The organism is Paraburkholderia franconis, assembly GCF_009362735.1.
Classification (GTDB): domain Bacteria; phylum Pseudomonadota; class Gammaproteobacteria; order Burkholderiales; family Burkholderiaceae; genus Paraburkholderia; species Paraburkholderia franconis.
This window is the reverse complement of sequence record NZ_WHNP01000007.1, coordinates 57672-115342: the sequence shown is the minus strand read 5'-3', so window position 1 is coordinate 115342 and position 57671 is coordinate 57672. Positions and strand designations below refer to the sequence as shown.

The following is a 57671-nucleotide window of genomic DNA, read 5'->3' as shown; positions in this document are numbered from 1 at the left end:
TCGCCCGATGCAGCGGCCGCGACGATCGACTGGCTCGAAGCGCAGGACGCCGATCCCACCGCGTTGCACCGGCATATCGCGGCCGCGCGCGTGACGCGCCTCGGCCGCTACGCCGAGTGTCTGCTCGCGTGGTTCCTGACGCACGGCCCGGCCGCGCGGCTGGTGGCAGCGAACGTGCCGCTGCGGCGTAACGGCATCACGCTCGGCGAATGCGATTTTCTCGTCGAGACGCCGACGGGCCGGCGGCTGCATTGGGAGCTGGCCGTCAAATGCTATCTGCACGCGGGCGACGGCCGCGCAGAACTGGCCGATTACGTGGGCCCGAATCTGCAGGACCGCTTCGATCTGAAGCTCGCGCATCTGCTCGATCATCAGTTGCGTCTGAGCGCGCGCGAGGAGTTTGCGTCGCTCGGCCATCGCGGGCCCTGGGACGCGCAGATGTTCGTCAAAGGCTGGCTCTTCTATCGCAACGGCACGAACGAGCGCGATCCCGCCGAAATCGATCCGTCGCACGCGCGCGGCTGGTGGGCGACACAAGCCGACTGGCCATCGTTTTCCAGCGGCCATGCCGATGCGTGGATCGTGCTGCCGAGGCTCGAATGGCTTTCGCCGCGCATCCACGACAGCCAGCACGCATCGAGCTTCGTTTCAGCAGAAGCGCTCGCGCAGCAGCTGATGCAGCAGACGGCGCCGACGATGGTCGCCGCATTCGTCGCGAACGCGGAAGGACATTGGGTCGAGCGTTCGCGCGGCTTCATCGTGCCCGACGACTGGCCCGAGCGGGCACACGCGTTTGCGCGGCGGCCGACGCGTCAGGCGTGACGCAACTCGACACGTGACACCGCGCGGCTACCGTCCCGCCGCTACCACCAGCGATAGAAGTGATGCACTGGTCCGACGCCATGGCCGACGTCGAGCCGGCTGCTCTGTTCTAGCGCGCCCGTCAGATAGGCCTTCGCATCGGCGACGGCGCTTGCGAGGTCGTCGCGTTGCGGAATCAATGCCGCGATCGCCGACGACAGCGTGCAGCCCGTCCCGTGCGTGTTCTTCACGGGCACGCGCGGACCGGCGAGACGCATCGTGCCGCTGTCCTGGATGAGCCAGTCGGGGCTGTCGGCGGCGGCGAGATGGCCGCCCTTCATCAGCACCGCGCGCGCACCGAGCTTGCGCAGCGCTTCGCCCTGATCGACCATCGCGGCCTCGTTCGCGGCGCTCGACGTGCGGAGCAGCGCGGCCGCTTCCGGCAGATTTGGCGTCAGCAGATCGGCGAGCGGCAGCAGTTCGTCGCGCACGGCATCGACGGCTTCGGGCGCGAGCAATGCGTGATTGCTCTTCGAGATCATCACGGTGTCGAGCACGACATGCTTCGGCTTGTGGCGTCGCAACGCGTCGGCGACGGCGCGTACGATCGATGCGTTGGCCAGCATGCCGATCTTCACGGCATCGATGCGGATGTCGTCGAACACGGCGTCCAGTTGCGCGACGACGAACGCGGGATCGGGCGTGTGAATCGCCGTCACGCCGCGCGTGTTCTGCGCCGTCAGCGCGGTGATCACGCTCGCGCCATAAGCGCCAAGCGCCGAGAAAGCCTTGAGATCGGCCTGAATGCCGGCGCCGCCGCCGGAATCGGAGCCGGCGATCGTCAGGACGTTGGGAATCGGTCGGGTCATGGAAAAACCTGAAAAGCCTGAAAAGCGAAGGGCGCGGGACGCGCCCTCAGACGATGCGCGGACAACGCTCAGTCAAAGCGCGATCAGAGAATAAGCCGCGGATCTGCGGACAGGTCTCAGTGCCGCGCTTCGCCGATCAGCGATACTGAGTCGAACGCGCGCTGGTTGGCCTGATGGCGACGCATCACGAGCCACATCATCACGCAGACAAAGGTGCCGAACAGCACGATCACGACCGCGACGGGCACGTCGAGCCACACGAGCACGGCGTAAAGACACAGCATCACGAGCACGGACAGGTTCTCGTTGAAGTTTTGCACGGCGATCGAGTGGCCCGCCGACAGCAGCACGTGTCCGCGATGCTGGAGCAGCGCATTCATCGGTACGACGAAGAAGCCCGACAGCGCGCCGACGACCATCAGGAATACATACGCAAAGATCAGATAGCCGGGGATGTGCATCCTGCCGTAATACACGCCCCAGTGAGCCGGAAACAGATGCTTCGTATAGAAGGCCATCAGCATCACGGCGATTCCCATGATGACGCCGACGGGCAGCACCGTCAGCGACTTCTTCAGCGGCACGCGCGCGGCGGCGATCATCGCGCCCGCCGCGACGCCGACGGCGACGACCGCCTGCAGGATCGCGCCTTCCGACAGCGACATGCCAAGCGACACTTCGGCCCATTTCAGCACGATGAACTGCAGCGTCGCGCCCGCGCCCCAGAAGAGCGTCGTGACGGCTAGCGATATCTGCCCGAGCTTGTCGCGCCACAGCACGGTAAAACAGTCGGCGAAATCGGTGATGAGCTTGATCGGTCCGTGCTGCTGGCGCGGATAGCGCGCGCCCGTGTCGGGAATGCGCAGATTGAAGAGCGCCGCGATCACGTAGATCAGGATGATGATGAGCATCGCCGCTTCGGCGGGCGTATGGATTGTGTGGGGCGTGTGCTTGATGATGTGCGATGCGATGTGCGGGCTGATCAGCGCGCCGCCGAGCACGGTGCCGAGAATGATCGAGCCCACCGTCGTGCCTTCGATCCAGCCGTTCGCGGCGACGAGGCGGTCAGGCGGCAGCAGCTCGGTGAGAATGCCGTACTTGGCGGGCGAGTACGCGGCCGCGCCGAAGCCGACGATGCCATATGCGAAGAGGGGATGCGCGCCGACCAGCATCACCACGCAGCCGACCACCTTGATCGTATTGGTCACGAACATCACGCGGCCCTTCGGGCGCGAATCCGCGAAGGCGCCGACAAAAGCCGCGAGCACGACGTACGACAGCACAAAAAACAGCTTGAGCAGCGGCGTCATCCAGTTCGGGGCGTGAAGATCTTTCAGCAGTGCAATAGCAGCGATCAGAAGCGCATTGTCGGCCAGCGAGGAAAAAAACTGCGCGGCCATAATGGTGTAAAAACCTTTTTTCATCTGATGCGATGCTGTCCTCGCTGCGGTCCGTCCGCCCCGGCCGTCAGTGGCGCGTCCGGGCTTATTCCGTTCGAAATGGGTTGTGCGCACGGCTTTATATCACGAAAATAGACGAATCCCGACTAGCAGTATCCTTGATCGCATTGTCACGTCAGCCTCCGAAGTGTTGAAAACGCACTGTAAGCTCCTGATTCGACAATGTCTTTACGAAAAAATCCCATGCCGCGCCCAGTCTCAGCCACTATTCACACCGCCGCTCTCGCCAATAACCTCGCAGTTGCACGCCGTTATGCGCCAAAGTCCAAGATCTGGGCCGTCGTCAAGGCCAACGCCTACGGTCACGGTCTCGCCCGAGCCTTTCCGGGACTGCGCGCAACCGATGGCTTTGGTTTGCTCGACCTCGAAGAGGCGGTGAAGTTGCGCGAATTGGGCTGGGCCGGCCCGATTTTGTTGCTCGAGGGTTTTTTCCGGCCGACGGATATCGACGTCATCGACCGCTACAGCCTCACGACGGCGCTGCATTCGGACGAGCAATTGCGCATGCTGGAAATGGCACGGCTGTCGAAGCCCGTCAATATCCAGTTGAAAATGAACAGCGGCATGAACCGGCTCGGCTATATGCCCGACAAGTTCCGCGCCGCATGGGAGCGCGCGCGGGCGTGCCAGGGCGTCGGCCAGATCACGCTGATGACCCATTTCTCGGACGCGGACAGCGAGCGCGGCATCACTCACCAGATGGAAGCGTTCGAGCGCGGCGCGCAGGGCATCGCGGGCGCGCGCAGCCTCGCCAATTCGGCGGCGACGCTGTGGTATCCGGAAGCGCATTTCGACTGGGTGCGGCCGGGCGTGATGCTGTACGGCGCGTCGCCGTCGGGCGTAAGTTCCGCGATCAAGGACACGGGCCTGCAGCCCGCGATGACGCTCGCCTCCGAGCTGATCGCCGTGCAGACGCTGTCGGAAGGCAGCACGATCGGCTACGGCTCCATCTACACGGCGCGCGACGGCATGCGCATCGGCGTCGTCGCGTGCGGCTACGCGGACGGTTATCCGCGCATCGCGCCCGAAGGCACGCCCATCATCGTCGACGGCATCCGCACGCGGATCGTCGGACGGGTGTCGATGGACATGATTACCGTCGACCTCTCGCCGTGCCCGCAGGCGAACGTCGGCTCGCGCGTCGAACTGTGGGGCGCGCAACTGCCCGTCGACGACGTCGCGCAGGCATGCGGCACGATCGGCTACGAGCTGATGTGCGCCGTCGCGCAGCGCGTGCCCGTGCGCGCCGAATGACCGGCGCCGTGCGCGCGACATAACGAGACATAACGAATAACCACGCGTGACAAAACAAGTTGGCTAAACAGAAAACGTTGTACACCTGCACGGAATGCGGCGGGCAGGCGCCGAAGTGGCAGGGTCAGTGCCCGGCATGTCACGCGTGGAATACGCTCGTCGAAACGGTTGCGGAATCGCCCTCCGCGCATCGCTTCCAGTCGCTCGCGAAAAGCCAGCCCGTGCAGCGGCTCGCGGATATCGAGGCGTCGGACGTGCCGCGCTTTTCGACGGGCGTCGGCGAATTCGATCGCGTGCTGGGCGGCGGGCTGGTGGCGGGCGGCGTCGTGCTGATCGGCGGCGATCCGGGCATCGGCAAGTCGACGTTGCTTTTGCAATCGCTTGCCCAGATCGCGAGCGAGCGGCGCGCGCTCTACGTAAGCGGCGAGGAATCGGCTGCGCAGATTGCGTTGCGCGCGCAACGGCTATCGCTGCTCGAACCGGGCTCGCACGCAAGCGAGCTGAAGCTGCTCGCCGAAATCCAGCTCGAAAAGATCCAGGCGACCATCGCCGACGAAAAGCCGGACGTCGCCGTCATCGACTCGATCCAGACCATCTACTCGGAAGCGCTCACTTCCGCGCCGGGCTCCGTCGCGCAGGTGCGCGAGTGCGCGGCGCAACTGACGCGCGTCGCCAAGCAGTCAGGCACGGCCATCATCATGGTCGGCCACGTGACGAAAGAGGGCAACCTCGCGGGCCCGCGCGTGCTCGAGCATATCGTCGATACCGTGCTGTATTTCGAGGGCGATACGCACTCGTCGTTCCGGCTGGTGCGCGCGTTCAAGAACCGCTTCGGCGCCGTCAACGAACTGGGCGTGTTCGCGATGACGGAGCGCGGTTTGCGCGGCGTCGCGAATCCGTCGGCGCTCTTTCTGTCGCAGCACGAGCAGATCGTGCCGGGCTCGTGCGTGCTCGTGACGCAGGAAGGCACGCGGCCGCTGCTCGTCGAAGTGCAGGCGCTAGTCGATACGGCGAACGTGCCGAATCCGCGGCGGCTTGCCGTCGGCCTCGAACAGAACCGGCTCGCGATGCTGCTGGCCGTGCTGCATCGTCACGCGGGCATCGCCTGCTTCGATCAGGACGTGTTCCTGAACGCGGTGGGCGGCGTGAAAATCAGCGAGCCCGCTGCCGACCTCGCCGTGCTGCTCGCGATTCACTCGTCGATGCGCAACAAGCCGTTGCCGAAGGGACTGATCGTGTTCGGCGAAGTGGGGCTGGCGGGCGAGATCCGTCCGTCGCCGCGAGGGCAGGAACGTCTGAAGGAAGCCGCGAAGCTCGGCTTTTCGATTGCGCTGATTCCGAAGGCTAACGCGCCGAAGCAAGCCATCGACGGACTGCAGGTGATCGCCGTCGAGCGCATCGAGCAAGCGATCGACCGCATCCGCACGCTCGAATAATTGGCGTCAGACGCTGCCCGAACGCGTCCGCTTTCCGGCGTAATGCGCTGTAAATTTCTCGGCTCAGTCTGTAACCCAGGCGCCTTTCGTTTTTCCTATCCTCGTGAGATGCAACGTCACGACTGGAAAAGGAAGACGTCTTGAAACAGTCTCATCAAACTTCGGACGAGCTTCTGTCGAATCTGCGCGGCTGTCGCGTCTCCGCGCCGATTCACGGGCTTTGGGGCGGCGGCTGCCGGATCGTCGAATGGATCGACACGGCGGGCCAGATTTCACGGCGCGTGGTCGCGGAAAACATCACGGCCGACGAGGTCCGGGCGACGATCCGCCATCATGTCGAAGGGCGCAAGCACCGGCTCGTCGACGACGAACGGGAACCGCGGCAGACGTTGCCGCGGCGTTAAAGGCACGTTCGGTCCTGGCTGGCGGGTCAGGCGATAAGGACGGTGAGCCGGGCAGTTCGCGCGCCGCCACGTTCCGTTATACGTCACTCGCCACTCGTCAGTCAGTCCGCATCTTCATCGCTCGTTTGCTGCGCGATCAGTGCCTCGCGCGCGGCCGCATTGAACAACGGGTGCTCGGCCGCTTCAGCCGCCGTCAGCACGGGCGACACGCAGCAATCCAGCGGCACCAGCAGTTCGACCCATTCCGCGAGCGGCCGCGTCGCGATCAGCTCGGCCATGTCCTTGATCAACTGCGCGGCATCCGGCCCGGCGATCGCCTGGCCGAGACTCCAGTGGCGCGTCGCCCAGTCCGGGCGATCGAGCGCCATGCAGAGCGTTTCCCAGAACTTGAGTTCCAGCGCGCCGACAGCGAGCCATCGTTGGTCGAGTGTGCGATACAGGTTGTAGCAGGGCACGCCGCCGTTCAGCAGGCTGCTGCCCGCGACAGGCGCCGCGCCATCGTTGGCGAGCGCGACTTGCGCGACGACGTTGTGCGCGTGCGTGCAATGCGCCATCGACACGTCGACGAAGCGCCCGTCGCCGCCACGCGCCACGGCCCACAATGCCGCGAGTATCTGGTTGACGGCCGACAGCGCGCCACCCAGCAGATCGGCGATCTGGAAATTGGGGAGGATCGGCGTGCCGTCGCGCGCGGCAAGCTGGTCGAGTACACCCGCATAGCCGATGTAGTTCAGATCGTGTCCCGCCAGTTGTGAATACGGCCCTTGCGTGCCGTAGCCCGAAATCGCGCAATAGACGAGCTTCGGATTGATCACGCGCAGCACGTCGTAGCCGAGGCCGAGCCGATCCATCACGCCAGGCCGGAAGCTTTCGATCAGCACATCCGCTTCGCGCGCGAGCGCCATCAGCACGGTGCGTCCGCCTTCGGACTTCAGATCGAGCCGCGTTTCGCGCTTGCCGCGATTCAACTGGCGGTAGAACGCGCCGGGACGCCCCGCGACGCGATCGGCGCTGCTTTGCATCATCACCCGCGACGCGTCGCCGGCGCCGGGCGCTTCGATCTTCAACACATCGGCGCCCATTTCCGCGAGCCGGAGCGTCGCGGCGGGACCGGGCAACAGGCGTGCCAGATCGAGCACGCGCAAGCCCTTCAGTGCGGCAGTAGACGACAATGCCCAGCCCTCCGTGGATGCTGGCGCGGCCTCGCTTTCCTGATGTCTTCCTTCGCGACGCGAAGGGGCCGCTAGCCGATTTGTTCGAGTTCCTCGTGCGCTTCGAGCCATTCGGCTTCGAGTGTTTCGAGGCGTGCGTTGACCTCCGCCTGACGTCGTATCGTTTCCGTCAGCCTGGTTTTCTGCTCGGCGCCATAGCTGGCGGGATCGGCGACGAATGCGTCGAGCGCCGACTTTTCCGCGTTGAGCGCGTCCATTTCCTTTTCGATCTTCGCGATGCGGGTCTGCAATGGCTTCTTCAGGTGCGCGACCTTCTGTCGTGTTTCCGCTTCCTGGCGACGCTGCTCCTTGCGATTCACCGACGCGTCAGCGCCATTCGCATTGCCGCCGTTCACTGTCGTCGCGTCCGAAGCAGCCTTCAGCGCGGCGCGCTGCTCGGCGGCGTGCTGCAGCAGCCAGTCGCGGTAGTCGTCGAGATCGCCGTCGAACGGTTGCAGCTGGTGCTTCGCGACGAGCATGAACTGGTCCGTGGTCGCGCGCAGCAGGTGGCGGTCGTGCGAGACGAGAATCAGCGTGCCTTCGAACTGCGCGAGCGCCATGGTCAGCGCGTGACGCGTTTCCAGGTCGAGGTGGTTGGTCGGCTCGTCGAGCAGCAGCAGGTTCGGCTTCTGCCAGATGATCAGGGCCAGCGCGAGCCGCGCCTTTTCGCCGCCCGAGAAGGGCGCGATGGCCGTGGTCGCCATATCGCCTGAGAAGTTGAAGCTGCCGAGGAAGTCGCGCAACTCCTGCTCGCGGGTGTCGGGCGCGAGCCGCGACAGGTGCTGCAACGGCGAATCGTCGGGACGCAGCGTTTCGAGCTGATGCTGCGCGAAGTAGCCGATCTTCAACCCCTTGCCTTCGCGCACGCGACCGCCGAGCGGCTCGAGCGTCCCCGCGAGCGTCTTGATCAGCGTCGACTTGCCCTGGCCATTCGCGCCGAGCAGGCCGATGCGCTGTCCGTTCTGGATCGACAGCGCAACACGCTCGACAATCGGTATCTCGGCGCCGTCCGGCGCGTGATAGCCGCAGCGCACGTTTTCCATCACCATCATCGGGTTCGGCGCGGAGTCGGGCGCGCGGAATTCGAACGTGAACGGCGACGCGATGTGTGCGGGCGCAATCAGTTCCATCTTTTCGAGCGCCTTCATCCGGCTTTGCGCCTGGCGTGCCTTGGTCGCCTTCGCCTTGAATCGGTCGACGAAGCTTTGCAAATGCTCGATGGTCTTGCGCTGCTTCTCGTAAGCGCTCTGTTGCAGCGTCAGTTGTTGCGCGCGCTGCACTTCGAACTGCGAGTAGTTGCCGCCGTACCGCTTGATCTGCTGGCTTTCCAGATGCAGCGTAACATTGCAGACCGAATCGAGAAATTCGCGGTCGTGTGAGATCACGATCAGCGTGCCCGGATAGCGATGCAGCCAGTCTTCGAGCCAGACGATCGCATCGAGGTCCAGATGGTTGGTCGGTTCGTCGAGCAGCAGCAGATCCGAGCGGCACATCAGCGCCTGCGCGAGATTCAGGCGCATGCGCCAGCCGCCCGAGAAACTGCTCACGCTCGCACGCGTCTGTTCGAGTGTGAAGCCGAGGCCGAGCAGCAGTGCTTCGGCGCGTGCGGGCGCCGTGTAGCCGTCGGCATCGGCGAACGCGGCGTGCGCTTCGGCTTCGGTCGCGCCGTCATGCGCGTCGGACGCCGCCGCGATGCGCGCTTCGATCGCGCGTAACGCCGCGTCGCCGTCGAGCGTATAGTCGAGCGCGGTTTTATCGACGGCGGGCGTCTCTTGCGCGACGTGCGCGGTCTGCCACGACGGCGGCATCGAGAAATCACCCCCGTCCGCGTGCAGTTCGCCGAGCAGCACGGCGAACAGGGTCGATTTGCCCGCGCCGTTTGCGCCCACGAGGCCCGCCTTCTCGCCGGGATTGAGCGTGAAGGTGGTCTGTTCGAAAAGCGGCTTCGTGCCGCGCGCGAGACTGAACTGGTTGAAGCGGATCACAACGAGGCCGGCTTGAAGAAAAACGCTATTTTAGACTGTGCGGCGCAAGCTCAGGCATTGGCCAATCGGCCAGGTGGCGCGCGGCGCTCAAGTCCGTAGACTGGCGATATTCCTGGAGAGCAAAAACATGGCAGCGGACAAGTCTTCTATCTATTCCTTTTCAGCGCGCTCGCTGGATGGCGAGCCGATCAGTCTCGGCCTCTACGACGGCAAGGTCATGCTGATCGTCAATACGGCGAGCGAGTGCGGGTTCACGCCGCAATACGCGGGCTTGCAGAAGCTGCACGAGCAATACGGCGTGCGCGGCCTGCAGGTGCTGGGCTTCCCGTGCAACCAGTTCGGCAAGCAGGAGCCGGGCGACGCCACGCAGATCGGCGCGTTCTGCGAGAAGAACTACGGCGTCACGTTCCAGATGTTCGACAAGATCGAGGTCAACGGCGCGGATGCGCATCCGCTTTTCAAGCATCTGAAAGACGAGGCGCCTGGCGTGCTCGGGCTCGAAGCGATCAAGTGGAACTTCACGAAGTTTCTGATCGACCGCAATGGCAAGGTCGTGAAGCGCTACGCGCCGACCACGAAGCCCGAAACGATCGCGACCGATATCGAGGCGCTGCTGTAGCGCAGCGACACGGTTGCCTGAGGCGGTTGCCTGACACGGCTGCCTGAGGCGCCTGCCTGAGGCGGCCTGGGCGGCAACGTTACACAGCCGCGTTGAGCAGCCGTGCGTCACGCGCCACGCGCCACGCGTCAGAGAATCGGCGCAAAGAGGCGCGCGACATGCATCGCGACACGCCGTAGCGCAGGCGCATTGCGATATTCACTGCGGTCGATCTCGAACGATTCGTCGAAGTCGCGCAGCAGCATCGCTTCGACCTCGGCGGCGAAGTTGCTGTCGACGGTCAGCACCATGATCTCGAAGTTCAGGCGGAACGAGCGGTTATCGAGATTCGCGCTGCCCACGGCGGCGGCGATATCGTCGATCAGCACTACCTTCTGATGCAGGAAGCCCGGCCGGTAGCGGAAGATGCGCACGCCCGCGCGGATCGAGTCGTACGCGTACAGCTTCGACGCCTCGAACACCACGCGGTGATCGCGCCGGCTCGGGATCATGATGCGCACGTCGACGCCGCGCAGTGCCGCGAGCCGCAGCGCGGCGAACACGGCCTCGTCGGGAACGAGATAGGGGGTCGTGATCCAGATGCGCTCGCGTGCCGCGTTGATCGCTTCGACGAAGAAGAGCGAACAGGTTTCCTGCTTGTCCGCGGGGCCTGTCGGAATGACGAGGCAGTGCATGCCGTCGCTCGCTGCGCCAGACGGCGAAACGGACGGTGAAGCAGATGGCGAGACGGAAGGCGCGGAGCACGAAACGGGCGCCGGGTCGAACTCCGGCAGTTGCTGCGTGGCCCAGTACCAGTCTTCCGTGAACACGAACTGGATGCTCGCGACGGCGGGTCCCCGCACTTCGATATGCGTGTCGCGCCACGGCGAGAGCGGCGGCTTGCCGCCCAGGTACTCGACGCCCACGTTGTGTCCGCCGACGAACGCGCGCTCGCCGTCCACCACGACGATCTTGCGGTGATTGCGAAAGTTGAGCTGGAAGCGGTTGACGAACCTGCGGTTCGTCGCGAACGGATGCATCTGCACGCCGCCCGCCAGCATCGACGCCACGTAGCGATGCGGCAGATCGAAGCTGCCGATGCTGTCGTACAGCACGTACACGCGCACGCCTTGCGCGGCCTTTGCGATCAGCAGGTCCTTGAGCATCTCGCCGAGCGCATCGGCGCGGACGATGAAGAACTGCACGATCACATAACGCTTCGCGTTTTCGATCGCGTCGAGAATCGCGGCGAAGGTTGCCTCACCGTTCACGAGCGTGCGCACGCTGTTGCCGGGCAGAAAGGGCATGCCGCCCAGACGCGTGAGCGAGCGCACGAACTGTTGTCCGAGCGCCTCCGTCGGCCGGCCCGGCGACGACGCCGCGCTATCCCATTCCGGCGGATGCGCACGCGTGCGCAGCATCTCGTTTTCGATGCGGCGCGCATCCGCATAGCCGGCGAACTTGCTGCGCCCGAGAAAGAGGTAAGGGACCAGCGTCAGATACGGCATCGCGACGAGCGACACCGCCCACGCAATCGCGCCTTGCGACGTGCGGGTGTGCAGAATGGCATGGCACGCGGCGATCACGCCCAGCATATGAGCGAGAAACACGAGCGTGCCGACGTGAAGCAGATCGAATTGCATAAGCGTGCGAACGTTGATCGTCGCGCTGCGCGTGGATGACTGTCGTGAGTGCTACCTTATGTTGCCTGAGGTTGCCCGGTGTTGCCTTATGTTGCCTTGGGGTTACGGCAGCGCGGTCGCGCTCATATTACCGAAAGCGTTCGCATCGCGGTCTGCCCGTCGGCAATCGGCAGCGGGCTTTCTTGCATGATCCGATGACGACACAACGAGCCGAAGCGCACGGCGAGGGCTGCCCGAAAAGTACACAACGCACGGCGTCGGGCGGGGGCGGCGTGCGTTGTGCGATGCGACGAGAAGGCGTCTGCGGCGAGGCAGGCGCTGGCGCCGGATCAGGCGGGCAGATCGTTCGCCTGGATCAGGAAGACGTTGTCGTCGCCGGCGCTCGTCGACATCCACACGAGGTCGAGGCCGCCGAACGCCGCTTCGACATGCGCGCGCTCGTTGCCGATTTCGACGACGAGCACGCCGTCGTCGGTCAGCCAGTTGCGCGCGTCGGCGATGATGCGGCGCACGATGTCCATGCCGTCCGCGCCGCCCGCCAGCGCCATTTCCGGCTCGTGCCGGTATTCGGCCGGCAGCGCCTTCATCGATTCCGCGTTCACGTACGGCGGGTTCGTGATGATCACGTCGTAGCGGCGCTCGGGCAGCGGCGCGTACAGATCGCCTTCGAAGAGCGCGATGCGATCGTCGAGTTTGTAGTCGTGGACATTGCGCGCCGCCACTTCGAGCGCGGTGGGCGACAGATCGACGGCATCGATGTCGGCGTTCGGGAACGCATGCGCCGCGAGAATCGCCAGACATCCGGAGCCCGTGCACAGCTCGAGCACGGCGGCGACCTGTTCGGGGTCCTCGACATACGGCTGCAGACCGTCCTGCAGCAGCTCGCCGATGAACGAGCGCGGCACGATCACGCGCTCGTCGACATGAAAGCGGTAGCCGTGCATCCACGCTTCCTGCGTGATGTAGGCGGCGGGCACGCGATCCGTCGCGCGCCGCTCGATCACCTTCAGCACCGCGTCGATTTCCTCGGACGTGAGGCGCGCGTCGAGAAACGGATCGAGCAGATCGATGGGCAGATGCAGCGTGTATAGCACGAGATAGGCGGCTTCGTCGTAGGCGTTCGACGAGCCGTGGCCGAACGACAGCCCGGCCTGGTTGAAGCGCGACACCGCGTAGCGCAGCACATCGCGAACCGTGGAAAACGGATGAGTCATGATGGAAGGCCCTCCGTCAGGCGATCAGTTGTTCGAGCACGCGGCGATAGATGTTCTTGAGCGGCTCGATGTGTGCGACTTCGATATGTTCGTCGATCTTGTGGATGCTCGCATTCAACGGCCCGAACTCGACGACCTGCTTGCAGATGCGCGCGATGAAGCGGCCATCGGACGTGCCGCCCGTGGTCGACAGTTCCGTCGCGATGCCCGTCTCGTCGCGGATCGCCTTTTCGAGGGCATTCGACAGCTCGCCGCGCGGCGTGAGGAAGGGCAGGCCGCTCACAGTCCACGTCAGATCGTAGTCGAGGCCGTGCCTGTCGAGGATATCGTGCACGCGCTTTTGCAGCCCTTCGACCGTGCTTGCCGTCGAGAAGCGGAAGTTGAACATCACGTCCGCGTGGCCGGGAATGACATTGGTCGCGCCCGTGCCGCTGTGCAGGTTCGAAACCTGCCATGTGGTGGGTGGGAAGTACTCGTTGCCGTCGTCCCAGCGTTCGGCGACGAGATCGGCGAGCGCTGGCGCGAGCAGATGGACGGGGTTCTTCGCCAGATGCGGATACGCGATATGCCCCTGCACGCCCTTGACGATCAGCTTGCCCGTCATCGAGCCGCGCCGGCCGTTCTTTACCGTGTCGCCGAACTGCGTGCCCGACGTCGGTTCGCCGACGACGCAATAGTCGAGCCGCTCGCCGCGCGCCTGCAGCGCTTCGACCACTTTCACGGTGCCGTCCGTCGCGGGACCTTCTTCGTCACTCGTGATGAGGAACGCCAGCGAGCCGCGATGCTGCGGATGCGCGGCGACGAACTCTTCGCTCGCCACCACGAAACCGGCAATGGACGCCTTCATGTCGGCAGCGCCCCGGCCATAGAGCTTGCCGTCGCGATGGGCCGGCTCGAACGGCGCCGACGACCATTGATCGAGCGGGCCCGTGGGCACGACGTCGGTATGGCCGGCGAACGTGAGCAGCTTGCCGTCCGTGCCCATCGTGCCGCGCTTCACGGCCCACAGATTGGTGACGCCGTTCGATTCGATCGTTTCGCATTCGAAGCCGATCGCGGACAGGCGCTCGACGAGCAGACGCTGGCAGTTCTGGTCGTCGGGCGTCACGGACGCGCGCGCGATCAGGGCTTCGGTAAGGGCAAGAGTGCCGGACATCGATTCAGTTCCTTCCAACCAACTGGCAGATGAAATGCGCGGAGCGCGTCCACGCTTGAAACTCAGGTGAAAAAATGCCGGCCTGAGTGGGCCGGCAACAGCATGCAAATCGTTGCGCTCGGTGCGCTTTCCGCGCTCGATGCGCTCTCGCGCCGCAATGCAACGCGACGCGTGGCGCCGCAGCGCGAAAAGCGCGGGCGCTCAGTCGAACAGCGACGCGTACTGATCAGCCGAAAAGCCGAGCGTCTTCACGCGTCCGTCGACCACGACGACAGGCCGCTTGATGACGGAGGGTTTCTCGATCATCAGCGCAATTGCGCCCGCTTCGCTGTCGGCGGAGGCCTTCGCGTCGTCGTCGAGGCCGCGCCAAGTCGTGCCGCGCCGGTTCAGGAGCGTATCGAGCGGCACGTCCTTCAGCCAGCCCTTCACGAGCGGCGCGCTCACGCCCGCCTTCTTGAAGTCGTGAAACTCGAATTCGACGCCATGCTCTTCGAGCCACACGCGGGCCTTCTTCACGGTGTCGCAGTTCGGAATGCCGTAGACGACGGTCGTCTTCGCCGCGGCGCGCGCCATCAGTCGCCTCGCAGCAGTTCGTTCAGGCCGACCTTCGCGCGCGTCTTCGCGTCCACCTTCTTGACGATCACCGCGCAGTAGAGGCTGTGCGTGCCGTCCTTCGACGGCAGGTTGCCCGCGACCACCACCGAGCCTGCCGGAATGCGGCCGTACGACACTTCGCCCGTTTCGCGGTCGTAGATCTTCGTGCTCTGGCCGAGGTACACGCCCATCGAGATGACCGAGTTCTCCTCGACGATCACGCCTTCCACGACTTCCGAGCGCGCGCCGATGAAGCAGTTGTCTTCGATGATGACGGGGTTTGCCTGCAGCGGCTCCAGCACGCCGCCGATGCCCACGCCGCCCGACAGGTGCACGTTCTTGCCGATCTGCGCGCACGAGCCGACGGTGGCCCACGTGTCGACCATCGTGCCTTCGTCGACGTAGGCGCCGATGTTCGTGTACGACGGCATCAGCACGACGTTCTTCGCGATGAACGAGCCACGGCGCGCGATGGCGGGCGGCACGACGCGAAAGCCACCCGCGGCGAAGTCTTCAGCCGTGTAGCTCGCGAACTTCGACGGCACCTTGTCGTAGAACTGGGAGTAACCGCCCGCCGGCATCGGCGCGTTGTCTTCGAGGCGGAACGACAGCAGCACGGCCTTCTTCAGCCACTGATTGACGACCCAGTCGCCATCCTTCTTTTCGGCGACGCGCAGCGCGCCCTTGTCCAGTTGCTCGATCGCGTGCGCGACGGCTTCGCGCACTTCGGCGGGCGCAGCCTTCGGCGACAGGTCGGCGCGGTTGTCCCAGGCGGTATCGATGATCTGCTGAAGTTGTTGCGACATGTTCGTGGTGTCAGAAGAGAAAGGTTTGAAATCGGAAAGCGGGCGAGGGCGCAGCGGCGGCGCTTTCGTGCGCCGCGTGGACCGGCCGGAATCAGCCCCGAAGCTAGCGCTTCAGAGAGCGGCAGAAATCGACGATGCGCTGCGCGCCCTCCGTGCATTCATCGACGCCGGCGACGAGCGCGAGGCGGACGAAATCGCGGCCGGGGTTCGTGTCGCGCGCGGTGCGCGCAAGATACGAGCCGGGCAGAACCGTCACATTATAGTCGGCGTACAGGCGGCGGGCGAACTCGGTATCCGACAGGCCCGTGCGCGCGACGTTCGCCCACAGGTAGAACGCGGCGTCGGGCAGCTTGACGTCGAGCACGTCGGCGAGCATCGGCGTGACGGTCGAAAACTTCTGCACGTACTTCGCGCGGTTCTCGCGCACATGCGTCTCGTCGCTCCACGCGGCAATGCTCGCGGCCTGATAGACCGTCGACAGCGCCGCGCCGTGATAGGTGCGGTAGAGCAGGAACTGCTTGAGGATCGACGCGTCGCCGGCGACGAAGCCCGAGCGCATGCCCGGCACGCTCGATCGCTTCGACAGGCTCGACAGCATCACGAGCCGCTCGAAGCCGCGGCCCAGCCGGTGCGCCGCTTCCAGTCCACCGAGGGGCGGACGCGTTTCGTCGAAGTAGATCTCCGAATAGCATTCATCGGATGCGATCACGAAGCCGTGGCGATCCGACAGCTCGAACAGTTCGCGCCAGTCGTCGAGCGTGAGCACGGCGCCCGTCGGGTTGCCCGGCGAGCAGACATAGAGCAGTTGCGTGCGCGCCCAGACGTCTTCGGGAACGGCCGAGTAGTCGCACGCGAAGTTGCGCTTCGGGTCGCTGTTGGCGAAATACGGCTGCGCGCCCGCGAGCAGCGCCGCGCCTTCGTAGATTTGGTAGAACGGGTTCGGACAGAGTACGATCGCAGGCTCGTCCTGCGCGTTCTTCTTCGGGTCGATCACCGTCTGCGCGAGCGCGAACAGCGCCTCGCGCGAACCGGACACGGGCAGCACCTGGGTGGCGGCATCGACGGGCAGGCCGTAGCGCTTCGTGACCCACTTCGCAATCGCTTCGCGCAGCGCCGGCGTGCCGACGGTCGCGGGATACGACGCGAGACCGCCGAGCGAATCGATCACGGCGTCGCGGATCAGGTCCGGCGTCGGGTGTTTCGGCTCGCCGATCCCGAAGCTGATGTGCGCGAGGACGGCGGGCGGCGTAACGTCCTTGAAGAGCGCGCGCAGCTTTTCGAAGGGATAGGGCTGGAGGGAGTCGAGTAGCGGATTCACTTGGCGGTTCGGGCGTGTGTTCGGCGTGTTGCGGGACGGACTGACACAGGTGAAGGCGGCGCGCGGCGGCTGCGATGCTTGCCAGGTACGTAATGCGAAAGGCCCGGAAGCGGCTGCGGATCGCGCCAGATCGGGCACGGCAGCGGCAGCGGGACATCCGGCGGACAGGCATCGGCGCAGCACCGGCGACGAGCGGTCGATTATAGCGTGTCGGCGGGCTGCGGAACGGCGCATCGTCCGATCGGACAAGGCCCCGGGGGCGCGCTACGCACGGCGCGGCAGGCGCGACGCAGGTGGTGCGCGCGAGGCAACGAAGAACGCAGCGAAGAAAATGGAGACGCAGTGCGGGCGGTATCCCGGCGCGGCGGTAAGGGATTCAACGGAATTCAACGGCAACGGAGGGCAGCGGTCACGCGCCGCCGTCGTCGGAAACGGACAAAGCAGACAAGGCAGACAGGGCATGCAGCACGAGCTGGACATGTTGGACCTCGCGCGGAGTGGCCCGCGATGAACCTCTCGCTTCGCAACGCGTGGCCGACGCTCGCGATCATGATGGGCGCGTCGGTGTGGGGCATGGTGTGGTATCCGCTGCGGATGCTCAACGCGCTCGGCGTGACCGGCACGGCGGCGAGCGCGCTGACGAGCGGCGCCGGCTGCCTGTTCGTGCTGCTGGTCCGGCGCCGCGCGATCAAGACCGTCCGCTGGCACTGGCTGTTGCCCGCGCTCGCGCTGTTCGCGGGCATCACCAATCTCGGTTTCGTGTGGGGCGCGATCCACGGCCAGGTGATGCGCGTGCTGCTGCTGTTCTATCTGACGCCCGCCTGGACTGCGCTCTTTGCGCACTTCATCCTGCACGAGCGGCTGACGTGGGCGGGCGCGGGGCTCGCCGCGCTGTCGCTGGCGGGCGCGATGATGATGCTGTGGTCGCCGCAGCTCGGGCTTCCCGTGCCGGGCAGTCTCGCCGAATGGGCGGGGCTCGCAGCCGGGATGAGCTTCGCGATGAGCAACGTGCTGATCCTGAAGACGAGCCGCGAGCTGCCCGACATGAAGGCCGAAATGCGCACGGCGATCATCTTTGGCGGCGCGGCCATCTTCGGCGGATGCGCGTCGCTCTTCGAAGCGATGCCCACGCCGCCGACGGGCGCTCACCTGGGCACGGCGGCGCTGCTCGTGCTCGCGATCGGCTTCGTGCTCGCGACCAACAACATGCTCGTCCAATATGGGCTCGCGCGCGTGCCCGCGAACCGCGCGTCGATCATCATGCTGTTCGAGATCGTCGTGACGGCGCTGACGGCCTGGCTTTTCGCCGGCGAAGTGCCCGGTCCGCGCGAGTGGGCGGGCGGCGCTTGCATCGTGCTGGCCTCGGCGCTGTCGAGCTGGGTGCATCGGGCGAAGCCCAATGAAGAAGCGAATGCCGGCAACGACGGAAACGCGGATGACAACGGTAAGAATCGCCCACGCGCGATGGTATGATTGCCCCTCATTGGCCGGCGGTGCAGCGTAGGGCGCGCCGCGGCGCCGGAATCGCAGCGGGCTCGCGCTCCGTTGTGCCGCTCGCGGGCTTTGCACCCTGAAGCGGTCCACATACGAACACGCACGAACCGCGCGTTCCGTTTCCACAATTACTTTCAAACAGCGATATCGCCGTGCGTCTGACCTCGATTAAACTCGCTGGCTTCAAGTCATTCGTCGATCCCACGCACTTCCAGGTTCCGGGCCAGCTTGTCGGCGTGGTCGGTCCCAACGGTTGCGGCAAGTCCAACATCATCGACGCCGTGCGCTGGGTGCTCGGCGAATCGCGCGCCTCGGAGCTGCGCGGCGAGTCGATGCAGGACGTGATCTTCAACGGCTCGACGGCGCGCAAGCCGGGCAGTCGCGCCAGCGTCGAACTCGTGTTCGACAATGCCGACGGCCGCGCGGCCGGCCAGTGGGGCCAGTATGCCGAGATCGCCGTCAAGCGCGTGCTGACGCGCGACGGCACGTCGAGCTACTACATCAACAATCTTCCCGCGCGCCGCCGCGACATCCAGGACATCTTCCTCGGCACGGGCCTCGGCCCGCGCGCGTACGCGATCATCGGACAGGGCATGATCGCGCGCATCATCGAGGCCAAGCCCGAAGAGCTGCGCGTGTTCCTCGAAGAAGCCGCGGGCGTCTCGAAGTACAAGGAACGCCGCCGCGAAACCGAGAACCGTCTGCACGACACGCGCGAAAATCTGACGCGCGTCGAAGATATCGTCCGCGAATTGACGGCGAATCTGGAAAAGCTCGAAGGACAGGCGGTCGTCGCGACAAAGTTCAAGGATCTGCAAGCCGAAGGCGAAGAGAAACAGCGCCTCTTGTGGCTGTTGCGCAAGAACGAAGCGGGCACCGAGCAGGACAAGCAGAAGCGCGCGATCGAACAGGCGCAGATCGACCTCGAAGCACACACGGCGAAGTTGCGTGAAGTCGAGGCGCAACTGGAGACGCTGCGCGTCGCGCACTATTCGGCCAGCGATGCGATGCAGGGCGCGCAAGGCGCGCTGTACGAAGCGAATGCCGAGGTGAGCCGCCTCGAAGCCGAGATCAAGTTCATCGTCGAATCGCGCAACCGCGTGCAGGCGCAGATCGCCGCGCTGACCGCGCAGCGCGAGCAGTGGCTCGCGCAGGCGCAAAAGGCCCAGGACGATCTCGAAGACGCCGAAGAGCAGCTTGCGGCGGGCGATGAGAAAGCCGTGATCGCCGAAGAGGCGGCCGCCGCGAGGCATGACGCGATGCCCGCGCTCGAGGCGCGCTGGCGCGACGCGCAGGCGCAACTGAGCGACGAACGCGCCGGAATCGCGCAGACCGAGCAGGCGCTCAAGCTCGAAGCCGCGCATCAGCGCAACGCCGACCAGCAGTTGCAGCAGCTTCAACAGCGCCAGGAACGTCTGAAGACGGAAGCGGGCGGCCTCGATGCGCCGGACGAAGCGCAGCTCGAAGAACTGCACATGCAGCTGGCCGAGCACGAAGAGATTCTGCGCGATGCGCAAGAGCGTCTCGCCGACGCGCAGGAAACGCTGCCGCGTCTCGACGCCGAGCGCCGCACCGCGCAGGAGCGCGTGCAGGCCGAAAGCGCGCAGATCCACCAGCTCGAAGCGCGGCTGGCCGCGCTGCGTCAGCTGCAGGACAACGTGCAGACGGAAGGCAAGATCCAGCCGTGGCTCGACAAGCACGAGCTGGGCGCGCTGCCGCGTCTGTGGAAGAAGCTGCATGTCGAAGCCGGCTGGGAAACCGCGCTCGAATCGTTGCTGCGCGAGCGTCTTGCGGCGCTCGAAGTGTCGAATCTCGACTGGGTGAAGCACTTCGTCAGCGACGCGCCGCCCGCGAAGCTCGCGTTCTACGCGCCGCCCGCAGCCGGTCAGCCGGTGGCCGCGCCGCTGTCGCTGCGCCCGCTGCTGTCGCTCGTGCGTATCGACGATGCGGGCATTCGCGCCGTGCTCAACGACTGGCTCGGCAACGCGTTCGTCGCCGACGATCTGCCCCAGGCGCTCTCGATGCGCTCGCAATTGCCGGAAGGCGGCGCGTTCGTCGTGAAGGCGGGTCACGTGGTGACGCGCGTCGGCGTGCAGCTGTACGCGGCCGATTCCGAACAGGCAGGCATGCTCGCGCGCCAGCAGGAAATCGAAAATCTGACGCGCCAGGTGCGCGCGCAGGCGCTGCTCGCCGAAGAAGCCAAGGCCGCGGCGATTCGCGCCGAGGTCGCGCATACGCAGGCATCGAATGCACTGACGGAAGTGCGCCAGCAGACGGAGCGCGCGACCCAGCGCGTGCACGCGCTGCAGATGGACGTGCTCAAGCTCACGCAGGCGCACGAGCGCTATACGCAGCGCAGCACGCAGATCAGCGAGGAACTCGAAGAAATCACCGCGCAGGTCGAAGAGCAGCGCGCGTTGCGTACCGAATCGGAAGCGAACTTCGAGCGGCACGACGGCGAACTCGCCGAACTGCAGGCGCGCTTCGAAGACAATCAACTGGCGTTCGAAGCGCTCGACGAAGAGCTGGGCAACGCGCGCAACGAATCGCGCGATCTCGACCGCGCCGCCACCGATGCCCGCTTTGCCGCGCGCAACATGGCGAATCGCATCGACGAACTGAAGCGCACCATTCAGGTCGCGCACGAGCAGAGCGAACGCGTCGCGGGCTCGCTCGAAGACGCGCGCGCCGAACTCGAAACGATCAACGAGCAGACAGCGCATACGGGCTTGCAGGACGCGCTCGAAATTCGCCGCGTGAAGGAAGAGGCGCTGCATGCCGCGCGTCTTGAGCTCGACGATCTGACGGGCAAGCTGCGTCAGTCCGACGAGCTGCGCCTGACCAGCGAACGAGCGCTGCAGCCGCTGCGCGACCGCATCACCGAATTGCAGCTGAAGGAGCAGGCGGCGCGCCTGAACGCCGAGCAGTTCATCGAGCAGCTGACGGCGGCGGGCGTCGACGAAGCTGAGCTGCAGGCCAAGCTCACGCCCGACATGAAGCCGTCGTATCTGCAGGGCGAAGTGACGCGCATCAACAACGCGATCACGGCGCTCGGCCCCGTCAACATGGCCGCGCTCGACGAGCTGAAAGCGGCGACGGAACGCAAGACTTTCCTCGACGCGCAGTCGGCCGACCTGATCCACGCGATCGAAACGCTCGAAGACGCGATCCGCAAGATCGACCAGGAAACACGCACGCTGCTGCAAGGCACGTTCGACGAAGTGAACCGTCATTTCGGCGAGCTGTTCCCGCGTCTGTTCGGCGGCGGCCAGGCGAAGCTCATCATGACGGGCGACGAGATTCTCGACGCCGGCGTGCAGGTGATGGCGCAGCCGCCCGGCAAGAAGAACTCGACGATCCACCTGCTGTCGGGCGGCGAAAAGGCGCTGACGGCGACGGCCCTCGTGTTCGCGATGTTCCAGCTGAATCCTGCGCCGTTCTGTCTGCTCGACGAAGTGGACGCGCCGCTCGACGACGCGAACACCGAACGTTTCGCGAATCTCGTGCGCGCAATGTCGGGCAAAACACAGTTCCTGTTCATTTCCCACAACAAGATCGCGATGGAAATGGCGCAGCAACTGATCGGGGTGACGATGCAGGAGCAGGGTGTGTCGCGAATCGTTGCCGTCGACATGGAAACGGCTGCGGGATTTGTCCAGAATATCGTTTAAACGTCCACTCGCGCGCGGTCTTCGGGCCGCGCGCGAGTGTTGCTGAACACAGAATCGAACTCGCTGCGCGCCGGCGCCCGCAGCGGCGGCACGCAGTGCGTGCCAGCCGCGCGAGCCAGGCGCGGCGCGCAGCGGCGAAAAGAATTGCAGATGGAGCGTGCATGGACGAGTTGACACTCGGTTTGATCGGCGCGGGCGCCGTGGTGGTCGGGGGCGTGGTGGTCTACAACGCGTGGCAGGGCGCGAAGGTGCGCCGCAGGATGCCGCGGCCGATGCCCACCGACACGGCGGAACTCACGGCTCGGGACGAGCACGTCGAGCAGAGCCCATTCATCGAACCGGCGCGTCCGACGACGCGCCGCGAGCCCGCATCGGGTGAGCATGCAGAGCCAGCGCGCGTCGAGCCGACGTTCGGCGGCGCCGCTCCCCTCGACACGCCCGCCGACATCCAGGCCGAGAACACGTCGCCGAACGGTTTCCCTGAAGACGAAGAACGCGAGCAGCTGGACGACGAGCGCGAGGCCGATGACGGGCGCAACGAGCCGATCATGCCCGCCGCCACGACGATTTCGTCTGCGCCGCCGGCGATCGTCGACCGGCGCATCGACTGCATCGTCCCCATCAGGCTTTCCGCTCCCGTCGCGGGCGACAAGGTGCTGCCGCTCGCGCAGCGTCTGCGCCGCGCGGGCAGCAAACCGGTGCACATCGAAGGCAAGCCGGAAGGCGGCGGCGCGTGGGAACTGCTGCAAAGCGGCGTGCGCTACGAGGAGCTGCGCGCGGCCGCGCAACTCGCAAATCGCAGCGGCCCGCTCAACGAACTGGAGTTCTCGGAATTCGTGACGGGCGTCCAGCAGTTCGCCGACGCGCTCGATGCTTCACCCGAGTTTCCGGACATGATGGAAACGGTATCGATGGCGCGCGAACTCGACGGCTTTGCCGCGCAGTGCGACGCACAGCTGTCGATCAACGTGCTGTCCGACGGCGCGCCTTGGTCAGCGAACTACGTGCAGGCCGTCGCGTCGCAAGACGGGCTGCTGCTGTCGCGCGACGGCACGCGTTTCGTCAAGCTGGACGCGAAGCAGAGCCCCGTGTTCATGCTGCAGTTCGGCGACACCAACTTCCTGCGCGACGATCTCACGTACAAGGGTGGCCAGATGATCACGCTGGTGCTCGACGTGCCCGTCGCCGACGAAGACATCCTGCCGTTCCGCCTGATGTGCGATTACGCAAAGTCGCTCGCAGAGCGCATCGGCGGACGTGTGGTCGACGATGGCCGCCGGCCGCTGCCGGAAAGCGCGCTGCTCGCCATCGAGAAGCAGCTGATGACGCTGTACGCGAAGCTCGAACAGGCCGGCATTCCGGCCGGCTCGCCTGCGACGCGGCGGCTGTTCAGCCAGTAGGCGCGCGACGCGGCTTTGCGCATGACGCGGCGGCTTATGCTGCCGTCGATGACACCGCCCTGACGCATGGGAATGCTTCGGGCGGTTTTCATTTGGGCCGCGCGTTTCCATTTGGAGTCGCGCCGAAAGTGCAATGGCGTTCGCCAAGCGCCAGCACCGATCGACAACGCGTATGCCGTGCCCGTTCATCCCACGTCGTCGGGCCACGGTTGTCCGCTGATCCAGGCCTTGACCGCGGCGACGACGGCCTCTTCCCTTCCATAGAACCCGTGATGCGACATCGCCTCGCAGGGCTTGCTGCGCGTGTCGCCGCCGTGCACGGTGATCAGCGCGTACTGGCCGCTGTCGGCGATGCGCTTTAAGGCTTCATAGGAACAGAGATAGCAGCCGTCGTCCGCGTGCTGGGCGAACAGCTGGCGCGGACGAATCGCGCCGTAGTCGAAGCCGATCAGCGGCGTGGCCTGGCCGCGCGCGGGGCTGCTGAGCGTCGACATATGCACGACGGCGTTCCATACATCCGGCAAAGCGCGTCCCACGTAGGCCGACGATATCGTGCCGCGGCTCGTGCCCACCAGCACGAGTTTCGCCTGTGGGAAGCGCGTGCGCAGGTTCGCCGCGATCTGCGCGAGATCCTGCGCGGAACGCGACGACGCACGAAATGCATCCGAATAGCCGCCCGGCTGATCCGACGGCGCATCGACGATGGCCGTCGCGAACAGCGAATCCACGAACAGGTTGCGCGCACGGATCAGGAAGTTGTTCTTCTCGCGCATATGGATCGTGCCGCCTGGCTGCTGCGAGAGTTCGAGATCGCCTTCGCTGCCCGGAAACATTACGAGCACCCACTGCGGCTGGCTGCCGTCCTGTTGGGTCAGCAGATAGGAGATCGATGCGCCTTGACCGAGCGGCACGTCGATCACCTGTTCGCTCGCCAGCGCGCCTCGCGCATGGCACGCGGCGAGCGTGGCCAGCACGATGAAGAGACAGCGTATGAGGCGGATGAAGGATGCAGGCATGTCGACGGTTACGAAATGATTGGCACGCGACAAGTTCGCATTGTGGATGACGCGCTGTCAACGGCTTGCGCATCGATTGGCCGATCGGCCAGGATCGGCAGGCCATGTTGGGTTTGCGCGCGCACCAAACTGGCCATTCGGCCGATGCCATGGGAAGCGCTTCCTGAGATAATCTGACATCCATTACATACGCCGAAACGCCGACAGCATGGCCCGAACCAAAGTCCCTGATCCTGCAACCAGCGCACCCGCCGAGCGGGCGTTGTGGCTGCGTGCCGAACTCGAACGCGCGAACCACGCGTACTACGTGCTCGACCAGCCGGATCTGCCCGACGCGGAGTACGACAAGCTGTTCAAGGAGCTGCAGCAGATCGAAGGCGAGCATCCGGATCTGATCACGCCGGATTCGCCGACTCAGCGGGTCGGTGGCGAAGCAGCGAGCGGCTTCAGGCCCGTCGTGCACGACATGCCGATGCTGTCGTTGAACAACGGCTTTTCGGATGAAGACATTGCGGCCTTCGACAAACGCGTATCGGACACGCTGCATCATTCGCCCGTCGATTACGCATGTGAGCTGAAGTTCGACGGCCTTGCGATCTCCTTGCGCTACGAGGACGGCAAGTTCACGCAGGCGGCCACGCGCGGAGACGGCGCAACGGGCGAGGACGTCACCGAAAACGTCCGCACCATCCGCTCGATTCCCCTCAAGCTGAAAGGCAAGCGCGTGCCGAGGCTCATCGACGTGCGCGGCGAAGTGCTGATGTTCAAACGTGATTTCGACCGCCTGAACCAGCGTCAGCGCGACGCGGACCAGCGCGAGTTCGCGAATCCACGGAACGCGGCGGCGGGCAGCTTGCGGCAGCTCGATTCGAAGATCACGGCGCAGCGTCCGCTGTCGTTCTTCGCGTATGGCATCGGCGCGCTCGATGGCGCAGAGATGCCGGCGACGCACAGCGAACTGCTCGACTGGTATCACGAGATGGGCTTGCCCGTGAACAGCGAGCGGGCCGTCGTTCAGGGCGCAGAAGGGCTGCTCGGCTTCTTCCATAAGGTTGGCGAGAAGCGGGAGACGCTGCCGTACGACATCGACGGTGTCGTCTACAAGGTCGACCGGCGCGATCAGCAGGACATGCTGGGCTTCGTTTCGCGCGCGCCGCGCTTCGCGCTCGCGCACAAGTTTCCGGCACAGGAAGCGCTCACGAAGCTCGTCGCCATCGACGTGCAGGTCGGCCGCACGGGCGCGATCACGCCTGTCGCGCGGCTCGAGCCCGTGTTCGTCGGCGGCGCGACGGTGACGAATGCGACGCTGCACAACGAGGACGAGATTCGCCGCAAGGACATCCGGATCGGCGATACCGTGGTCGTGCGGCGAGCGGGCGACGTGATCCCTGAAGTGGTGAGCGCGATGCTCGATCGCAGACCAGCAGACGCGCGCGAGTTCGTGATGCCGACTGAGTGCCCCGTGTGCGGCTCGGCCATCGAACGTCTGCCGGACGAAGCAATTGCGCGCTGCACAGGCGGCCTCTTCTGTCCGGCGCAGCGCAAGCAGGCGTTGTGGCATTTCGCGCAGCGCCGCGCGTTGGACATCGACGGCATGGGCGAAAAGATCATCGATCAGCTGGTCGAACTGAATCTTGTGCGTACGCCCGCGGATCTCTTCAATCTGGGTTTCGCGACGCTCGCCGAGCTCGACCGCTTCGCGGAAAAGTCTGCGCAGAACCTGCTCGACTCGCTGGAAAAAGCCAAGCACACGACGCTCGCGCGCTTCGTTTACGCGCTCGGTATCCGGCACGTCGGCGAATCGACGGCGAAGGACCTGGCCAAACATTTCGGCTCGCTCGATCCCATCATGAACGCGACGGTCGAAGAGCTGCTGGAGGTCAACGACGTCGGGCCCATCGTCGCCGAAGCCATTCATCAGTTCTTCGCCGAGGAGCACAACCGCACGGTCATCGATCAGTTGCGCGCGCCCGGCAAGGTGACTTGGCCGGAAGGCCCGCCCGCGCCGAAGGCGCCGCAGGGCGTGCTGGCGGGCAAGACGGTCGTGCTGACGGGCACGCTGCCGGGCATGGGCCGCGACGAAGCGAAGGAGTTGCTGGAGGCGGCAGGCGCGAAGGTGGCCGGTTCGGTATCGAAGAAGACCGATTACGTGGTGGCCGGTGCGGAAGCGGGCAGCAAGCTTGCGAAAGCCGAGGAACTTGGCATCCCCGTGCTCGACGAAGATGGTATGCGTAAGCTCCTGGAGGGGCACACAACATGATTCACGAAATCCTCAAGATGGGCGATCCGCGTCTGTTGCGTATCGCCAGGCCCGTCGATCACTTCGACACGCCCGAGTTGCATGACCTCGTCCGGGACATGTTCGAGACGATGCACGATGCGAACGGCGCGGGGCTCGCCGCGCCGCAGATCGGCGTCGATCTGCAGGTCGTGATTTTCGGGTTCGGTCATAACGAGCGCTATCCGGACGCGCCGTCCGTGCCGGAGACGGTGCTGATCAACCCGACCATCACGCCCGTGTCGCTGGATACGGAGGAGGGCTGGGAAGGGTGTCTTTCCGTGCCGGGGCTGCGCGGCGCCGTGACCCGGCTGTCGATGATCCGCTATCACGGCTTCGATCAGTTCGGCAAACCGATCGATCGCGTCGCGGAAGGCTTTCACGCGCGCGTCGTCCAGCACGAGTGCGATCACCTGATCGGCAAGCTGTATCCGATGCGGATCACGGATTTCGCCAAGTTCGGCTTTACCGAGGTGCTGTTTCCCGACCTCGATCCGGAATCCGACGAATGAGCGGATGACAGGGCCTCTGCAGTCGCTTTGGCCCTTTGCCGGAAAAGAAAAAGCCCGCATGCGCGGGCTTTTTCAAACGAACGATATGCGATGCCTGCGGACCTTAGAACGACTCGTCGGGGCCCAAATAGCGCCATTGTCCGGGCGGCAGCGCGCCGAGCATCACGTGGCCCATCCGCACGCGCTTGAGGCCCACGACATGCAGGCCGACCAGTTCGCACATGCGGCGAATCTGGCGTTTCTTGCCTTCACGCAGCACGAAGCGCAGTTGCTCGCCGTTCTGCCAGCTGACCATCGCAGGCTTGAGCGGCACGCCGTCGAGTTCGAGCCCGTGGCGCAGCTTCTCGAGGCTCTCCGGCGGGAAATGGTGCTCGACATCCGTTTCGACGTCGCCGTACGTGACGCGCACGAGATATTCCTTGTCGATTTGCGAATTCCCGCCGATCAGCTGTTTGGCGACGCGCCCGTCCTGGGTCAGCACCAGCAGCCCGGTCGAATCGATGTCGAGGCGGCCCGCCGGCGCCAGCTGACGCAGGTGCGCGGCCGAAAAGCGAATGTCGGTGCGGTCCCCATCCCAGCGGTTTTCGGGCTTGACGAGCGTCACGGCGGGTTCGTACCCTTCCTCCGCCTGGCCGGAGACGAAGCCCACCGGCTTGTGCACGAGGATCGTCACCTGCTTGAGTTGCGCGGCCTGGGCGGCGGGATCGATCTGGATATCGGCGTCGGGGCGGACCTTCGTGCCGAGCGTATCGACGACGACGCCATCGACCGTCACCCAGCCTTTTTCTATCCACTCGTCGGCTTCGCGGCGCGAGCACAAGCCGAGCTCGGACATCAGCTTCGACAGGCGCAGGTTGCCCGGCACGTCGTTGTACTCGCCTTCGTCGCGGCGGCGCGGCTCCACGGCAGGGCGCGATTTGCGCGCCGGCTTCCCGGCGGGGCGATCGAACATCGCGGGACGGTCGAAGCTGTCTTCGATCGAGCGGGCATCGCGCTTTGCCTTGTTCGTGCGTGGCGCGGGTGCCGATTTGGGCTGCACGGTTTCGTCGCGGTCTGCGTAGGCGCTCTTGACGGGTTTTGCGTAGGTGTGTTCGCTGCGGGCCGAGGTTTCGTCGCCGGTTGCACGGCGTGCTGCGCCTTCGCTCCGAGGGCGACGATCTTGCGACGCGTCGCGGCCTTCATACGCGGCCTTGGCGGGGCGTGCATACGTACGTTCGCGCGATGGTGCGCCATCTGCGGCGCGGGCCGTACGCGGCGCGCTGCGGCGCTCTTCGTTGTCGCGTGGGGCGCGACGTGCGCGGGGCGCATCATCGTCGCGCGAGAAGCGCGGCGCGCGTTCGCCCGTCGAGGCGCCGCGCGAAGGGCGATCGGACGAAACGCGCCGATCGGCAGGCGCCTCCGCATTGCGGCGGAAACCACCGCTTGTGGACGTGGCTTGCTTGCGCGCCGGCCGGTCGTCCGCAGAACGGCGTTCGAAGGAGCCGGATTCACTCCGCGCGCGCGCCGGCCGGTCGCCTGCAGAACGGCGTTCGAAGGAGCCGGATTCACTCCGCGCGCGCGCCGGCCGGTCGCCTGCAGAACGGCGTTCGAAGGAGCCGGATTCGCTCCGTGCGCGCGCCGGGCGGTCGTCCGCAGAACGGCGCTCAAATGCACCGGATTCACTCCGTGCGCGTGCCGGCCGGTCGCCCGCAGAACGGCGATCGAATGAGCCGGATTCACTTCGTGTGCGCGCCGGCCGGTCGCCTGCAGAACGGCCTTCGAAGGAGCCGGATTCGCTCCGTGCGCGCGCCGGGCGTTCGCCCGCAGAGCGACGCTCAAATGCACCGGACTCGCTTCGTCCGCGCGCCGGTGCGTCCGTCGCACGCGCCGGCCGGTCGCCCGAGCGTGCGCCAGCGCCGCCCCGCGGTGCCGAGGACGAACCGCGGCGCTCACCCGCCGCGCCCGCCGTCTTGCCGAACGAGCGCTTCTCGGGCGTCGTCGAGCCCGTCTCGCTGCGGCGCGCGGCCGCCGATGTGGAAGAACCCGCACCGCCGCGCGGCCCCGTGGACGGAGCGGCCTTGGCCGCCGGCGCTGCTGGCCGCGCCGGCTTGCGCGCCGTGGTGCTGCCCGGACGGACGGGGGCGCGTTCGGACGAAGCCGGTCGCGGATGCTTGGCTGTCAGTTTGACTCGCATGAAATCTCACACTGCGATCGCGCGCAGCAGCTCGGTTTCGACCTGGATTTGTCGTCGGTTGTCCGAGAGGCCGTGCCCATCGAGTAGGAACACGTCCTCGACGCGTTCGCCGAGCGTATTGATCCGCGCCGCATGGACGCCGACCCGGTGCTCGGCCAGCACGCGCGCGATCGAATAAAGAAGGCCCGGCCGGTCGTTTGCCGACACGGACAGGATGTAGTACTGGCCGCGCTCGTCGGCTCGCAGGTCGACGCGCGGCGTGACGGGGAACGTGCGCGACAGGCGCGACAAACGGCCCTTCGACGGCTCCGGCAGCAGCGTGCCTTCCGCCGCGAGGCGCTCCGCCAGCTCCTGCTCGACGAGGTTGGCGATGTCGCGATAGTGGACGTCTCGCTCGGTATGCGCGACGAGGAAATTGTCGAGCGCATAGCCGTGCTTCGTGGTGCTCACGCGCGCATCCAGCACGGACAGCGCGTTGCGATCGAAATACGCGCAGATGCCCGCGAACAGATCAGGGCGATCCTTCACGTAGACCAGCACCTGCAGCGCTTCGCCGATAGGCGACGGACGCGCGCGCACGATAGGCGTCGCGGTCTCGACGTGCCGGTACAGCACGCGAGTCTGCCAGGCGATATCGGCGGCGTCGTGCCGCAGGAAGTAGCCGACGTCGAGCTTGTCCCACAGCGCGCGGTGCGCGTTCTCAGGTACCGTCTCGAGGCGCAAGAGCGCGAGCGCCTCCTCCTGACGCTGCTTCAGTTCCGAATGCGCGTCGGGACGGGCGCCGCCGAGCACGGCAAGCGTCGCGCGGTACAGGTCCTCGAGCAGCTTGCCTTTCCACGTGTTCCAGACTTTCGGGCTGGTGCCGCGAATATCGGCGACCGTCAGCAGATACAGCGCCGTCAGGTGGCGCTCGGTGCCGACCAGATCGGCGAAACGCTTGATCACCTCGGGGTCGCTCGTATCCTGCTTCTGCGCGACCTGGCTCATTGTCAGATGATGCTGGACCAGCCATACGACGAGCGCCGCATCGTCGGCGGAAATGCCGTGCTCGCGGCAAAAGCGCCGCGCGTCTGCCATGCCGAGCGTCGAATGATCGCCGCCGCGGCCTTTGGCGATGTCGTGAAAGAGGGCAGCCACGTACAACAGATACGGACGCTCGAAGTTCGCTATCAGCTGGCTGCAGAACGGGTATTCGTGCGCATGCTCGGCGACGGCGAAACGCCGCATGTTCCGCAGCACCATCAGGATGTGCTGATCGACGGTATAGACGTGATACAGATCGTGCTGCATCTGTCCGACGATACGGCGGAAGTTCAGCAGATAACGCCCCAGCACACTCGTCTGGTTCATCAGACGCAGCGCGTGCGTGATGCCTTGCGGCTGCTTCAGAATTTCGAGGAAAAGCCGGCGGTTTTCCGGATCGCGGCGCCAGCGATGGTCCATTTTGTCGCGCGCGTTGTAGAGCGCGCGGAGCGTGCGCGCCGACAGGCCTTTGACGCCCGGCGTTTTTTCGTACAACAGGAACGCTTCGAGGATCGCATTCGGCTCGCGTTCGAACACGTCGTCGCTGGCGATTTCCAGCATGCCCTGCTTTTCGACGAAACGATCGGACAAAACGCGCGTGATGCCGCTCGTGTTCGGAAAGAGCTGGGCTTCGATGTTCTGGATCAGAATGGTCGAGAGCTGCGTGACGGCTTTGGCGGCCCAGTAGTAACGGCGCATCAGCTGCTCGCTGGCGCGGCGCGTGGACGTGGCCTTGAAGCCGAAGCTCTCGGCAAGTGCGGTCTGCAGGTCGAAGACGAGGATGTCCTGGCGGCGTCCCGCCAGCACATGCAGGCGCGCGCGCAACGCCTTCAGAAAACCTTCGTTGCGGCGCAGTTCGCGCGCTTCGCGATCAGTGATGAGGCCGCGTTTGTCCAGTTCGCGCCAACTGCTGCCGAATCCGGCCGCCTGAGTGACCCACAGAATCAGCTGGAGATCGCGCAAGCCGCCCGGGCTTTCCTTGATGTTGGGTTCAAGCGCGTAGGGCGTGTCCTGGAACTTCGCATGCCGCTGGCGCATTTCCAGCACTTTCGCCTGGAAGAACGCGCGCGGATCGAGCGCGTCGCGGTAGCGCAGCGAAAAGCCCTCGAACAGCGTCGTGCTACCGACGATGCGCCGCGCTTCGAGCAGCGACGTCTGCACGGTCACGTCATTCGCGGCTTCCTCGATGCACTGCGACACCGTGCGCACGCTGCTGCCGAGTTCCAGCCCCAGATCCCAGGCAAGACCGATAAAGCGCTCGATGCTGGCTTCGAGATGCGGGACGGGCTCGTCGGGCAGCAGGACGAGAATGTCGATGTCGGAATGCGGGGCCAGTTCGCCGCGCCCGTAGCCGCCGACGGCGATCAGCGCCAGCGACGCGGGCAGATCGCATGCGGCCCAAGCGCCGCGCAACGCATCGTCGGTGATGCGCGCGAGCGAGCGCATCAGCGTGTCGACATTGGATGCCGTCCTGAAACGATCGATCAGCGGGGTCTTGGCCACCTTGTAGTCTGCCTTGAGCGACGTGGCATCGGAAAGGGCGACGGCGGAAACGCTACTCATAGGCGAAGGGGCAGAGAAATCAGGCGGTGGCGGCGGCCACGATTTGTGGGCGCGCCGGCGTGCCGGCCGAGACGGTCAGCACTTCGTAGCCCGTCGGCGTCACGAGAATCGTGTGCTCCCACTGCGCGGACAGGCTGCGGTCCTTCGTCTTGACGGTCCACTGGTCGGGCATCGTGCGGATCTCGCGGCGGCCGGCGTTGATCATCGGCTCGATCGTGAAGATCATGCCGGGCTGCAATTCGATGCCCGTGCCGGGACGGCCGTAGTGCAGCACTTGCGGCTCGTCGTGGAAAACCTGGCCGATGCCGTGGCCGCAATATTCGCGCACCACGCTGTAGCCCTGGCCTTCCGCGTGTTTCTGGATCGCGTAGCCGATGTCGCCGAGATGCGCGCCCGGGCGCACCTGCTCGATGCCGAGCCACATGCATTCGTAGGTGGTCTGAATGAGACGCTTCGCCATGATCGAGCCTTCGCCGACGATGAACATACGGCTCGTGTCGCCGTAGTAGCCGTTCTTGATCACGGTGACGTCGATATTGAGCACGTCGCCGTTCTTCAACGTCTTGTCGCCGGGGATGCCGTGGCAGATCACATCGTTCACGGACGTGCAGACGGCCTTCGGAAACGGCGGATAGCCGGGTGGCTGATAGTTCAGCGGCGCCGGAATCGTGCCTTGCACGTTCGTCATGTATTCGTGGCAGAGGCGGTCGAGTTCGCCTGTCGTGACGCCGGGCTTCACGAACGGCGTGATGTAGTCGAGGACTTCGCTCCCGAGGCGTCCAGCGACGCGCATCTGGGCGATATCGTCTTCGTTTTTGAGCGTAATAGCCATGAGTCGGGCCTGAAAAGCGGTGTATCGCGTAATTATCGCACCTTATTTCCGTGATCGCTGGCTTTTGCTGGGCGGATGGCCACGCGCGGCGCGGGCCGCAGCGCATACCCGTGACGTCTTGCCCGGCAGCGGGTGCAACCCGCGGCGACTCCACGTGCTACCGCGTAAGTTGAGTCCTGCAATGCTCGCGTGCTATACTCTTCGGCTAAGTCAATCGCCAGTTCGAATATTCAGAATATTCACCTTGGCGGCGGGCTTTCCTCGCGAGCTGGCCATAAAGTGCAGGACCCATATGGCGGCGTAATTCGCGAGATTCGCAAGCCGGCGCACCCAGGGTGTTCGCGGCGTCAGGTCTTCCCGAGGTGCGGAAGGCGGCGCGGCGGATACGGCAGCCGGCTTAAGACCCAACCCTAGCGGAGATATTCATGGCAGTTACCATGCGTCAAATGCTGGAAGCCGGTGTCCACTTCGGTCACCAGACGCGCTTCTGGAACCCGAAGATGGCCCCCTTCATTTTCGGCCATCGCAACAAGATTCACATCATCAACCTCGAAAAGACGCTGCCGATGTACAACGACGCGCTGAAGTACGTGCGTCAACTGGCAGCGAACCGCGGCACGATCCTGTTCGTCGGCACGAAGCGTCAATCGCGCGACACGATCGCTGAAGCGGCTCAGCGCGCTGGCATGCCCTATGTCAACGCACGTTGGCTCGGCGGCATGCTGACCAACTTCAAGACGCTGAAGGTTTCGATCAAGCGCCTGAAGGACATGGAAGCGTCAGTCGAGGCGGGCGAGCTCGAGAAGATGAGCAAGAAGGAAGCGCTGCTGTTCGAACGCGAAATCGCCAAGCTGCAAAAGTCGATCGGCGGCGTGAAGGACATGGGCGGCATTCCGGATGCGATCTTCGTGGTCGACGTCGGCTATCACAAGATTGCCGTGACGGAAGCGAACAAGCTGGGCGTGCCCGTCATCGCCGTGGTCGATACGAACCACTCGCCGGAAGGCGTGGATTACGTGATCCCGGGCAACGACGACGCGAGCAAGGCTGTGACGCTGTACGCGCAAGGCGTGGCTGACGCGATCCTCGAAGGTCGCGCGAATGCGGTCAACGAAGTCGTGCAGGCTGCCCGCGGCGGCGACGGCGACGAGTTCGTCGAGGTCAACGGGGAAGCGTAAAGCACCCTTGTGTCCGGCAAAAAAGGGGGCTCTCAATAGGCCCCCTTTTTTTAAGCCGCGACGATCTGGAATGAGCGTGCGGCAACTCGCACGCGGCAGCGCCGGAAATAAAAGTGCGCTGCGCGGAAACGAAATTCTGCCGCCGGCATCGAATGCGGGCGGCGTGTGACAGACAGACTCAAGGAGCGAATGATGGCGGCAATTACCGCAAGCATGGTGGCAGAACTGCGCGCGAAGACCGATGCGCCGATGATGGAATGCAAGAAGGCGCTGACGGAAGCTGACGGCGATATGGCGCGCGCTGAGGAACTGCTGCGCGTTAAGCTCGGCAACAAGGCGTCGAAGGCGGCGTCGCGCGTCACGGCAGAAGGCGTGATCGCTTCGTTCATCGAAGGCGGGGTTGGCGCGATCGTCGAACTGAACTGCGAAACCGACTTCGTTTCGAAGAACGACGACTTCAACGCATTTACGAAGCAGGTCGCCGAACTGATCGTCAAGCAGAACCCGGCTGACGTCGCCGCGCTGTCGGCGCTGCCGCTGGAAGGCTCGACCGTCGATGCAGTGCGTTCGGCGCTGGTCGGCAAGATCGGCGAAAACCTGTCGATCCGCCGTTTCGCGCGCTTCGAAACGTCGAACAAGCTGGCTGCATACCTGCACGGCACCCGCATCGGCGTGCTGGTCGAGTACACGGGCGCGGACGAGCAGGTCGGCAAGGACGTCGCGATGCACATCGCGGCGATGAAGCCGGTTTCGCTGTCATCTGGCGACGTTCCCGCCGACCTGATCGCCAAGGAGCGCAGCATCGCCGAGCAGAAGGCAGCCGAATCGGGTAAGCCGGCTGAGATCGTCGCGAAGATGGTCGACGGCTCGGTGCAGAAGTACCTCAAGGAAGTGTCGCTGCTGAACCAGCCGTTCGTGAAGAACGACAAGCAGACGATCGAACAGATGCTGAAGGCTGCAAGCTCGAGCGTGCAGAAGTTCGCGCTGTTCGTCGTGGGCGAGGGCATCGAAAAGCGTCAGGACGACTTCGCGGCTGAAGTCGCGGCGCAAGTTGCTGCTGCAAAGCAGCAATAAGCTTCGTTTAAGTTTTACGCAGTACCGTTTGACCCGCGGCGGGGCTGGACCTCGCCGCGGCCGGCGCCGCCGCCGGGGTCGCGCGTGCGCGAAGCGCACGGCGGCTGGATCTCGACTCGCCTCGGTCGGTTGGTGAGGCGCATCAATTTGGCGGCGCTTGCCCGAATTCGTATTTCACCCCTACAGTTAGTTCCTTGTTGTTTGGCGGCTTTTTGGCCCTGCTCAGCGCAATCTGGATATCTCTATGCCCACTGCCTATAAACGCGTCCTCCTCAAACTCTCTGGCGAAGCCCTGATGGGCGATGATGCATTCGGCATCAATCGCGCGACGATCGAAAGAATGGTGGCGGATGTGGCCGAGGTGGTGCGGCTCGGTACGCAACTGGCGGTGGTGATCGGCGGCGGCAACATCTTTCGTGGTGTGGCGGGCGGTGCAGCGGGTATGGACCGTGCGACGGCCGACTACATGGGCATGCTGGCCACGATGATGAACGCACTGGCGTTGCAGGACGCGATGCGCCACGCCGGTATCGAAGCGCGTGTGCAGTCGGCGCTGCGCATGGATCAGGTCGTCGAGCCGTACATCCGTCCCCGCGCCATCCGTCAGCTGGAAGAGGGCAAAGTCGTGATTTTCGCGGCAGGCACGGGCAACCCGTTCTTCACGACCGACACGGCGGCTGCGCTGCGCGGCTCGGAGGTCGGCGCCGAAGTGGTGCTGAAGGCGACCAAGGTCGACGGCGTCTATTCGGCCGATCCGAAGAAGGACCCGTCCGCGACGCGTTATTCGACGATCAGTTTCGACGAGGCAATTGGCCGCAACCTGCAGGTGATGGACGCCACCGCGTTCGCGCTGTGCCGCGACCAGAAGCTGCCGATCCGTGTGTTTTCGATCGTGAAGCCGGGCGCGCTGAAGCGCATCGTGCAGGGCGAGGACGAAGGCACCCTCGTGCACGTGTAAACTCTCTATCACGTCTGTGGGCTTGAACGCGGGCTTGGGCGCCGCCTCGCGCGCGCTGGCGGGCCCGCATCGTTTTGAAGGTTCGGAGGTTTAATCATGTCTGTGGCTGACATCAAGAAAGGCGCTGAGCAGAAAATGCAGCGCTCGCTCGACGCGTTCAAGAACGATCTGTCGAAAATCCGCACGGGCCGTGCGCACACGGGCCTGCTCGATCACATCCAGGTCGACTACTACGGGTCGCCCGTGCCGATCTCGCAGGTCGCGAACCTGACGCTCGTCGATGCCCGCACGATCGGCGTGCAGCCGTGGGAAAAGAAGATGGTCTCCGTGATCGAGAAGGCGATCCGCGAATCGGATCTGGGCCTGAACCCGGCCACGCACGGCGATCTGATCCGCGTGCCGATGCCCCCGCTGACGGAAGAGCGCCGTCGCGAGCTGACGAAGGTCGTCAAGAGCGAAGGCGAGACGGCGAAGGTCGCCGTGCGCAACCTGCGCCGCGACGCGAACGAGCAGCTGAAGAAGCTCGTGAAGGACAAGGAAATCTCCGAAGACGACGAGCGCCGCGCCGGCGACGATGTTCAGAAGCTGACGGACAAGTTCGTCGCGGAAATCGACAAGCTCGTGCAAACCAAGGAAGGCGAGATCATGACGGTTTGATGGTCTGGCGCACACCGGACACGAGAACTTTCACTGATCATCTCTTCTTTATTTGCTGCTTTACCCGACGGCCATGACCTATACAAGCTCAACCGTTCGCGTCCCTGACGTCTCTGCCGTACCGCGTCATATCGCGATCATCATGGACGGCAATGGCCGTTGGGCGACTCAACGCCGCCTGCCGCGCGTGGCGGGCCATACGCGTGGCCTCGACGCCGTGCGCTCGGCCGTCGACGCCTGTGCCCGGCGCGGCGTCGAGTATCTGACGCTGTTCGCATTCAGTTCCGAAAACTGGCGCCGTCCGGTCGACGAGGTGTCGTTCCTGATGCGCCTGTTCGTCACCGCGCTCGAGCGCGAGATCGGCAAGCTTCACGCGAACGGCATCCGCCTGCGCGTGGTCGGCGATCTGTCGATGTTCGACAAGAAGATCCAGGATCTGATCACCCGCGCCGAAACCAAGACGGCGAAGAACACGCGCCTCACGCTGACTATCGCCGCGAACTACGGCGGCCGCTGGGACATCATGCAGGCCACGCGCAAGCTGGTCGAGGAGTCGGTGGCGGCGGGCAGCCCCGTCGAAGTCAACGAAAACGCGTTCGCCCAACACCTCGCAATGGCTTACGCGCCCGAGCCGGATCTTTTCATCCGCACGGGAGGCGAGCAGCGCATCAGCAACTTCCTGCTGTGGCAACTCGCGTACACCGAGTTCTATTTCACCGATACCTACTGGCCGGATTTCGACGCCGACGCGCTCGGCCGCGCGATCGCGTCGTACACCGAGCGCGAGCGCCGCTTCGGCCGCACGAGCGCCCAGCTCGAGCCGCAATCGCAAAACGCCGATTCGCTTCCATGCTAAAAACCCGTGTCATCACGGCGATCGTCCTGCTGGCCATTCTTATCCCCGTCACGCTATGGGCGCCGATCGGCGGCTTCGGCGCGCTGATCGCGTTCGTCGTCGTGTTCGCCGCATGGGAGTGGGCGCGGCTGCTGAAGCTTCCGGGCGCCGGTCCCGTGGTCTACGCGATCGTTGCCGCGCTGGCGCTGGTGGCCAGCACGAAGCTCGGCACGGGTCTCGCGGCGCCGCGGCCGCTCTTCGAAGCTTCGTCAATCTTCTGGGTATTCGCGGGACCGTTCGTGCTCTTGCGCAAGCCGGCGCTCGCGCAGGGCGCCTGGCGGCCGTTCCTGCTGCTCGCGGGCGTCGTCGTGTTCGCGGCCTGCTGGCATGCCCTCGTCGCCGCCCGCATCGAGGGCGTGCCGTTTGTGCTTTCCCTGCTCCTTGTCGTCTGGTTGGCCGATATCGGCGCATACTTTGCGGGTAAGGCTTTCGGAAAGCACAAACTCGCGCCGTCGATCAGCCCCGGCAAGACCTGGGAGGGGGCCGTCGGCGGATGGCTCGCGGTGATGATCGTGGCGACCGTTGCCGTCGTCACCCATGCGTTCGCGCCGACCCTGTTTTCCGCGCTGATCGAGCATCTCGGCACCGCGCGCTTGTTTGCCACGCTGACGCTGCTGGTCGTGTTCAGCGTGGTGGGCGACCTGTTCGAGTCGATGCTCAAGCGCCAGGCCGGCGTGAAGGATTCGAGCAACCTGCTGCCGGGACATGGCGGCGTGCTCGACCGCATCGACGCCTTGTTGCCGGTGCTGCCGCTCGCGATGCTCGTATTGTCGTAGCCCATCGGCTAGAGAAAGAGATATGCAAAAACGACTCACTTTGCTCGGTTCCACGGGCTCGATCGGAGACAGCACGCTCGACGTCGTCGCGCGTCATCCCGAGCGTTTCTCGGTGTATGCGCTGACCGCGCATCGCAACGGCGACAAGCTCGTCGAACAATGCCTGCGCTTCAAACCCGAAGTGGCCGTCGTCGGCGATGCCGATACGGCCGCGAGCGTCGCCACGAAGCTGCGCGCCGCGGGTTGCAGGACGGAAGTCACGCATGGCCCGCAGGCGCTCGTCGACGTATCGAAGAGCGACGGCTGCGACACCGTCGTCGCGGCGATCGTCGGCGCGGCAGGTCTCGAGCCGAGCCTCGCGGCAGCGCGCGCCGGCAAGCGCATTCTGCTCGCGAACAAGGAAGCGCTCGTGATGTCGGGCGCGATCTTCATGGACGCGGTGCGCGACAACGGCGCGATCCTGCTGCCCGTCGACAGCGAGCACAACGCGATCTTCCAGTGCCTGCCGCGCGAATCGGCGCTGCATGGCGGCGTGTCGAAAATCATCCTGACGGCGTCGGGCGGCCCGTTCCGTACGCGCGAGCCGTCGACACTCGTCGACGTCACGCCGGAAGAAGCGTGCAAACACCCGAACTGGGTGATGGGCCGCAAGATTTCCGTGGACTCCGCAACGATGATGAACAAGGGTCTCGAAGTCATCGAGGCGCATTGGCTGTTCGGCCTGCCCGGCGAGCGCATCGACGTGCTGATTCACCCGCAGAGCGTAATTCATTCGCTCGTGTCGTACGCGGACGGATCGGTGCTCGCGCAACTAGGCAACCCGGACATGCGCACGCCGATCGCGCACGCGCTGGCTTTCCCGGATCGCGTCGATTCGGGCGTCGCGCAGCTCGATCTCGCGCAGATCGCGTCGCTGTCGTTCGAGAAGCCCGATTTCGCGCGCTTCCCGTGCCTCGCGCTCGCGATGCAGGCGCTGGCCGAAGGCGGCGTCGCCAGTGCTGCGCTGAACGCTGCGAACGAGATCGCCGTCGAGGCGTTCCTGTCGCGCCGCATCGGCTTCATGGCGATTGCCCGGGTCGTCGAAGCAGTGCTTAACACATTGCCCAATCGCGAGGCGTCGAGCCTCGCGGACGTGGTCGACGCGGACGCCGCTGCGCGCCGCGCCGCCCACGCTTTGATCGACGGTCTGCCGGCGGGCGCTCGCCTCACGGAACGCGCCGTCCAGTGAGGCATTTATGAACGTGCTGATCGAACTGGTCGCCTTCGCAGTCGCGATCGGCGTACTGGTGGTCGTCCATGAGTTTGGCCACTACAGCATCGCGCGCCTGTGCGGCGTCAAGGTACTGCGTTTTTCGATCGGCTTCGGCAAGCCGCTTGTGCGCTGGGTCAGCGTGAAGACGGGCACCGAGTGGACCATCGCGTCGCTGCCGCTCGGCGGCTATGTGAAGATGCTCGACGAACGCGAAGAGGGCGCGCCGATTCCGCCCGCCGATCTGCCGCGCGCGTTCAATCGTCAGTCGGTCAGCAAGCGCATCGCGATCGTCGCGGCGGGCCCCATTGCCAACTTCATTCTGGCCATCGTGCTGTTCGCGGCTGTGTTCGCGACGGGCGTTACCGAGCCTGCGGCAATCGTCGCAGCGCCCGCTGCCGATACCGTCGCGGCGCGCGCGGGCTTCGAGGGCGGCGAGACCGTGGTCGGCGTGCGCGACGCGGATGGCGAGTCCGAGCGCGTTCGCTCGTGGTCGGACTTGCGCTGGAAGCTCTTGGGCGCCGCGTTCGATCACAAGCGCGTCATATTGAGCGCGAAGGACGGCGTCCACGGCACGTTCGACTTCCCGCTGGACTTGCAAGGCCTCACCGACAAGGATGTCGACGATGACTTCATGTCGCGGCTCGGCTTCGAGCCAGGTGGCGGCACTTTGTCGGTGGCGGGCGTGCAGCCGGGCAGCGCGGCGTTGCGCGCGGGCCTGCTCGCGGGCGACCGGATCCGCGCCGTCGACGGACGTCCCGCCGACAACGCCACGACCTTTATCAACTACATCAAGTCGCACGCGGGCAAGCCTGTCGTACTGCAAGTCGAGCGCGGCGCGAAGAACCAGCAGCCGGGTGTGTTGCGGAATCTGACCATCGTGCCGGGTGTGCAGCGCGACGAGATGACGGGCCAGCAGGTCGGCCGCATCGGCGCGGAACTCGCGACGCAAGTGCCTTCTATCGACGTGCGCTACGGTCCCGTCGAGAGCGTGCGCCTCGGCGCGCGTCGCACATGGGACCTCGCTGTGTACTCGGTGCGGATGTTCGGCCGGATGATCATCGGGGAGGCTTCGCTCAAGAATCTGTCCGGTCCCGTGACGATCGCGGACTACGCGGGCAAGAGCGCGCGCCTCGGTCCATCAGCATTCCTGTCGTTCCTCGCGCTTGTCAGCATAAGCCTCGGCGTCCTCAACCTTTTACCAATACCGGTATTGGACGGGGGGCATCTGTTATATTATCTGGTTGAAGCTGTTACCGGCAAAGCCGTATCGGATCGCTGGCAGCTCGTTCTTCAAAGAGCGGGACTGGCTTGTATCGTCGCCTTGTCGGCGATTGCGCTGTTCAACGATCTTGCTCGTTTAATCCATTTTTAAAGTGTCTGGCGGCGTACGATGGCGCCCGCCTGACCTGATGCAGCTATAGACACTGGGGAAGCACGTTGTTTAAACCTCATCGCTTTGTTCCAAAGACGGTTGTAGCGGCGGCATTCGCCGCGCATGGGTTGGTGGCTCACGCGACGACACCCTTCGTGGTGAAAGACATTCGGATCGAAGGGCTGCAGCGGGTAGAACCCGGCACGGTGTTCTCCTATCTCCCCATCAAGCAAGGCGATACGTTTAACGACGAAAAGGCTTCCGAAGCCATCCGCGCGCTGTACGCAACGGGCTTCTTCAACGACGTGAAGATCGCCACGGAAGGTGACGTCGTGGTGGTGCAGGTGCTGGAGCGTCCCGCCATCGGCACGATTGATTTCTCCGGCCTGCATGAATTCGAGAAGGACAACCTGATCAAGGCACTGCGCGCGGTCGGTCTGTCGCAGGGCCGTTACTACGACAAGGCGCTTGTCGACAAGGCCGAGCAGGAACTGAAGCGCCAGTATCTGACGCGCGGCTTCTACGCTGCCGAAGTCACGACTACGATCACGCCGATCGATCGCAACCGTGTTGCGGTCCTGTTCGCCGTGATCGAAGGTCCCAGCGCGAAGATTCGCCAGATCAACTTCATCGGCAACAAGGCATTCAGCACGGGCACGCTGCGCGACGAAATGCAGCTGTCCACGCCGAACTGGTTCTCGTGGTACACGAAGAACGACCTGTATTCGAAGGAAAAGCTCACCGGCGACCTCGAGAACGTCCGCTCGTATTACCTGAACCGCGGCTACCTCGAGTTCAACATCGAGTCGACCCAGGTGTCGATCACGCCGGACAAGAAGGACATGTATCTGACGGTGACGCTGCACGAAGGCGAGCCGTACACGATCAACAGCATCAAGCTCGCGGGCAATCTGCTCGACCGCGAAGCCGAGCTGAACAAGCTGATCAAGATCAAGCCGGGCGACCGTTTCTCGGCGGAAAAGCTGCAGGCCACGACGAAGGCGATCGTCGACAAGCTCGGCGAATACGGCTACGCGTTCGCGACCGTGAACGCGCTGCCGCAAATCGACCAGGAGCATCACAAGGTCGACCTGACGCTGCAGGTCGATCCGAGCCGCCGTGTATACGTGCGCCGCATCAACGTGAACGGCAACACGCGCACGCGCGACGAAGTGGTGCGCCGCGAGATGCGCCAGCTCGAAAGCTCGTGGTTCGATTCGAACCGCCTCGCGCTGTCGAAGGACCGTATCAACCGTCTTGGCTACTTCACGGATGTCGACGTGACGACGGTGCCCGTCGAAGGCACGCCGGACCAGGTGGACGTCGACGTGAAGGTCGCCGAAAAGCCGACGGGCGCGATCACGCTGGGTGCGGGCTTCTCGTCGACGGACAAGGTGGTGCTGTCGGCGGGCGTGTCGCAGGACAACGTGTTCGGTTCGGGTACGAGCCTGTCGGTGAACGTGAACACCGCGAAGACGTACCGCACGCTGACGGTCACGCAGGTCGACCCGTACTTCACCGTCGACGGCATCAAGCGCATTACAGACGTCTACTACCGCACGTACGAGCCGCTGTACTACTCGACGGATTCGAGCTTTCGCATCGTCACGATGGGCGGCGACCTGAAGTTCGGCATTCCGTTCTCGGAAGTGGACACCGTGTACTTCGGCGCGGGCTTCGAGCAGAACACGCTGGACGTCGACGCAAATACGCCGCAGGCCTACAAGAACTACGTGCAGGACTTTGGCCGCGTGTCGAACAACGTGCCGCTGACGGTCGGCTGGTCGCGCGATGCGCGTGACAGCGCGCTGGTGCCGAGCCGCGGCTACTTCACGCAGGCGAATGCTGAATACGGCACGCCGATCGGCGGCACCGAGTATTACAAGGCCGACTTGCAGGCGCAGTACTATTATTCGTTTGCTCGCGGCTTCGTGCTGGGCTTCAACATCCAGGGCGGCTACGGCAACGGTATCGGCAACGCGTATCCGATCTTCAAGAACTACTACGCGGGCGGTATCGGCTCGGTCCGCGGCTATGAACCGAGCTCGCTGGGTCCGCGCGACAAGGTCACGAACGACCCGATCGGCGGCAACAAGATGTTCGTCACCAACGTCGAACTCACGTTCCCGCTGCCGGGCACGGGCTATGACCGTACGCTGCGGGTGTTCACGTTCCTCGACGCCGGTAACGTGTGGGGCGATTCGCGCCAGGGCGGCGACACAACGGTCGGCTCGAATGGCCTGCGCTACGGCTACGGTGTTGGTCTCGCATGGATTTCGCCGATCGGGCCGCTCAAGCTGTCGCTGGGCTTCCCGCTGCAGAAACATGCGGGCGACCAGTATCAGAAGTTCCAGTTCCAGATCGGGACGGCGTTCTGATCACGCGCTCGAGAACCGGAACCCCTTACAGCATCGAGAGGATGACTTTGCTAACTGGTATGTTTTCGAAACGTGTGGCGTGCGCAATGGCCTTGGTCATGACGCTCGGCGTGGGCGCAGCGAATGCCGCGCAGGCGCAGGAAGCGCGGATCGCCGCGGTGAATTCGGATCGCATCCTGCGTGAATCGGCGGCGGCGAAGGCGGCGCAGACCAAGCTGGAAGCGGAGTTCGCGAAGCGCGACAAGGACCTGCAGGACATGGCGCAGCGTCTCAAGTCGATGTCCGACTCGCTCGACAGGAACGGCGCGTCGATGGCGCCTGCCGATCGCGCGCAGAAGCAGCGCGACCTGTCGCAGCTCGACACGGACTTCCAGCGCAAGCAGCGCGAGTTCCGCGAAGACCTGAACCAGCGCCGCAACGAAGAGCTGGCAGCCGTACTCGACCGCGCGAACAAGGTGATCAAGCAGATCGCCGAGCAGCAGCACTACGACCTGATCGTGCAGGAAGCGGTCTATGTGAGTCCGCGTATCGATATCACCGACCAGGTGCTGAAGGCGCTGGCATCGTCGGGCAACGGCAGTAGCAGCGGCAACTGATAAAGCGCAGGGGCACGCAAGCACAGCGCAAACGCCGCGCAGACACGGTGCAAGACCGTTCCGCGAAACACACCCGGCGCGCGGTTCGCGCGCAAGGCAGGCAACTGAACAGCAGGAGCAGTACACGCATGGCATTCACGCTCGAGGAGATCGTGCAGCGGTTCGGCGGCGAGGTCGTCGGCGATCGCGCGCACCGCGTCGGCAATCTGGCGCCGCTCGACCAGGCTGGCCCGGATCAACTGGCGTTCCTCGCCAACCCGAAGTATCTGGCGCAGGTCGAAACGACGCGCGCGGGCGCGGTGCTGATCAACGCGGCGGATCTCGCGAAGCTCGCTTCGCGCGACGGTCGTAATTTCATCGTCACGCCGAATCCCTACGCTTATTTCGCGCGTCTCGCGCAGGCCTTCATCGATATGGCCACGCCGAAGGCGCAGCCGGGCGTGCACGCGAGCGCGACCATCGCCCCCTCCGCGCAGATCGCCGCGAGTGCCGTGGTCGGCCCGAACGTGACGGTCGAAGCGGGCGCCGCGATCGGCGATAACGTGCGGCTCGACGCGAACGTGTTCATCGGGCGCGGCACGAGGGTCTGCGCAGGCTCTCATCTGTATCCGAACGTCGCCGTCTATCACGGCTGCACGATCGGCGAGCGCGTAATCATTCACGCGGGCGCCGTGATCGGCTCGGACGGCTTCGGCTTTGCGCCGGACTTCATCGGCGACGGCGATGCGCGCACGGGCAGCTGGGTGAAGATTCCGCAGGTCGGCGGCGTGTCGATCGGGCCGGACGTCGAAATCGGCGCGAATACGACGATCGACCGCGGCGCGATGGCCGATACCGTGATCGAAGAATGCGTGAAAATCGACAACCTCGTGCAGATCGGCCATAACTGCAAGATCGGCGCCTATACGGTGATCGCGGGTTGCGCAGGCATCGCCGGCAGCACGACGATCGGCCGTCACTGCATGATCGGCGGCGCGGTCGGTATTGCCGGCCACGTCACACTGGCCGACTACGTGATCGTCACGGCCAAGTCGGGCGTGTCGAAATCGCTGTTGAAACCCGGCATGTACACGAGCGCGTTCCCCGCCGTGGATCACGCTGACTGGAACAAAAGCGCCGCGTTGATGCGCAATCTCGACAAGCTGAGAGACCGTATCAAGGCACTCGAAGCCGCCGTCGCCAGCGCCTCCGGAGACAAGGCGTAAGCGTCGACCGGCGGGAAGCGCCGGCGCACGCGGCCGTCAGGCGGCGCGCGGCCGGCACAGGAACGGGCGGCAGGGCGCGTTTCGTCATCCATGCGCCAGCACCCAGCATTCGTCATCATCGCGCAACCAATGCGTGAGCAGAAACACCATGAGCACCGAAAAAATCAATCTCGACATTCACAAGATCCTCACGCTGCTGCCGCATCGCTATCCGATTCTCCTCGTCGATCGGGTGCTCGAACTCGAGCCGCACAAGAGCATCAAGGCGCTGAAGAATGTGACGGTCAACGAACCGTTCTTCATGGGCCACTTCCCGAAGCGCCCCGTGATGCCGGGTGTGCTGATTCTGGAAGCGCTTGCGCAGACGGCGGCGCTCCTGACCTTCTCCGAAGAGCCGCATGATCCCGACAACACGCTGTACCTGTTCGTCGGCATCGACAATGCGCGCTTCAAGCGCGTCGTCGAACCGGGTGACCAGCTGATCCTGAACGCCACGTTCGAGCGCCATATGCGTGGCATCTGGAAGTTCAAGGCGCGCGCCGAAGTGGACGGCCAGGTGGCGGCTGAAGCCGATCTGATGTGCGCGGTGCGTCAAGCGGACAGCGAGTGACGGAAAGCAACAGCTAGTAACGGCCGTGGCGGGCGGGCAGCGGACAGATGAGGCAGGATCGCGCTTCGTCATGTCCGTAACGCCGGCGGCAGAACAATCGAAACTTCGGGCTGTCACAAGATGGATTGCAACGTGACGGCTTGAACGCGCTGGACGGCGCCGCAGCGTCATCCGCGCGACGTAACGGAAATACAGCGGGAAATACAGCGAGGGCGCATGAGCAGGATTCATCCTACTGCGATCATCGAGTCGGGCGCGCAGCTCGACGAATCGGTCGAGATCGGACCGTACGCAATCGTCGGCGCGAACGTCACGATCGGTGCGCGCACCACGGTCGGTTCGCACAGCGTGATCGAAGGACATACGACGATCGGCGAAGACAACCGCATCGGCCATTACGCGTCGGTCGGCGGCCGGCCGCAGGACATGAAGTACAGGGACGAGCCCACGAAGCTCGTGGTCGGCAACCGCAACACGATCCGCGAATTCACGACGATCCACACGGGCACCGTGCAGGACCAGGGCATCACGACACTCGGCGACGACAACTGGATCATGGCCTACGTGCATATCGGCCACGACTGCCAGATCGGCAGCAACGTCATCCTGTCGAGCAATGCGCAGATGGCGGGCCACGTGATCATCGGCGATTACGCGATTGTCGGCGGCATGTCGGGCGTGCACCAGTTCGTCCGCATCGGCGCGCACTCGATGCTGGGCGGCGCGTCGGCGCTCGTGCAGGACATTCCGCCGTTCGTGATCGCCGCAGGCAACAAGGCCGAGCCGCACGGCATCAACGTCGAAGGGCTGCGTCGCCGCGGCTTCTCGCCAGACGCCATTTCGGCGCTGCGCTCCGCGTATCGTCTGCTGTACAAGAACAGCCTGTCGCTCGAAGAAGCGAAGGTGCAATTGCGCGAACTCGCGTCGGCGGGCGGCGACGGCGACGAGCCCGTGAGCGCGCTCGTCGAATTCGTCGAGCAGTCGCAGCGCGGCATCATTCGCTGACCGATGCCGTTGCCTACCAGTCCGCTGCGGCTCGCAATGGTGGCCGGCGAGCCGTCGGGCGACCTGCTCGCGGCGTCGCTGCTGGACGGGCTCGCGGCCCGTCTGCCGCAAGGGACGCAGTACTTCGGCATCGGCGGCCCGCGCATGACCGCGAAGGGTTTCGACGCGCACTTTCCGATGGAAAAGCTGTCGGTGCGCGGCTACGTCGAAGCGCTGAAGCACATTCCCGAAATTCTCGGCATCCGCAACGAGCTGAAGCGCCAGTTGCTCGCTGAGCCGCCGTCGGTGTTCGTCGGCGTCGATGCGCCGGACTTCAACTTCGGCCTCGAGCACGCGTTGCGCGACGCGGGCATTGCGACCATCCACTTCGTCTGTCCTTCGATCTGGGCATGGCGCGGCGGCCGGATCAAGAAGATCGTCAAGGCCGTCGATCACATGCTGTGCGTGTTTCCGTTTGAAAAGGCGCTGCTCGAGAAATCGGGCGTCGCAGCGACCTATGTCGGCCATCCGCTCGCGGATGAGATTCCGCTCGAACCGGACATGGCGGGCGCGCGCCGCGTGCTCGGCCTGTCCGAAAGCGGCCCGGTGATCGCCGTGCTGCCGGGCAGCCGCCGCTCGGAAATCTCGCTGATCGGACCGACGTTCTTCGACGCGATGGAACTGATGTTGCAGCGCGAACCGGGCGTGCGCTTCGTGATGCCGGCTGCGACGCCCGCGCTGCGCGAACTGCTGAAGCCGCTCGTCGACGCGCACCCGAAGCTGCCGCTGACGCTGACGGACGGCAACGCGCAGCTCGCGATGACGGCCGCCGACGCGATTCTCGTGAAAAGCGGCACGGTCACGCTGGAAGCGGCGCTGCTGAAGAAGCCGATGGTGATTTCGTACAAGGTGCCGTGGCTGACGGGGCAGATCATGCGCCGCCAGGGGTATCTGCCGTACGTGGGCCTGCCGAACATCCTGGCCGGGCGTTTCGTCGTGCCGGAAATCCTGCAGCACTTCGCGACGCCCGAAGCGTTGGCCGACGCCACCCTGACGCAGTTGCGCGACGATGCAAACCGGCGCACGCTGACGGAAATCTTCACCGAGATGCATCACGTGCTGAAGCAGAACACAGCGCAGCGAGCCGCGGAAGCGGTCGTCGGCGTCGTCGAAGCGCGCCGGGGGCGTCCATGACGGGCGCGACGGGCAAGGCCGCGCCGCGCCGCAAGACGCCCGCGACGATCGCGAAACAGGCCGGCATCGATTTTTCGTCGCCGGAAGACATCATTTGCGGCGTCGACGAAGCAGGGCGTGGTCCGCTCGCGGGCCCCGTGGTCGCCGCCGCCGTCATTCTCGATCCGACGAAGCCGCGCATTCGTGGGCTCGGCGATTCGAAGACGCTGACCGCGAAAAAGCGCGAAGAGCTGTACGACAAGATCGTCGAGCGAGCGCTTGCGTATTGTGTCGCGTCGGCGTCGGTCGAAGAGATCGACACGTTGAACATCCTGCACGCGACGATGCTCGCGATGAAGCGCGCCGTCGAAGGCTTGAACGTCGCGCCGACGCTCGCGAAGATCGACGGCAACCGTTGCCCGGTGCTGAGCATTCGCAGCGAGGCGATCGTCAGCGGCGATGCGCTCGTGCCGTGCATCTCGGCGGCGTCGATTCTCGCGAAGGTCACGCGCGACCGGATGTTGCTCGAATTGCATCAGACGTTTCCGATGTACGGCTTCGACGCGCACGCGGGCTACGGCACGCCTCAGCATCTGCTGGCGCTGCGCGACCATGGTCCGTGCGAACATCACCGGCGCTCGTTTGCGCCCGTGCGCGACGCGTATCTGCGGCTCGGCACGGCCGTTGATTTACCTGAGGACGTCGTGATCGTGCCGCCCGTCACAGGTGACGACGACGTGCTCATCGCTGACGACAGCGCGCCGTTCTGAGCCTCGCAGAAACGACTCAAGCGCCTTCGGGCGCTTTTCTTTTCACCCGTTTTTTCACGCTACCGATACGGTCTTCGCCGCCAGTGAAAGCCATTACCTCGCGGGACAATCCGCTCTACAAGCGTCTGAAGGCATTGGCCGGTTCGACGCATCAACAGCGCAGGAGCGGCCATGCGCTGCTCGAAGGGTTTCATCTCGCGAGCGCCTATCTCGATGTCGCGGGACAGCCCGAGACGTGCGTCGTCACGGAAGGCGCGCTGCGCCACGACGAAGCGCAGGCCATCGTCGCGCGCATCGATGAGCGGCGCATCGTTACACTGCCGGACGCGCTCTTCGGGCAACTGTCGAGTGTCGTAAATGGCGTCGGTATGTTGCTGCTCGTCGAGAAACTCGACGAGGCGCTGCCCGAACGCGTGAGGCAAGGCTGCATCGTGCTCGACGGCGTGCAGGATGCGGGCAATGTCGGCTCGATTCTGCGCAGCGCGGCGGCGGCGGGCATCGGCCATGTGTTTTGCGCGCCGGGCACCGCGTACGCGTGGTCGTCGAAAGTGCTGCGCTCCGGCATGGGCGCACATTTCCTGCTGCAAATTCATGAGGATGTCGAACCACAGACGCTGATCGAGCGGCTCGACGTGCCCGTCGCAATCACGGACTCGCACGGCGCGCAGGCGATTTACGACACCGATCTGTCGGGCCCGGTCGCCTGGGTGTTCGGCAACGAAGGGGCGGGTGTGTCGCAGGCGTGGCGCGACGCGGTGACGTATCGCGTGACGATTCCGCAGCCGGGCGGGATGGAGTCGCTGAATGTCGCGGCGGCCGCCGCCGTGTGTCTGTTCGAGCAGTGCCGGCAGCAGCGCGGGCATGAGCCGCGCGCTTCCAGCTAACCTTCACTGCGGCTGCATCAATACGACGACCGGTCGAGCCTGATTTCCTGCAGGATAGTCGTCGCGATTTCCTCGATCGACTTGTGCGTCGACGACAGCCACTTGATGCCTTCGCGCCGCATCATCGTTTCGGCTTCGTTGATTTCGTAGCGGCAGTTTTCGAGCGCCGCGTACTTGCTGCCGGGGCGCCGCTCGTTGCGAATCTCCGAAAGCCGCTGCGGATCGATCGATAGCCCGAACATCTTCGTGCGATGCGCGAGCAGCGGCGTCGGCAATTTGCCGCGCTCGAAGTCTTCGGGAATCAGCGGATAGTTCGCCGCCTTCACGCCGTACTGCATCGCCAGATAAAGGCTCGTCGGCGTCTTGCCGCTACGCGATACGCCGACGAGGATCACATCCGCCTCTTCCAGATTGCGATTCGACTGGCCGTCGTCGTGTGCGAGAGAGAAGTTGATCGCCTCGATCCGGTTCTTGTACTCCTCGGTGTCGGCGTTCTGATGGCCGCGGCCCATCGCGTGGCTCGACTTCAGCTCCAGTTCCTGTTCGAGCGGCTCGACGAAGGTCTGGAACATGTCCAGCACGAGCGCGTTCGAATCCTTCACGATCTGGTTCGACGCGCTGTTCACGAGCGTCGTGAAGACGATTGGGCGACGGCCTTCGTGATGGGCGGATTCGTTGATCTTTTCGAGCGTGGCGTACGCTTTTTCCGTCGAATCGACGAAAGGCACGCGGACCAGGCGAAATTTCTGGTCGAACTGGGAGAGGATCGAATGCGCGAAGGTTTCGGCAGTAATCCCGGTACCGTCGGAGACGATGAATACGGTGGGCGGCATCAGTGAGGGCAGGGAACGCGAGCGTCAAAATCCGCTCAAATGAGACATCGCCGCGCGGCGCCCGCTGCCCGGTGGCTGGCCGGAAACCCTGCAGCGGCGCCGTTCGAGGCGCAATTCTTGTCCGACTGTCACATTTCGAGAGTCGGCACGGTAGAATAGCGGCAACCTGTTGGATAAGCAATTGCAGCCAAATCGCGTAACTTTCTGTTATCGCACTTGGATTGCGTCGCGATTTGTTCGTATCTTGCACGGCTAAGCCGCAAGTTCGTTCAATCTCCTGCTTCGTCGGGCTTCGTGTCGAGCGTCGAGCCCTTCCGCGATTGCTTTTCCAACAGGTTGCGCAAGGCACGAGCCCACGCTTCCAATGAGCGCCTCGTGTTCAAGCCCACTTGCGCAATCGAGCATTTTTTTCACACTTAGGGGCTTGTATGACTAACGCAGTTAACGTTGCCAAGGATCAGGCGTATGTAGTTCCATTCGAGCAGTTGCGAATGACCGACGTGGACATCGTCGGCGGCAAGAATGCATCGCTCGGCGAGATGATCAGTCAGCTCGCGGAAGCAGGCGTGCGTGTGCCGACCGGCTTTGCGACGACGGCGCTCGCATTCCGCGAGTTTCTGCATCACAACAACCTGACCGAACGCATCGCGCAACGTCTGGAGACGCTCGACGTCGACGACGTGAAGGCGCTTGCCGCTGCGGGCAAGGAGATCCGTCAATGGATCGTCGACGCCCCGATGCAGCCGCGTCTCGAGCAGGAAATCCGCGCGGCGTTCGAAACGCTCTCGAAGAGCTCGCCGGAGGAACTGTCGTTCGCGGTCCGTTCGTCGGCAACGGCGGAAGACCTGCCGGACGCATCGTTCGCGGGCCAGCAGGAAAGCTACCTGAACGTGGTCGGCATCGAAGACGTGCTCGATCGCATGAAGCACGTGTTCGCGTCGCTGTACAACGACCGCGCCATCTCCTATCGCGTCCACAAGGGCTTCACGCATGCTGAAGTCGCGTTGTCGGCGGGTGTGCAGCGCATGGTGCGCTCGGACGTCGGCGCGGCGGGCGTGATGTTCACGCTCGACACCGAATCGGGCTTCAAGGACGCCGTCTTCATCACGTCGAGCTATGGCCTCGGTGAAACCGTCGTGCAAGGCGCGGTGAATCCGGACGAGTTCTACGTCTTCAAGACCACGCTCGCGCAGAACAAATACCCGATCATCCGCCGCTCGATCGGCTCGAAGCTCATCAAGATGGAGTTCACGAAGGCCGGCGAAGAAGGCCGCGTGAAGACTGTCGACGTGTCGCACGAGCAACGCAACCGTTTCTCGATCACCGACGACGACGTGATCGAACTCGCGAAGTACGCGGTGATCATCGAGAAGCACTACGAGCGTCCGATGGACATCGAGTGGGGCAAGGACGGCCGCGACGGCAAGATCTTCATCCTGCAGGCGCGTCCTGAAACGGTGAAGAGCCAGGGTCACAACAAGGCCGAGCAGCGCTTCAAGCTGAAGGGCCAGTCGCAGGTGCTGGCGACGGGCCGCGCAATCGGCCAGAAGATCGGTGCAGGCCCCGTGCGCGTGATTCACGATCCGTCCGAAATGGAGCGCGTGCAGCCGGGCGACGTGCTGGTCGCGGACATGACCGACCCGAACTGGGAACCGGTGATGAAGCGCGCGGCGGCGATCGTCACGAACCGTGGCGGCCGGACCTGCCACGCGGCGATCATTGCGCGCGAGCTGGGCGTGCCGGCAGTCGTGGGCTGCGGCGACGCGACCGACGTGCTGAAGGACGGCGCGCTCGTCACGGTGTCGTGCTCGGAAGGCGACGAAGGCAAGATCTACGACGGTCTGCTCGAAACGGAAGTGACGGAAATCCAGCGTGGCGAACTGCCGGAAATCCCCGTGAAGATCATGATGAACGTGGGCAATCCGCAGCTCGCGTTTGACTTCGCGCAATTGCCGAACAAGGGCGTGGGTCTCGCGCGCCTCGAATTCATCATCAACAACAACATCGGCGTTCACCCGAAGGCGATTCTCGAGTATCCGAACGTCGATCAGGACCTGAAGAAGGCCGTCGAGAGCGTCGCGCGCGGTCATGCGTCGCCGCGTGCGTTCTACGTCGACAAGCTGACGGAAGGCATCGCGACGATCGGCGCGGCGTTCTATCCGAAGCCCGTGATCGTGCGTCTGTCCGACTTCAAGTCGAACGAGTACAAGAAGCTGATCGGCGGTTCGCGCTATGAGCCGGACGAGGAAAACCCGATGCTCGGCTTCCGCGGCGCGTCGCGTTACATCGCTGAAGACTTCGCGCAGGCGTTCGAAATGGAGTGCCTGGCGCTCAAGCGCGTGCGCGAAGAGATGGGCCTCGACAACGTCGAGATCATGGTGCCGTTCGTGCGTACGCTGAAGCAGGCGGAGCGCGTCGTGAACCTGCTCGCGCAGTACGGCTTGAAGCGCGGCGAAAACGGCCTGCGCCTGATCATGATGTGCGAAGTGCCGTCGAACGCGATCCTCGCCGAAGAGTTCCTGCAGTACTTCGACGGCTTCTCGATCGGCTCGAACGACCTGACGCAGCTCACGCTCGGCCTCGATCGCGACTCGGGCATGGAACTGCTCGCCGTCGACTTCGACGAGCGCGATCCCGCTGTCAAGTTCATGCTCAAGCGCGCGATCGAAACGTGCCTGCGCCTGAACAAGTACGTCGGCATCTGCGGGCAGGGCCCGTCGGATCATCCGGATTTCGCGCAATGGCTGACGGACGAAGGCATCGCGTCGATCTCGCTGAATCCGGACACGATCATCGAAACGTGGCAGGCGCTGGCGAAAACGACTGCGAAGTAAGCATTGCGCATCGTTTGTAGAGGTATGTAAAACGTACTTCAGCGAACGATAAAACGTTGACGCTTCATGCTATAAACACCCCGGTAGATCTGGGGTGTTTTGCTTTGTGGAGGCCAACGTGATGCATAGCGGGCTGTTCTGGTGGATTGGCGCGGGCGTGCTGATCGTGCTCGAACTGATGCAGGGCACGTTCTATCTGCTGATGGTGGCGTTGGGCTTTATCGCGGCGGCTCTCGCGCGCCTGGCGGGCGCCGGTTTGCCGCTGCAGTTCGGCGTTGCAGCCGTCGTCGCGCTTGGCGCGGTGATCGTGCTGCGCAAGTCGCGTTACGGGCGCAAGGCAAAAGCGCGCGCCGAAGCCGCGCGCAATCCCGACGTCAATCTCGACATCGGCTCGACGCTGACTGTGCCCGCGTGGCACGACGGGCGCGCTCGGACCAGCTATCGTGGCGCGTCATGGGAAGTCGAACTCGCACCCGGCGAGCCGGAAGACGCGAATCTCTACGAAATCACTGCGTTGCGTGGCAACTGCCTGGTCGTTGTCGCAAGGAAGCACGCGGCTGGAGCTTGAATAACGGGACCAGATTCTTGCGTCGTTCGGACGCAACTCACGCGCATCCAGATGCGCACAACAATTCAAAAACAGATTGGGGGTGCAGGAATGGAACCGTCGAGCGTCGTTGGACTCGTGTTGCTGATCGTCGTGATCGTGACTGCCGCGAAGACCATCAAGATCGTGCCGCAACAGCACGCGTGGGTGCTGGAGCGGCTCGGCCGCTATCACGCGACGTTGACGCCGGGCCTGACTTTCGTGCTGCCGTTCATCGACCGGATCGCGTACAAGCACGTGCTCAAGGAGATTCCGCTCGACGTGCCGAGCCAGGTCTGCATTACGCGCGACAACACGCAGTTGCAGGTCGACGGCGTGCTGTATTTTCAGGTCACCGATCCGATGAAGGCGTCTTACGGATCGAGCAATTTCGTGTTCGCGATCACGCAGCTGTCGCAGACCACGCTGCGTTCGGTGATCGGCAAGCTCGAACTCGACAAGACTTTCGAGGAACGCGACTTCATCAATCATTCGATCGTCTCGGCGCTCGACGAAGCGGCCGCGAACTGGGGCGTCAAGGTGCTGCGCTACGAGATCAAGGACCTGACGCCGCCGAAGGAAATCCTCCACGCGATGCAGGCGCAGATCACGGCCGAACGGGAAAAGCGCGCGCTGATCGCGGCATCGGAAGGGCGCAAGCAGGAGCAGATCAATATCGCGTCGGGCGGACGCGAGGCAGCCATTCAGAAGTCCGAAGGCGAGCGTCAGGCGGCGATCAACCAGGCGCAAGGCCAGGCGGCGGCGATTCTGGCTGTCGCCGAAGCGAACTCTCAGGCAATCCAAAAGATCGCGGCCGCGATTCAGTCGACGGGCGGCATGGAAGCCGTGAATCTGAAGGTCGCGGAGCAGTACGTGAATGCGTTTGCGAATCTGGCGAAGGCGGGCAATACGCTGATCGTGCCGGGCAACATGTCGGATATGAGTTCGATGATCGCGTCGGCACTAACCATCGTGAAGCAGGGCAAGACGACTGCCTGAACGTTTAGCGAGCGAGCGCGACATGAGCGCACGTTTCACGCGAATATGGCAACGAAAAAATGGCCCGCATGTTACTGCGGGCCATTGTCTATCCGGTGACTGAAACGGGCGCGCTCAGGTCGGCGTGCGCATCAGCCGGGCTTTTTCGCGTTCCCAATCGCGCTTCTTCTCGGTTTCGCGCTTGTCGTGCAGCTTTTTGCCCTTCGCGAGGCCGATCTCGCATTTGACGCGGCCGTTCTTGTAGTGAAAGTTCAGCGGCACGAGCGTATAGCCCCGCTGCTCGACCTTGCCGATCAGCTTGCTGATTTCTTCCGCGCGCAGCAGCAGTTTGCGCGTGCGGACGGGGTCAGGCTTGATATGCGTCGACGCTTCGGGCAGCGGGCTGATGTGCGTGCCGATCAGAAACAGCTCGGCGTTTTTGATCACGACGTAGCCTTCCTTGATCTGGCCGCGCCCGGCGCGCAGCGCCTTGACTTCCCAGCCCTCCAGCACGAGCCCCGCCTCGTAACGCTCCTCGATCGAATAATCGAAGAACGCTTTTCTGTTGTCGATGATGCTCATGAATGGAAACGGCTCAACTCGTTTAAAATCACGATTTTAGCAAAGCGGGCCGCCGAAAACCCGCCGCGGTGTCATTCAGTTGTCACGCGTTCGCTATTTCCCAATCACCGTTGCCACGCGCTGTTCAATTTATGGCAGATGTCCAGAAAACCGTGTTGATACGCCATTCGGCGGAACAGATGTTCGACCTCGTCACCGATGTTGCCGACTACCCCAATTTTCTTCCGTGGTGCGGCGGCGTCGAGATTCGCCGCCAGGAAGAAAATCTGATGGAGGCGAAGATCGACATCAACTTCAAGGGCATCAAGCAGCACTTCGCGACGCACAACACGCAGGAGCGTCCCACGCGCATCGACATGGAGTTCGCCGACGGTCCCTTTCGCAAGTTCACTGGCTACTGGCGCTTCACGCCGCTGCGCGCGGACGCATGCAAGATCGAATTCGCGCTGCACTATGAGTTCACGAGCGTCCTGCTGGAAAAGATCATCGGGCCGGTGTTCAACCATATCGCGAACACCTTCGTCGAATCATTCGTGAAGCGCGCCGATCAGCGCTACGGCAAGGCATGAGCGTGAATCTGACCATCGAAGTCTGCTACGCGCTGCCCCACGAGCAGACGCTGATCGAGCTCGAACTGCCGCAAGGCGCGACGCTCCGGCAGGCCATCGACGCGAGCGGCATTCTCGCGCGGCATCCCGACATCGATCTGACGAAGCAGAAGACGGGCGTGTTCGGCAAGCTCAAGCCGCTCGACGCGGTGCTGGCGGATCACGATCGCGTCGAAATCTACCGGCCGCTGATCGTCGATCCGAAGGTGTCGCGGCAGCGGCGAGTCGAGAAGTCGCGCAGGGAAGGGTCGGTCGAGGGCCGCAAGTGGCTGCCCAAGGATTCGCGCTGACGCAAGGCGATCGACGCAACGAAAGCACGTCAAACGGCGCACCGCACGACACGGTGCGCCGTTTTTTGTATTCGATGGCCGGGTGCCCCCGCGCCGTTTTTCTTGCCTGGTCGACGGCCGTTCGCTGCGCGTCGTTCAGTGCACAGCCGCCTGGGCCTTTTCTTCGAGCGTCGAGCGGTCCGAATCGTCGCCGGCATGCTGGCGCACCGACCAGCTGACGCCCGCGACCAGCAGCACGATCGCCGCCAGTTCGAGCGGACGCGGCATGCGATGGTCGTAGATGAACGCGTAGAGCAGCGCGAACAGCGTCTCGAACACGATCAGCTGGCCCGACAGCGTGAGCGGCAGGCGCTTGGACGCCGCGTTCCACAGGCCGTTGCCGAGCCACGACGCGCCGAACGCGAGCCCCAGATTCAGCAGCCAGAACAGATGCCAGCGCGTATCGGCGTGCGACGTCTCGACGGCTGCCGCCGGCAGCAGCGCGACGACGAGCCACAGCAACGCGCCGAGCAGGCCCGTGACGACGCCCCACAGCACCGACCATTCGTTGCCGCTGAAATGCGTCTGACGCTGCAGATAGCGCGCGTTTTCGACGGCAAACCACGTCCAGCAGGCGAGCGCGCCGACCGCGCAGGCAATCCCCACCAGCTTTGTCGCGATCGACACAGACCCGGCCCCCGATGCCGTACCCGACGCGCTGAACACATCGACATTGATGCACGCGATGCCCGCGACGACGAGCGCGAGCGGCCATACGAGCCGCGCGAGCGGCACCGCGCCGTGATCGCGCCGGCCGAGCAGCGTCACCGTGACGGGCAGCACGCCGACGATCAACGACGACGGCGCAATGCCGACGAGGTGGACCGCGCCCGTCAGCAGCAGGTAGTAGAGCAGGTTGCCCGCGAGCGCGAGTTTGACTAGCGCGTTCAGGTCTTCGCGGGTGAGCCGGCGCAGCAGCGAACGCGCCGACGGCAGCGCGGCGACGAGCGACACCACGCCGTACATCACGTATCGCCCGGCGCTCAGCAGCACGGGCGAAAAATCGGGCAGCAGGCGCGGCACCAGAAAGACCATGCCCCATAACGCTCCCGCCAACATCCCGTAAACCACGCCGCGCTGCATCGCCTGCCTCGAATCGAAAACTGAAAGTGTGCGCAGCATAGCGGGCCGCAGGCGCCTGCGTCTTGTTCGATTCTGCACTTTGCGGGCGTGGCAACTATGCTGATGAAAGCTCGCGCGCTCGAATGAGCAAACGAAACCCGATCGAACGCGAGCCGAATGCGGAAGCGAAATTCGCCCGCCGCTCGATGCGAAAAAACATTGAACAATTTCGCTAACTGACTGTTCGCGCAGTGAAAACCGGGGATGTATCGCGTATAATTCGCTTTTGCGCCTATAGGATTTGCCATGCGTCTGATCCAAAAAGCACTCACGTTCGATGACGTGCTCCTCGTCCCGGCCTTCTCCGACGTTCTGCCGCGCGACAC

At 64.4% G+C, this 57671-nt stretch carries 49 protein-coding genes (2 of these 49 cut by a window edge); 32 read left to right on the top strand and 17 right to left on the bottom strand.

Features of this window, described 5'->3' with window-relative positions; all coding sequences use genetic code 11:
• Positions 1 to 822, top strand: the 3' portion of a protein-coding gene (locus GCT13_RS10095) for a DUF1853 family protein (RefSeq protein WP_152757476.1). It extends 162 nt beyond the left edge of the window; only the last 822 of its 984 coding nucleotides appear in the window; its start codon lies off the left edge, out of view; the stop codon is at positions 820 to 822.
• A gap of 41 nt (positions 823 to 863) precedes the next feature.
• Here the strand turns inward: GCT13_RS10095 and thiD are convergent, their stop codons facing one another.
• Positions 864 to 1670 carry a bifunctional hydroxymethylpyrimidine kinase/phosphomethylpyrimidine kinase gene (thiD, locus tag GCT13_RS10090; RefSeq protein ID WP_152757474.1) on the bottom strand — a complete coding sequence of 269 codons (807 nt, stop codon included), beginning with the start codon at positions 1668 to 1670 and terminating at the stop codon, positions 864 to 866.
• Positions 1671 to 1786: 116 nt separating this feature from the next.
• Positions 1787 to 3094, bottom strand: coding sequence for a lysophospholipid transporter LplT (gene lplT, locus GCT13_RS10085; protein WP_152757472.1), 1308 nt, complete (start codon positions 3092 to 3094; stop codon positions 1787 to 1789).
• A 219-nt stretch (positions 3095 to 3313) separates the two neighbouring features.
• Here lplT and alr point away from each other — a divergent pair, with 219 nt between their 5' ends.
• The 3 genes from alr to GCT13_RS10070 all read left to right on the top strand — a co-directional run bounded on the left by alr (position 3314) and on the right by GCT13_RS10070 (position 6224).
• Complete coding sequence (gene alr / locus GCT13_RS10080; RefSeq protein ID WP_152757470.1) at positions 3314 to 4384, top strand: alanine racemase; 1071 nt, start codon at positions 3314 to 3316, stop codon at positions 4382 to 4384.
• 59 nt (positions 4385 to 4443) lie between these two features.
• The gene (gene radA / locus GCT13_RS10075; protein WP_152757468.1) at positions 4444 to 5820 is read left to right on the top strand and encodes a DNA repair protein RadA; all 1377 of its coding nucleotides are present in this window, start codon (positions 4444 to 4446) and stop codon (positions 5818 to 5820) included.
• 140 nt (positions 5821 to 5960) lie between these two features.
• Complete coding sequence (locus GCT13_RS10070; RefSeq protein ID WP_152757466.1) at positions 5961 to 6224, top strand: DUF2866 domain-containing protein; 264 nt, start codon at positions 5961 to 5963, stop codon at positions 6222 to 6224.
• A gap of 101 nt (positions 6225 to 6325) precedes the next feature.
• On the opposite strand, the gene GCT13_RS10065 is transcribed toward GCT13_RS10070, so the two are convergent.
• Together GCT13_RS10065 and GCT13_RS10060 are read right to left on the bottom strand one after the other, a co-directional pair.
• Positions 6326 to 7378, bottom strand: coding sequence for a CaiB/BaiF CoA transferase family protein (locus GCT13_RS10065; RefSeq protein ID WP_152757712.1), 1053 nt, complete (start codon positions 7376 to 7378; stop codon positions 6326 to 6328).
• 89 nt (positions 7379 to 7467) lie between these two features.
• Entirely contained in the window at positions 7468 to 9420 is a 1953-nt protein-coding gene (locus GCT13_RS10060; protein WP_321574273.1) for an ATP-binding cassette domain-containing protein, read from the bottom strand.
• Positions 9421 to 9547: 127 nt separating this feature from the next.
• Here GCT13_RS10060 and GCT13_RS10055 point away from each other — a divergent pair, with 127 nt between their 5' ends.
• The gene (locus GCT13_RS10055; RefSeq protein ID WP_152757464.1) at positions 9548 to 10039 is read left to right on the top strand and encodes a glutathione peroxidase; all 492 of its coding nucleotides are present in this window, start codon (positions 9548 to 9550) and stop codon (positions 10037 to 10039) included.
• A 128-nt stretch (positions 10040 to 10167) separates the two neighbouring features.
• Here GCT13_RS10055 and cls read toward each other — a convergent pair whose 3' ends face one another.
• From cls to dapC, 6 genes are all read right to left on the bottom strand, one after another.
• Positions 10168 to 11661 (bottom strand): cardiolipin synthase, encoded by a 1494-nt coding sequence (cls, locus tag GCT13_RS10050; RefSeq protein WP_152757462.1) that lies wholly within the window; start codon positions 11659 to 11661, stop codon positions 10168 to 10170.
• Positions 11662 to 11990: 329 nt separating this feature from the next.
• The gene (gene prmB / locus GCT13_RS10045; RefSeq protein WP_152757460.1) at positions 11991 to 12875 is read right to left on the bottom strand and encodes a 50S ribosomal protein L3 N(5)-glutamine methyltransferase; all 885 of its coding nucleotides are present in this window, start codon (positions 12873 to 12875) and stop codon (positions 11991 to 11993) included.
• Between the two features lie 16 nt (positions 12876 to 12891).
• A complete protein-coding gene (gene dapE, locus GCT13_RS10040) occupies positions 12892 to 14031 on the bottom strand; it encodes a succinyl-diaminopimelate desuccinylase (RefSeq protein ID WP_152757458.1) in 1140 nt (379 codons plus the stop codon).
• Between the two features lie 201 nt (positions 14032 to 14232).
• A complete protein-coding gene (locus tag GCT13_RS10035) occupies positions 14233 to 14604 on the bottom strand; it encodes an ArsC family reductase (protein WP_152757456.1) in 372 nt (123 codons plus the stop codon).
• The gene (gene dapD, locus GCT13_RS10030; RefSeq protein WP_087735384.1) at positions 14604 to 15431 is read right to left on the bottom strand and encodes a 2,3,4,5-tetrahydropyridine-2,6-dicarboxylate N-succinyltransferase; all 828 of its coding nucleotides are present in this window, start codon (positions 15429 to 15431) and stop codon (positions 14604 to 14606) included. The genes GCT13_RS10035 and dapD overlap by 1 nt, the downstream gene beginning before the upstream one ends.
• A 103-nt stretch (positions 15432 to 15534) precedes the next feature.
• Entirely contained in the window at positions 15535 to 16749 is a 1215-nt protein-coding gene (gene dapC / locus GCT13_RS10025; protein ID WP_321574272.1) for a succinyldiaminopimelate transaminase, read from the bottom strand.
• Positions 16750 to 17256: 507 nt separating this feature from the next.
• Here dapC and GCT13_RS10020 point away from each other — a divergent pair.
• From GCT13_RS10020 to GCT13_RS10010, 3 genes are all read left to right on the top strand, one after another.
• Complete coding sequence (locus GCT13_RS10020; RefSeq protein ID WP_152757454.1) at positions 17257 to 18222, top strand: DMT family transporter; 966 nt, start codon at positions 17257 to 17259, stop codon at positions 18220 to 18222.
• 173 nt (positions 18223 to 18395) lie between these two features.
• Positions 18396 to 21914 (top strand): chromosome segregation protein SMC, encoded by a 3519-nt coding sequence (smc, locus tag GCT13_RS10015; protein WP_321574271.1) that lies wholly within the window; start codon positions 18396 to 18398, stop codon positions 21912 to 21914.
• A 161-nt stretch (positions 21915 to 22075) separates the two neighbouring features.
• Positions 22076 to 23314, top strand: coding sequence for a cell division protein ZipA C-terminal FtsZ-binding domain-containing protein (locus tag GCT13_RS10010; RefSeq protein ID WP_152757452.1), 1239 nt, complete (start codon positions 22076 to 22078; stop codon positions 23312 to 23314).
• A gap of 185 nt (positions 23315 to 23499) precedes the next feature.
• On the opposite strand, the gene GCT13_RS10005 is transcribed toward GCT13_RS10010, so the two are convergent.
• Positions 23500 to 24330, bottom strand: a complete 831-nt coding sequence (locus GCT13_RS10005; protein WP_152757450.1) for an alpha/beta hydrolase family protein — start codon at positions 24328 to 24330, stop codon at positions 23500 to 23502.
• Between the two features lie 208 nt (positions 24331 to 24538).
• Between GCT13_RS10005 and ligA the strand changes: the two genes are divergently transcribed.
• Together ligA and def are read left to right on the top strand one after the other, a co-directional pair.
• Positions 24539 to 26590, top strand: a complete 2052-nt coding sequence (gene ligA / locus GCT13_RS10000) for an NAD-dependent DNA ligase LigA (RefSeq protein WP_152757448.1) — start codon at positions 24539 to 24541, stop codon at positions 26588 to 26590.
• Positions 26587 to 27120, top strand: coding sequence for a peptide deformylase (gene def / locus GCT13_RS09995; protein WP_152757446.1), 534 nt, complete (start codon positions 26587 to 26589; stop codon positions 27118 to 27120). Before ligA ends, def begins: the two co-directional genes overlap by 4 nt.
• 103 nt (positions 27121 to 27223) lie before the next feature.
• Here the strand turns inward: def and GCT13_RS50820 are convergent, their stop codons facing one another.
• The 3 genes from GCT13_RS50820 to map form a co-directional block, all read right to left on the bottom strand.
• The gene (locus tag GCT13_RS50820; RefSeq protein WP_321574270.1) at positions 27224 to 28159 is read right to left on the bottom strand and encodes a pseudouridine synthase; all 936 of its coding nucleotides are present in this window, start codon (positions 28157 to 28159) and stop codon (positions 27224 to 27226) included.
• Between the two features lie 1140 nt (positions 28160 to 29299).
• Positions 29300 to 31879 (bottom strand): [protein-PII] uridylyltransferase, encoded by a 2580-nt coding sequence (locus GCT13_RS09985; RefSeq protein ID WP_152757442.1) that lies wholly within the window; start codon positions 31877 to 31879, stop codon positions 29300 to 29302.
• Positions 31880 to 31898: 19 nt separating this feature from the next.
• Complete coding sequence (gene map, locus GCT13_RS09980; RefSeq protein WP_152757440.1) at positions 31899 to 32711, bottom strand: type I methionyl aminopeptidase; 813 nt, start codon at positions 32709 to 32711, stop codon at positions 31899 to 31901.
• Between the two features lie 425 nt (positions 32712 to 33136).
• Between map and rpsB the strand changes: the two genes are divergently transcribed.
• From rpsB to GCT13_RS09900, 16 genes are all read left to right on the top strand, one after another.
• On the top strand, positions 33137 to 33889 hold the full coding sequence (rpsB, locus tag GCT13_RS09975; RefSeq protein WP_152757438.1) for a 30S ribosomal protein S2: 753 nt from the start codon (positions 33137 to 33139) through the stop codon (positions 33887 to 33889).
• Positions 33890 to 34081: 192 nt separating this feature from the next.
• On the top strand, positions 34082 to 34963 hold the full coding sequence (tsf, locus tag GCT13_RS09970; protein WP_152757436.1) for a translation elongation factor Ts: 882 nt from the start codon (positions 34082 to 34084) through the stop codon (positions 34961 to 34963).
• A gap of 244 nt (positions 34964 to 35207) precedes the next feature.
• The gene (pyrH, locus tag GCT13_RS09965; RefSeq protein ID WP_090864794.1) at positions 35208 to 35921 is read left to right on the top strand and encodes a UMP kinase; all 714 of its coding nucleotides are present in this window, start codon (positions 35208 to 35210) and stop codon (positions 35919 to 35921) included.
• A 96-nt stretch (positions 35922 to 36017) separates the two neighbouring features.
• A complete protein-coding gene (gene frr, locus GCT13_RS09960) occupies positions 36018 to 36578 on the top strand; it encodes a ribosome recycling factor (RefSeq protein ID WP_152757434.1) in 561 nt (186 codons plus the stop codon).
• Between the two features lie 73 nt (positions 36579 to 36651).
• The gene (gene uppS, locus GCT13_RS09955) at positions 36652 to 37434 is read left to right on the top strand and encodes a polyprenyl diphosphate synthase (protein ID WP_152757432.1); all 783 of its coding nucleotides are present in this window, start codon (positions 36652 to 36654) and stop codon (positions 37432 to 37434) included.
• Positions 37428 to 38249: a phosphatidate cytidylyltransferase gene (locus GCT13_RS09950; RefSeq protein ID WP_152757430.1), complete on the top strand. Its 822-nt coding sequence runs from the start codon at positions 37428 to 37430 to the stop codon at positions 38247 to 38249. Before uppS ends, GCT13_RS09950 begins: the two co-directional genes overlap by 7 nt.
• 22 nt (positions 38250 to 38271) lie before the next feature.
• The gene (locus tag GCT13_RS09945; RefSeq protein WP_152757428.1) at positions 38272 to 39477 is read left to right on the top strand and encodes a 1-deoxy-D-xylulose-5-phosphate reductoisomerase; all 1206 of its coding nucleotides are present in this window, start codon (positions 38272 to 38274) and stop codon (positions 39475 to 39477) included.
• A 7-nt stretch (positions 39478 to 39484) separates the two neighbouring features.
• The gene (rseP, locus tag GCT13_RS09940; RefSeq protein ID WP_152757426.1) at positions 39485 to 40873 is read left to right on the top strand and encodes an RIP metalloprotease RseP; all 1389 of its coding nucleotides are present in this window, start codon (positions 39485 to 39487) and stop codon (positions 40871 to 40873) included.
• Between the two features lie 65 nt (positions 40874 to 40938).
• Entirely contained in the window at positions 40939 to 43251 is a 2313-nt protein-coding gene (gene bamA, locus GCT13_RS09935) for an outer membrane protein assembly factor BamA (protein WP_152757424.1), read from the top strand.
• 41 nt (positions 43252 to 43292) lie between these two features.
• Positions 43293 to 43847 carry an OmpH family outer membrane protein gene (locus GCT13_RS09930; RefSeq protein ID WP_193727623.1) on the top strand — a complete coding sequence of 185 codons (555 nt, stop codon included), beginning with the start codon at positions 43293 to 43295 and terminating at the stop codon, positions 43845 to 43847.
• Positions 43848 to 43975: 128 nt separating this feature from the next.
• Positions 43976 to 45052 (top strand): UDP-3-O-(3-hydroxymyristoyl)glucosamine N-acyltransferase, encoded by a 1077-nt coding sequence (gene lpxD, locus GCT13_RS09925; protein WP_152757420.1) that lies wholly within the window; start codon positions 43976 to 43978, stop codon positions 45050 to 45052.
• A 148-nt stretch (positions 45053 to 45200) separates the two neighbouring features.
• Positions 45201 to 45662, top strand: coding sequence for a 3-hydroxyacyl-ACP dehydratase FabZ (fabZ, locus tag GCT13_RS09920; protein ID WP_090864786.1), 462 nt, complete (start codon positions 45201 to 45203; stop codon positions 45660 to 45662).
• 216 nt (positions 45663 to 45878) lie between these two features.
• Entirely contained in the window at positions 45879 to 46667 is a 789-nt protein-coding gene (lpxA, locus tag GCT13_RS09915) for an acyl-ACP--UDP-N-acetylglucosamine O-acyltransferase (protein WP_152757418.1), read from the top strand.
• 3 nt (positions 46668 to 46670) lie between these two features.
• The gene (lpxB, locus tag GCT13_RS09910) at positions 46671 to 47840 is read left to right on the top strand and encodes a lipid-A-disaccharide synthase (RefSeq protein WP_152757416.1); all 1170 of its coding nucleotides are present in this window, start codon (positions 46671 to 46673) and stop codon (positions 47838 to 47840) included.
• The gene (gene rnhB, locus GCT13_RS09905) at positions 47837 to 48589 is read left to right on the top strand and encodes a ribonuclease HII (RefSeq protein WP_152757414.1); all 753 of its coding nucleotides are present in this window, start codon (positions 47837 to 47839) and stop codon (positions 48587 to 48589) included. The genes lpxB and rnhB overlap by 4 nt, the downstream gene beginning before the upstream one ends.
• A gap of 83 nt (positions 48590 to 48672) precedes the next feature.
• Positions 48673 to 49473, top strand: coding sequence for a TrmH family RNA methyltransferase (locus tag GCT13_RS09900; protein WP_321574269.1), 801 nt, complete (start codon positions 48673 to 48675; stop codon positions 49471 to 49473).
• A 17-nt stretch (positions 49474 to 49490) separates the two neighbouring features.
• Here GCT13_RS09900 and ppsR read toward each other — a convergent pair whose 3' ends face one another.
• Entirely contained in the window at positions 49491 to 50306 is an 816-nt protein-coding gene (gene ppsR / locus GCT13_RS09895; RefSeq protein WP_087735357.1) for a posphoenolpyruvate synthetase regulatory kinase/phosphorylase PpsR, read from the bottom strand.
• A 428-nt stretch (positions 50307 to 50734) separates the two neighbouring features.
• On the opposite strand from ppsR, the gene ppsA reads away from it, so the two are divergent.
• The 3 genes from ppsA (at position 50735) to GCT13_RS09880 (ending at position 54725) form a co-directional block, all read left to right on the top strand.
• Entirely contained in the window at positions 50735 to 53140 is a 2406-nt protein-coding gene (gene ppsA / locus GCT13_RS09890) for a phosphoenolpyruvate synthase (protein ID WP_152757412.1), read from the top strand.
• Positions 53141 to 53258: 118 nt separating this feature from the next.
• Positions 53259 to 53708 carry an NfeD family protein gene (locus GCT13_RS09885; protein WP_321574268.1) on the top strand — a complete coding sequence of 150 codons (450 nt, stop codon included), beginning with the start codon at positions 53259 to 53261 and terminating at the stop codon, positions 53706 to 53708.
• 90 nt (positions 53709 to 53798) lie between these two features.
• Positions 53799 to 54725: an SPFH domain-containing protein gene (locus tag GCT13_RS09880; protein WP_090864778.1), complete on the top strand. Its 927-nt coding sequence runs from the start codon at positions 53799 to 53801 to the stop codon at positions 54723 to 54725.
• 114 nt (positions 54726 to 54839) lie between these two features.
• Here GCT13_RS09880 and smpB read toward each other — a convergent pair whose 3' ends face one another.
• Entirely contained in the window at positions 54840 to 55286 is a 447-nt protein-coding gene (smpB, locus tag GCT13_RS09875; RefSeq protein ID WP_152757408.1) for an SsrA-binding protein SmpB, read from the bottom strand.
• A gap of 131 nt (positions 55287 to 55417) precedes the next feature.
• Between smpB and GCT13_RS09870 the strand changes: the two genes are divergently transcribed.
• A complete protein-coding gene (locus tag GCT13_RS09870; protein ID WP_090864776.1) occupies positions 55418 to 55855 on the top strand; it encodes a type II toxin-antitoxin system RatA family toxin in 438 nt (145 codons plus the stop codon).
• Positions 55852 to 56184, top strand: coding sequence for an RnfH family protein (locus GCT13_RS09865; protein ID WP_152757406.1), 333 nt, complete (start codon positions 55852 to 55854; stop codon positions 56182 to 56184). The genes GCT13_RS09870 and GCT13_RS09865 overlap by 4 nt, the downstream gene beginning before the upstream one ends.
• 135 nt (positions 56185 to 56319) lie before the next feature.
• Here GCT13_RS09865 and GCT13_RS09860 read toward each other — a convergent pair whose 3' ends face one another.
• Positions 56320 to 57306 (bottom strand): DMT family transporter, encoded by a 987-nt coding sequence (locus GCT13_RS09860; protein WP_152757404.1) that lies wholly within the window; start codon positions 57304 to 57306, stop codon positions 56320 to 56322.
• Between the two features lie 285 nt (positions 57307 to 57591).
• Between GCT13_RS09860 and guaB the strand changes: the two genes are divergently transcribed.
• Positions 57592 to 57671, top strand: partial view of an IMP dehydrogenase gene (gene guaB, locus GCT13_RS09855; protein ID WP_152757402.1) — the start only. 1381 nt of this gene lie beyond the right edge of the window; the window shows 80 of its 1461 coding nt (coding positions 1–80); its start codon is at positions 57592 to 57594; the stop codon falls past the right edge of the window.

Bases quoted from the DNA above. Each gene is read 5' to 3' on its own strand.
- thiD (WP_152757474.1), bottom strand. From the start codon at position 1,670: ATGACCCGACCGATTCCCAACGTCCTGACGATCGCCGGCTCCGATTCC.
- lplT (WP_152757472.1), bottom strand. From the start codon at position 3,094: ATGAAAAAAGGTTTTTACACCATTATGGCCGCGCAGTTTTTTTCCTCG.
- alr (WP_152757470.1), top strand. From the start codon at position 3,314: ATGCCGCGCCCAGTCTCAGCCACTATTCACACCGCCGCTCTCGCCAAT.
- GCT13_RS10055 (WP_152757464.1), top strand. From the start codon at position 9,548: ATGGCAGCGGACAAGTCTTCTATCTATTCCTTTTCAGCGCGCTCGCTG.
- cls (WP_152757462.1), bottom strand. From the start codon at position 11,661: ATGCAATTCGATCTGCTTCACGTCGGCACGCTCGTGTTTCTCGCTCAT.
- prmB (WP_152757460.1), bottom strand. From the start codon at position 12,875: ATGACTCATCCGTTTTCCACGGTTCGCGATGTGCTGCGCTACGCGGTG.
- dapE (WP_152757458.1), bottom strand. From the start codon at position 14,031: ATGTCCGGCACTCTTGCCCTTACCGAAGCCCTGATCGCGCGCGCGTCC.
- GCT13_RS10035 (WP_152757456.1), bottom strand. From the start codon at position 14,604: ATGGCGCGCGCCGCGGCGAAGACGACCGTCGTCTACGGCATTCCGAAC.
- dapD (WP_087735384.1), bottom strand. From the start codon at position 15,431: ATGTCGCAACAACTTCAGCAGATCATCGATACCGCCTGGGACAACCGC.
- GCT13_RS10020 (WP_152757454.1), top strand. From the start codon at position 17,257: ATGAACCTCTCGCTTCGCAACGCGTGGCCGACGCTCGCGATCATGATG.
- GCT13_RS10010 (WP_152757452.1), top strand. From the start codon at position 22,076: ATGGACGAGTTGACACTCGGTTTGATCGGCGCGGGCGCCGTGGTGGTC.
- GCT13_RS10005 (WP_152757450.1), bottom strand. From the start codon at position 24,330: ATGCCTGCATCCTTCATCCGCCTCATACGCTGTCTCTTCATCGTGCTG.
- ligA (WP_152757448.1), top strand. From the start codon at position 24,539: ATGGCCCGAACCAAAGTCCCTGATCCTGCAACCAGCGCACCCGCCGAG.
- def (WP_152757446.1), top strand. From the start codon at position 26,587: ATGATTCACGAAATCCTCAAGATGGGCGATCCGCGTCTGTTGCGTATC.
- GCT13_RS09985 (WP_152757442.1), bottom strand. From the start codon at position 31,879: ATGAGTAGCGTTTCCGCCGTCGCCCTTTCCGATGCCACGTCGCTCAAG.
- map (WP_152757440.1), bottom strand. From the start codon at position 32,711: ATGGCTATTACGCTCAAAAACGAAGACGATATCGCCCAGATGCGCGTC.
- rpsB (WP_152757438.1), top strand. From the start codon at position 33,137: ATGGCAGTTACCATGCGTCAAATGCTGGAAGCCGGTGTCCACTTCGGT.
- tsf (WP_152757436.1), top strand. From the start codon at position 34,082: ATGGCGGCAATTACCGCAAGCATGGTGGCAGAACTGCGCGCGAAGACC.
- pyrH (WP_090864794.1), top strand. From the start codon at position 35,208: ATGCCCACTGCCTATAAACGCGTCCTCCTCAAACTCTCTGGCGAAGCC.
- frr (WP_152757434.1), top strand. From the start codon at position 36,018: ATGTCTGTGGCTGACATCAAGAAAGGCGCTGAGCAGAAAATGCAGCGC.
- uppS (WP_152757432.1), top strand. From the start codon at position 36,652: ATGACCTATACAAGCTCAACCGTTCGCGTCCCTGACGTCTCTGCCGTA.
- GCT13_RS09950 (WP_152757430.1), top strand. From the start codon at position 37,428: ATGCTAAAAACCCGTGTCATCACGGCGATCGTCCTGCTGGCCATTCTT.
- GCT13_RS09945 (WP_152757428.1), top strand. From the start codon at position 38,272: ATGCAAAAACGACTCACTTTGCTCGGTTCCACGGGCTCGATCGGAGAC.
- rseP (WP_152757426.1), top strand. From the start codon at position 39,485: ATGAACGTGCTGATCGAACTGGTCGCCTTCGCAGTCGCGATCGGCGTA.
- GCT13_RS09930 (WP_193727623.1), top strand. From the start codon at position 43,293: ATGACTTTGCTAACTGGTATGTTTTCGAAACGTGTGGCGTGCGCAATG.
- lpxD (WP_152757420.1), top strand. From the start codon at position 43,976: ATGGCATTCACGCTCGAGGAGATCGTGCAGCGGTTCGGCGGCGAGGTC.
- fabZ (WP_090864786.1), top strand. From the start codon at position 45,201: ATGAGCACCGAAAAAATCAATCTCGACATTCACAAGATCCTCACGCTG.
- lpxA (WP_152757418.1), top strand. From the start codon at position 45,879: ATGAGCAGGATTCATCCTACTGCGATCATCGAGTCGGGCGCGCAGCTC.
- lpxB (WP_152757416.1), top strand. From the start codon at position 46,671: ATGCCGTTGCCTACCAGTCCGCTGCGGCTCGCAATGGTGGCCGGCGAG.
- rnhB (WP_152757414.1), top strand. From the start codon at position 47,837: ATGACGGGCGCGACGGGCAAGGCCGCGCCGCGCCGCAAGACGCCCGCG.
- ppsR (WP_087735357.1), bottom strand. From the start codon at position 50,306: ATGCCGCCCACCGTATTCATCGTCTCCGACGGTACCGGGATTACTGCC.
- ppsA (WP_152757412.1), top strand. From the start codon at position 50,735: ATGACTAACGCAGTTAACGTTGCCAAGGATCAGGCGTATGTAGTTCCA.
- GCT13_RS09880 (WP_090864778.1), top strand. From the start codon at position 53,799: ATGGAACCGTCGAGCGTCGTTGGACTCGTGTTGCTGATCGTCGTGATC.
- smpB (WP_152757408.1), bottom strand. From the start codon at position 55,286: ATGAGCATCATCGACAACAGAAAAGCGTTCTTCGATTATTCGATCGAG.
- GCT13_RS09870 (WP_090864776.1), top strand. From the start codon at position 55,418: ATGGCAGATGTCCAGAAAACCGTGTTGATACGCCATTCGGCGGAACAG.
- GCT13_RS09865 (WP_152757406.1), top strand. From the start codon at position 55,852: ATGAGCGTGAATCTGACCATCGAAGTCTGCTACGCGCTGCCCCACGAG.
- GCT13_RS09860 (WP_152757404.1), bottom strand. From the start codon at position 57,306: ATGCAGCGCGGCGTGGTTTACGGGATGTTGGCGGGAGCGTTATGGGGC.